The sequence below is a fragment of the Stenotrophomonas maltophilia genome, from assembly GCF_047497515.2.
In the GTDB taxonomy this organism is placed as follows: Bacteria; Pseudomonadota; Gammaproteobacteria; order Xanthomonadales; family Xanthomonadaceae; genus Stenotrophomonas.
Map to the genome: position 1 here is coordinate 1 of NZ_JAXAXL020000020.1, position 57,671 is coordinate 57,671.

At 66.7% G+C, this 57,671-nt stretch carries 45 protein-coding genes (1 of these 45 running past the window's edge); 20 read left to right on the forward strand and 25 right to left on the reverse strand.

Going from position 1 to position 57,671, the window contains the following annotated elements; all coding sequences use genetic code 11:
* Positions 1 to 177: 177 nt before the first annotated feature.
* Entirely contained in the window at positions 178 to 1,464 is a 1,287-nt protein-coding gene (locus tag ACMZPQ_RS19995; RefSeq protein WP_197583441.1) for an aminotransferase class V-fold PLP-dependent enzyme, read from the reverse strand.
* A gap of 182 nt (positions 1,465 to 1,646) precedes the next feature.
* Between ACMZPQ_RS19995 and ACMZPQ_RS20000 the strand changes: the two genes are divergently transcribed.
* From ACMZPQ_RS20000 to ACMZPQ_RS20010, 3 genes are all read left to right on the forward strand, one after another.
* On the forward strand, positions 1,647 to 2,384 hold the full coding sequence (locus tag ACMZPQ_RS20000) for a winged helix-turn-helix domain-containing protein (protein WP_197583440.1): 738 nt from the start codon (positions 1,647 to 1,649) through the stop codon (positions 2,382 to 2,384).
* Positions 2,381 to 3,676, forward strand: coding sequence for an ATP-binding protein (locus ACMZPQ_RS20005; protein WP_197583439.1), 1,296 nt, complete (start codon positions 2,381 to 2,383; stop codon positions 3,674 to 3,676). The genes ACMZPQ_RS20000 and ACMZPQ_RS20005 overlap by 4 nt, the downstream gene beginning before the upstream one ends.
* A 140-nt stretch (positions 3,677 to 3,816) precedes the next feature.
* On the forward strand, positions 3,817 to 4,617 hold the full coding sequence (locus tag ACMZPQ_RS20010) for a MipA/OmpV family protein (protein WP_197583438.1): 801 nt from the start codon (positions 3,817 to 3,819) through the stop codon (positions 4,615 to 4,617).
* A 74-nt stretch (positions 4,618 to 4,691) separates the two neighbouring features.
* On the opposite strand, the gene clpB is transcribed toward ACMZPQ_RS20010, so the two are convergent.
* Positions 4,692 to 7,277: an ATP-dependent chaperone ClpB gene (gene clpB, locus ACMZPQ_RS20015; protein WP_197583437.1), complete on the reverse strand. Its 2,586-nt coding sequence runs from the start codon at positions 7,275 to 7,277 to the stop codon at positions 4,692 to 4,694.
* A gap of 253 nt (positions 7,278 to 7,530) precedes the next feature.
* Between clpB and ACMZPQ_RS20020 the strand changes: the two genes are divergently transcribed.
* The 4 genes from ACMZPQ_RS20020 to ACMZPQ_RS20035 all read left to right on the forward strand — a co-directional run bounded on the left by ACMZPQ_RS20020 (position 7,531) and on the right by ACMZPQ_RS20035 (position 13,015).
* Positions 7,531 to 8,025, forward strand: a complete 495-nt coding sequence (locus ACMZPQ_RS20020; RefSeq protein ID WP_197583436.1) for a sigma-70 family RNA polymerase sigma factor — start codon at positions 7,531 to 7,533, stop codon at positions 8,023 to 8,025.
* A 2-nt stretch (positions 8,026 to 8,027) separates the two neighbouring features.
* On the forward strand, positions 8,028 to 8,999 hold the full coding sequence (locus tag ACMZPQ_RS20025; RefSeq protein ID WP_197583435.1) for a FecR domain-containing protein: 972 nt from the start codon (positions 8,028 to 8,030) through the stop codon (positions 8,997 to 8,999).
* A gap of 88 nt (positions 9,000 to 9,087) precedes the next feature.
* On the forward strand, positions 9,088 to 11,856 hold the full coding sequence (locus ACMZPQ_RS20030) for a secretin and TonB N-terminal domain-containing protein (RefSeq protein WP_197583434.1): 2,769 nt from the start codon (positions 9,088 to 9,090) through the stop codon (positions 11,854 to 11,856).
* A 13-nt stretch (positions 11,857 to 11,869) separates the two neighbouring features.
* Positions 11,870 to 13,015 (forward strand): cytochrome-c peroxidase, encoded by a 1,146-nt coding sequence (locus ACMZPQ_RS20035; RefSeq protein WP_414486132.1) that lies wholly within the window; start codon positions 11,870 to 11,872, stop codon positions 13,013 to 13,015.
* 11 nt (positions 13,016 to 13,026) lie between these two features.
* Here the strand turns inward: ACMZPQ_RS20035 and ACMZPQ_RS20040 are convergent, their stop codons facing one another.
* Positions 13,027 to 13,851 (reverse strand): DUF3014 domain-containing protein, encoded by an 825-nt coding sequence (locus ACMZPQ_RS20040; RefSeq protein WP_197583433.1) that lies wholly within the window; start codon positions 13,849 to 13,851, stop codon positions 13,027 to 13,029.
* 162 nt (positions 13,852 to 14,013) lie between these two features.
* On the opposite strand from ACMZPQ_RS20040, the gene ACMZPQ_RS20045 reads away from it, so the two are divergent.
* A complete protein-coding gene (locus ACMZPQ_RS20045) occupies positions 14,014 to 14,724 on the forward strand; it encodes a glutathione S-transferase (RefSeq protein ID WP_197583432.1) in 711 nt (236 codons plus the stop codon).
* A 79-nt stretch (positions 14,725 to 14,803) separates the two neighbouring features.
* Here ACMZPQ_RS20045 and ACMZPQ_RS20050 read toward each other — a convergent pair whose 3' ends face one another.
* The 4 genes from ACMZPQ_RS20050 to ACMZPQ_RS20065 form a co-directional block, all read right to left on the reverse strand.
* Positions 14,804 to 16,408 carry a SulP family inorganic anion transporter gene (locus ACMZPQ_RS20050; RefSeq protein ID WP_312646655.1) on the reverse strand — a complete coding sequence of 535 codons (1,605 nt, stop codon included), beginning with the start codon at positions 16,406 to 16,408 and terminating at the stop codon, positions 14,804 to 14,806.
* Positions 16,409 to 17,069: 661 nt separating this feature from the next.
* The gene (locus ACMZPQ_RS20055) at positions 17,070 to 18,788 is read right to left on the reverse strand and encodes a thiamine pyrophosphate-dependent enzyme (RefSeq protein WP_197583983.1); all 1,719 of its coding nucleotides are present in this window, start codon (positions 18,786 to 18,788) and stop codon (positions 17,070 to 17,072) included.
* A gap of 108 nt (positions 18,789 to 18,896) precedes the next feature.
* Positions 18,897 to 19,754: an XAC2610-related protein gene (locus tag ACMZPQ_RS20060; RefSeq protein WP_197583986.1), complete on the reverse strand. Its 858-nt coding sequence runs from the start codon at positions 19,752 to 19,754 to the stop codon at positions 18,897 to 18,899.
* 36 nt (positions 19,755 to 19,790) lie between these two features.
* Positions 19,791 to 20,273: a DUF3574 domain-containing protein gene (locus ACMZPQ_RS20065; RefSeq protein ID WP_197583988.1), complete on the reverse strand. Its 483-nt coding sequence runs from the start codon at positions 20,271 to 20,273 to the stop codon at positions 19,791 to 19,793.
* Positions 20,274 to 20,488: 215 nt separating this feature from the next.
* Between ACMZPQ_RS20065 and ACMZPQ_RS20070 the strand changes: the two genes are divergently transcribed.
* The 5 genes from ACMZPQ_RS20070 (at position 20,489) to ACMZPQ_RS20090 (ending at position 28,667) form a co-directional block, all read left to right on the forward strand.
* A complete protein-coding gene (locus ACMZPQ_RS20070) occupies positions 20,489 to 22,924 on the forward strand; it encodes a TonB-dependent receptor domain-containing protein (RefSeq protein ID WP_197583990.1) in 2,436 nt (811 codons plus the stop codon).
* Positions 22,925 to 23,071: 147 nt separating this feature from the next.
* Complete coding sequence (otsB, locus tag ACMZPQ_RS20075; RefSeq protein ID WP_197582238.1) at positions 23,072 to 23,830, forward strand: trehalose-phosphatase; 759 nt, start codon at positions 23,072 to 23,074, stop codon at positions 23,828 to 23,830.
* A gap of 39 nt (positions 23,831 to 23,869) precedes the next feature.
* Positions 23,870 to 25,651, forward strand: coding sequence for a glycoside hydrolase family 15 protein (locus tag ACMZPQ_RS20080; RefSeq protein WP_197582237.1), 1,782 nt, complete (start codon positions 23,870 to 23,872; stop codon positions 25,649 to 25,651).
* Positions 25,648 to 27,012, forward strand: coding sequence for an alpha,alpha-trehalose-phosphate synthase (UDP-forming) (gene otsA / locus ACMZPQ_RS20085; protein WP_197582236.1), 1,365 nt, complete (start codon positions 25,648 to 25,650; stop codon positions 27,010 to 27,012). Before ACMZPQ_RS20080 ends, otsA begins: the two co-directional genes overlap by 4 nt.
* A 353-nt stretch (positions 27,013 to 27,365) precedes the next feature.
* On the forward strand, positions 27,366 to 28,667 hold the full coding sequence (locus ACMZPQ_RS20090) for an OmpA family protein (RefSeq protein WP_197582234.1): 1,302 nt from the start codon (positions 27,366 to 27,368) through the stop codon (positions 28,665 to 28,667).
* 7 nt (positions 28,668 to 28,674) lie between these two features.
* On the opposite strand, the gene ACMZPQ_RS20095 is transcribed toward ACMZPQ_RS20090, so the two are convergent.
* Genes ACMZPQ_RS20095 through rluD form a run of 4 tightly spaced genes read right to left on the reverse strand, consistent with a single transcriptional unit; the run spans position 28,675 to position 31,373 of the window.
* A complete protein-coding gene (locus ACMZPQ_RS20095) occupies positions 28,675 to 29,112 on the reverse strand; it encodes a thiol-disulfide oxidoreductase DCC family protein (RefSeq protein ID WP_197582233.1) in 438 nt (145 codons plus the stop codon).
* Positions 29,087 to 29,593 (reverse strand): DUF4166 domain-containing protein, encoded by a 507-nt coding sequence (locus ACMZPQ_RS20100; RefSeq protein WP_197582239.1) that lies wholly within the window; start codon positions 29,591 to 29,593, stop codon positions 29,087 to 29,089. The genes ACMZPQ_RS20095 and ACMZPQ_RS20100 overlap by 26 nt, the downstream gene beginning before the upstream one ends.
* Before the next feature lie 20 nt (positions 29,594 to 29,613).
* A complete protein-coding gene (gene pgeF, locus ACMZPQ_RS20105; protein WP_197582232.1) occupies positions 29,614 to 30,384 on the reverse strand; it encodes a peptidoglycan editing factor PgeF in 771 nt (256 codons plus the stop codon).
* The gene (rluD, locus tag ACMZPQ_RS20110) at positions 30,384 to 31,373 is read right to left on the reverse strand and encodes a 23S rRNA pseudouridine(1911/1915/1917) synthase RluD (protein WP_197582231.1); all 990 of its coding nucleotides are present in this window, start codon (positions 31,371 to 31,373) and stop codon (positions 30,384 to 30,386) included. The genes pgeF and rluD overlap by 1 nt, the downstream gene beginning before the upstream one ends.
* 113 nt (positions 31,374 to 31,486) lie before the next feature.
* Here rluD and ACMZPQ_RS20115 point away from each other — a divergent pair, with 113 nt between their 5' ends.
* Complete coding sequence (locus tag ACMZPQ_RS20115) at positions 31,487 to 32,374, forward strand: outer membrane protein assembly factor BamD (RefSeq protein ID WP_197582230.1); 888 nt, start codon at positions 31,487 to 31,489, stop codon at positions 32,372 to 32,374.
* 193 nt (positions 32,375 to 32,567) lie between these two features.
* Entirely contained in the window at positions 32,568 to 33,770 is a 1,203-nt protein-coding gene (locus ACMZPQ_RS20120) for a lipase family protein (RefSeq protein WP_197582229.1), read from the forward strand.
* A 190-nt stretch (positions 33,771 to 33,960) separates the two neighbouring features.
* Here the strand turns inward: ACMZPQ_RS20120 and ACMZPQ_RS20125 are convergent, their stop codons facing one another.
* The 3 genes from ACMZPQ_RS20125 to sucC all read right to left on the reverse strand — a co-directional run bounded on the left by ACMZPQ_RS20125 (position 33,961) and on the right by sucC (position 37,903).
* A complete protein-coding gene (locus ACMZPQ_RS20125; RefSeq protein WP_197582228.1) occupies positions 33,961 to 35,595 on the reverse strand; it encodes an NAD+ synthase in 1,635 nt (544 codons plus the stop codon).
* A 241-nt stretch (positions 35,596 to 35,836) separates the two neighbouring features.
* Positions 35,837 to 36,712 (reverse strand): succinate--CoA ligase subunit alpha, encoded by an 876-nt coding sequence (sucD, locus tag ACMZPQ_RS20130; protein ID WP_005410793.1) that lies wholly within the window; start codon positions 36,710 to 36,712, stop codon positions 35,837 to 35,839.
* A 21-nt stretch (positions 36,713 to 36,733) separates the two neighbouring features.
* Positions 36,734 to 37,903: an ADP-forming succinate--CoA ligase subunit beta gene (sucC, locus tag ACMZPQ_RS20135; protein WP_004154430.1), complete on the reverse strand. Its 1,170-nt coding sequence runs from the start codon at positions 37,901 to 37,903 to the stop codon at positions 36,734 to 36,736.
* 406 nt (positions 37,904 to 38,309) lie between these two features.
* Between sucC and ACMZPQ_RS20140 the strand changes: the two genes are divergently transcribed.
* Both ACMZPQ_RS20140 and ACMZPQ_RS20145 read left to right on the forward strand, forming a co-directional pair.
* Positions 38,310 to 39,923 carry a sensor histidine kinase gene (locus ACMZPQ_RS20140; protein ID WP_197582227.1) on the forward strand — a complete coding sequence of 538 codons (1,614 nt, stop codon included), beginning with the start codon at positions 38,310 to 38,312 and terminating at the stop codon, positions 39,921 to 39,923.
* A 60-nt stretch (positions 39,924 to 39,983) separates the two neighbouring features.
* On the forward strand, positions 39,984 to 41,357 hold the full coding sequence (locus ACMZPQ_RS20145; RefSeq protein WP_197582226.1) for a sigma-54-dependent transcriptional regulator: 1,374 nt from the start codon (positions 39,984 to 39,986) through the stop codon (positions 41,355 to 41,357).
* Positions 41,358 to 41,769: 412 nt separating this feature from the next.
* On the opposite strand, the gene pilB is transcribed toward ACMZPQ_RS20145, so the two are convergent.
* The 3 genes from pilB to ACMZPQ_RS20160 form a co-directional block, all read right to left on the reverse strand.
* Positions 41,770 to 43,503, reverse strand: a complete 1,734-nt coding sequence (gene pilB, locus ACMZPQ_RS20150; protein ID WP_197582225.1) for a type IV-A pilus assembly ATPase PilB — start codon at positions 43,501 to 43,503, stop codon at positions 41,770 to 41,772.
* 222 nt (positions 43,504 to 43,725) lie between these two features.
* On the reverse strand, positions 43,726 to 44,133 hold the full coding sequence (locus ACMZPQ_RS20155; protein WP_197582224.1) for a pilin: 408 nt from the start codon (positions 44,131 to 44,133) through the stop codon (positions 43,726 to 43,728).
* 152 nt (positions 44,134 to 44,285) lie between these two features.
* Entirely contained in the window at positions 44,286 to 44,711 is a 426-nt protein-coding gene (locus ACMZPQ_RS20160) for a pilin (protein WP_197582223.1), read from the reverse strand.
* 353 nt (positions 44,712 to 45,064) lie between these two features.
* On the opposite strand from ACMZPQ_RS20160, the gene ACMZPQ_RS20165 reads away from it, so the two are divergent.
* The 3 genes from ACMZPQ_RS20165 to coaE are packed head-to-tail and all read left to right on the forward strand — an operon-like array spanning position 45,065 to position 47,818.
* Positions 45,065 to 46,324, forward strand: a complete 1,260-nt coding sequence (locus ACMZPQ_RS20165; protein ID WP_197582222.1) for a type II secretion system F family protein — start codon at positions 45,065 to 45,067, stop codon at positions 46,322 to 46,324.
* A 7-nt stretch (positions 46,325 to 46,331) separates the two neighbouring features.
* Positions 46,332 to 47,195 carry a prepilin peptidase gene (locus tag ACMZPQ_RS20170; RefSeq protein WP_197582221.1) on the forward strand — a complete coding sequence of 288 codons (864 nt, stop codon included), beginning with the start codon at positions 46,332 to 46,334 and terminating at the stop codon, positions 47,193 to 47,195.
* Positions 47,196 to 47,206: 11 nt separating this feature from the next.
* Positions 47,207 to 47,818: a dephospho-CoA kinase gene (gene coaE / locus ACMZPQ_RS20175; protein WP_197582220.1), complete on the forward strand. Its 612-nt coding sequence runs from the start codon at positions 47,207 to 47,209 to the stop codon at positions 47,816 to 47,818.
* A gap of 58 nt (positions 47,819 to 47,876) precedes the next feature.
* Here coaE and ACMZPQ_RS20180 read toward each other — a convergent pair whose 3' ends face one another.
* The 8 genes from ACMZPQ_RS20180 to ACMZPQ_RS20215 form a co-directional block, all read right to left on the reverse strand.
* A complete protein-coding gene (locus tag ACMZPQ_RS20180; RefSeq protein ID WP_197582219.1) occupies positions 47,877 to 48,263 on the reverse strand; it encodes a hypothetical protein in 387 nt (128 codons plus the stop codon).
* Positions 48,264 to 48,692: 429 nt separating this feature from the next.
* Positions 48,693 to 50,678, reverse strand: coding sequence for a T6SS phospholipase effector Tle1-like catalytic domain-containing protein (locus tag ACMZPQ_RS20185; RefSeq protein WP_414485943.1), 1,986 nt, complete (start codon positions 50,676 to 50,678; stop codon positions 48,693 to 48,695).
* Positions 50,679 to 50,854: 176 nt separating this feature from the next.
* Positions 50,855 to 51,481, reverse strand: coding sequence for a DUF3304 domain-containing protein (locus tag ACMZPQ_RS20190; RefSeq protein WP_197582217.1), 627 nt, complete (start codon positions 51,479 to 51,481; stop codon positions 50,855 to 50,857).
* 274 nt (positions 51,482 to 51,755) lie between these two features.
* Entirely contained in the window at positions 51,756 to 52,352 is a 597-nt protein-coding gene (locus ACMZPQ_RS20195) for a DUF3304 domain-containing protein (protein WP_197582216.1), read from the reverse strand.
* Positions 52,349 to 53,164 (reverse strand): DUF4123 domain-containing protein, encoded by an 816-nt coding sequence (locus tag ACMZPQ_RS20200; RefSeq protein ID WP_197582215.1) that lies wholly within the window; start codon positions 53,162 to 53,164, stop codon positions 52,349 to 52,351. The genes ACMZPQ_RS20195 and ACMZPQ_RS20200 overlap by 4 nt, the downstream gene beginning before the upstream one ends.
* Positions 53,157 to 55,766, reverse strand: coding sequence for a type VI secretion system Vgr family protein (locus ACMZPQ_RS20205; RefSeq protein ID WP_312645952.1), 2,610 nt, complete (start codon positions 55,764 to 55,766; stop codon positions 53,157 to 53,159). Before ACMZPQ_RS20205 ends, ACMZPQ_RS20200 begins: the two co-directional genes overlap by 8 nt.
* Positions 55,767 to 56,033: 267 nt before the next feature.
* The gene (locus ACMZPQ_RS20210; protein ID WP_197583861.1) at positions 56,034 to 56,450 is read right to left on the reverse strand and encodes a hypothetical protein; all 417 of its coding nucleotides are present in this window, start codon (positions 56,448 to 56,450) and stop codon (positions 56,034 to 56,036) included.
* A gap of 304 nt (positions 56,451 to 56,754) precedes the next feature.
* On the reverse strand, positions 56,755 to 57,671 hold the 3' portion of the coding sequence (locus ACMZPQ_RS20215) for a histidine kinase dimerization/phospho-acceptor domain-containing protein (RefSeq protein ID WP_197583862.1). The gene runs 451 nt beyond the window's last position; the window shows 917 of its 1,368 coding nt (coding positions 452–1,368); the start codon falls outside the window, past its right edge; it ends in the stop codon at positions 56,755 to 56,757.

Sequence of the window (57,671 nt, forward strand, 5' to 3'; positions counted from 1 at the left end):
GATCCGTTTTCCGCAGGAAAACGGATCTGACCCCGGAAACAAAAAATCCCCGGTCGACCCGCATCGACCGGGGATGGGTAACGCCACGTTGCCACGCCTTGGAGAGGCAGTTCCACCGTAGCGCATCGCGCGGCCGGTGGTGATCGCCTGTGGCGATGACGACCAAGCGTGCGGCTATCAGGCGCGGGCCAGGGCCTGCTCCAGGTCCGCGTGCAGGTCACCGATATGTTCGATGCCGATCGACAGCCGCACGGTGTCCTCGCTGACGCCGGCCTGGGCCAGCTCGGCCGCATCCAGCTGACGATGGGTGGTCGAGGCGGGATGGGTGGCCAGCGACTTCGCGTCTCCCAGGTTGACCAGGCGGGTGAACAGCTTCAGTGCATCGAGGAAACGCGCGCCGGCTTCGCGGCCGCCCGGCAGGCCGAAGGTCAGCACGCCCGAGCCGTGCCCGCGCAGATAGCGCTGCGCAGCAGCATGCTCGGGGTCGTCGGCCAGCCCGGCGTAGCGCACCCAGGCCACCTTGGCGTGCGACTTCAGGAACTGTGCGACAGCCAGTGCGTTGGCGTTGATGCGTTCCATGCGCAGGGCCAGAGTCTCGATGCCCTGCAGGATGAGGAACGCGTTGAACGGCGACAACGCTGCGCCGGTGTTGCGCAGCGGCACCACGCGTGCGCGGCCAATGTAGGCCGCCGGCCCCAGGGCTTCGGTGTAGACCACGCCGTGGTAGCTGGGGTCGGGCTGGTTGAGGCGGGCGAAGCGCTGGGGCTGCGCCGCCCAGTCGAAACGGCCGGAGTCGACGATCGCACCGCCCAGACTGTTGCCGTGACCACCCAGGTACTTGGTCAGCGAATGCACCACGATGTCGGCGCCATGCTCGAACGGGCGCAGCAGGAAGGGCGTGGCTACGGTGTTGTCAACGATCAGTGGCACGCCGGCGGCATGCGCGACCTCGGCGATCGCGGCGATGTCGGTGACGTTGCCACGCGGGTTGCCGATCGATTCGACGAACACCGCCTTGGTGCGTTCGTCGATCAGGCCGGCGAACGCAGCCGGATCGGCGGGGTCGGCGAAACGCGCCTGGATACCGTATTGCGGCAGCGTGTGCGCCAGCAGGTTGAGGCTGCCGCCATACAGCGCGCTGGACGCAACGATGTTGTCACCGGCCTCGGCGATGGTCTGGATGGCGTAGGTGATGGCGGCCTGCCCTGAAGCCAGTGCCAGCGCGCCGATGCCGCCTTCCAGCGCCGCCAGGCGCTGCTCCAGCACGTCGGTGGTGGGGTTCATGATGCGCGTATAGATGTTGCCCGGCACCTTCAGGTCGAACAGGTCGGCGCCATGTTGCGTGTCATCGAAGGCATAGGCCACGGTCTGATAGATCGGCACCGCCACCGCGCGGGTGGTGGGGTCGGGACGGTAGCCGCCGTGCACGGCCAGGGTTTCCAATTGCCACTGCGGGTCGCTCATTACACCAGGCTCCATCCGGGGAAGCCGCCAACATAGGCCAACCCGGGCCGCCTGCTGAAAGCCGCTGGCGATGACGTCCGTACCACCGGTTATCAGGTTGGCCGCGATTCAGGCAGCCGTCATGGCCCGTTGCTAGGCTTCGCCGCCGGGCGCTCCTGCCCGGGCACGGAGGCCCCACGCGCATGCAGCCATCCCCCTGGACACCCGCCGCCAGCGGCACGCCTACGCCGGTCCTGCTGGTGGAGGACGACCGCCGCCTGGCCGAACTGGTCAGCGACTACCTCCACGAACATGGTTTCGCCGTGCAGCACGTGGCGCGTGGCGACCTCGCCGGAGCGGCCTGCCGCCAGCATGCGCCGGAGCTGGTGGTGCTGGACCTGATGCTGCCCGGCCTCGGTGGCATCGATGTGTGCCGGCAGATCCGCAGCTTCTCCGATGTGCCGATCCTGATGCTGACCGCCTGCGAAGACGACATCGAGCAGGTGCTGGGCCTGGAATCGGGCGCCGACGACTATGTGCACAAGCCAATCGAACCGCGCCTGCTGCTGGCCCGCCTGCGTGCCCTGCTGCGCCGCCGCCATGGCAACAGCGCGACCGGCACGCCCTGCCGGTTGATGCATGGCGAACTGCTGATCGACCGCATGCAACGTGAGGTGCATCTGCACGGGCGGCCGGTGGAGCTGGGTACGACCGAATTCGAGATCCTGTGGCTGCTGGCCAGCCAGCCGGGGCAGATCCTGTCGCGCGACCATATCCTGCAGGCGGTGCGCGGCATCGATTTCGATGGCCTGGATCGCAGCGTCGACGTCAGCATCGGCAAGCTGCGCCGCAAGCTCGGCGATGATGCGCGCGAACCCCGGCGGATCAAGACCGTGTGGGGCCGCGGCTACCAGTTCAATCCCTCGGCCTGGTCAGCGTGAAGCGGCTGTTCCTGCGCCTGTGGCTGCTGGTCGGCGCGAGTTTCCTGATCACCCTGCTGCTGATCAACCTGGTCTTCGACCGCATCTATCTACCCACCCAGCAACGGATCTTCGCCGAACAGGTACGCGGACAACTGTATGCGCTGCGCCAGGGGCTGCAGGGCAAGGATGAGGCTGCCCAGCGGCACCAGTTGGCGCAGTGGCAGCCGCATTACGGCATCGCGCTGACGCTGCTGGCCACGCCGCCACCGATCACCCCGGAAGAAAGGCAACAGCTGCAACGCAACGGGATGATCGCCCGGCAGAAATTCGAGATCGTCTGGGCGCCGTTGGAGCCTGCACACCCGGACGGTCGGTGGCTGCAGCTGCACCTGCCCGGCGAACCGTCCACCTCGCTGTACCTGACGCTGGTCGCATACTCGGTGATGCTGGCGCTGTTCGGGCTGTGCCTGTACGCGTGGTCACGCGTGCTGTGGCGCGACCTGGATGCACTGCGCGTGCATGCCGACCGCATCGGCGCCGGCGACCTGCAGGCGCGCGCGCAGGTTTCGCCACGCTCGCAGATCCGGGTCATCGTCGAGCATTCCAACCGCATGGCGGCGCGCGTGGCCGAACTGGTGCAGCGCCAGCGCGACCTGACCCATGCGATCTCGCACGAACTGCGCACGCCGATCGCACGTGTGGCCTTCGGCCTGGACCTGATGCGGGACAGCGATGATCCCGCGCGTCGCGCGCGCCTGGCGCAGGGGCTGCACGGCGACCTCGCCGAGCTCAACCGGCTGGTCAGCGAACTGCTGGCCTACGAGCGGCTGGAACACCCCATTGAAGCCGAACCGCTGCAGCGGATCGAGGCCGACGATTGGCTGCAGGCGTGCATGGCCGATGCGCGCCGCGATGCCGAACGTGATGGCCTGGTACTGCGCGTAAAGCCCAGCGCGCTGCCGCGGGTGGATGCCGAGCCACGCCTGCTGCAGTTGGCGTTGAGCAACCTGGTCGGCAACGCGCTGCGCCACGCCCGTTCACAGGTAGAGGTCTCGCTGGTCGGCGTCGACGGCCGTGCCTGCCTGCGCGTGGACGACGACGGCCCGGGTATCGCCGAGGCCGATCGGGAGAGGGTGATGCGTCCGTTCACCCGCCTGGATGACAGCCGCAGCCGTGATACGGGTGGCTTCGGCCTGGGCCTGGCCATCGTCCACCGCGTCGCGCTGCGTCACGGCGGCGAACTGCGCATCCGCCGCGCAACACTGGGCGGCGCGCGCCTGGAAATGCACTGGCCGCTGGCTGCCAGCTGAACGCCCGAGGGCGCGATTACAGTTGATTACAACTCCCGCACAACTGCGGACGGATCGGTCGCCGGCGTATCGCCACGCTGGCGACCCTGCAGCACACGCCGGATGCGCGTGCTGCATTCCTCCCTTTGTCGAGAGTGCCCATGTCCCAGCGTCACCGTACCCCCACCCTGCTCTGCCTGGCCCTGCTGCCGCTGTTCGTAGCGCCGATCGCCCATGCCAAGGATGACCACTGGACCTTCGAAGTCGCCGCCGGTGGCGGCGTGACGCCGCGCTACAGCGGCAGCGAGGAGTATCGTGCAACGCCTTCGCTGTCCTTCGATGTCACCGCGCCAGGGGGCTGGTTTCTGGGCACCAGTGGCATTGGCTGGGGCACCACCCTCGGCGAGCACACCCGCGTGCGGGCCTACGTCGGTGCCAGCGGCATCCGCAAGGACAAGGATTCGCTGCTCGGTGGTTCGGACTTCCTGCGCGGCATGGGCGATATCGATACCCGTCCCCTGGTCGGCATCTCGGCTGGATATACGCTGGGCGAAGCGGTGCTGAGTGGCACCTGGCAGTTCACCCGCAAGGATGAAGACAAGGGCGACAACGGCCTGGCCACGCAGCAGATGCACCTGAGCCTGATGATGCCGCTGTTCGACCTGGCCGGCGGCGTGGTCAGCGGCAGTGTCTCGACCGTCTACGGCAACCGTGGCTACGTGCAGACCTGGTACGGCGTCAGCCCGGCGCAGGCTGCGCGTACCGGCTTCGCCCAGCACGCGCCGAAGGCCGGCCTGGTCAGTGCCGGCGTCGGCCTGAAGTGGAGCCACCGCGTGGGCCGCAACGGTAGCTGGTACCTGTCGGCCGAAGGCACGCGCCTGCTCGGCGATGCGGCCGACAGCCCGATCGTGCAGAAGCCGAATCAGTTCGGCCTGATGAGCGGATACACCCATCGCTTCTGAAGGGACGCCGGGCATTGCCCCGGCGCTATCGGCGGGAAACGGGGCACTGCACTCCGGCAGCGCCCCGCTGTGCGTCATGCCTTGGCGAACACCAGATGCCCGCCATCGTTGCCGACTTCGATGACGTCGCCGTTGACGAAAGCACCGGCCAGGATCTTCTGCGCCAATGGATTTTCCAGCTGTGCCTGGATCGCGCGCTTCAACGGGCGTGCGCCATACACCGGATCGAACCCGACGTTGCCAAGCAGGTCGAAGGCTGCATCGGACACCATCAGCTTCAGCCCACGCTCGGCCAGGCGCTTTTCCAGGCCACGCATCTGGATGCGCGCGATCTGCTTGATCTGCTGCTTGTCCAGCGGGTGGAACACCACGATGTCGTCCAGGCGGTTGATGAATTCCGGGCGGAAGTGCGCCTGCACCACGCCCATCACCGCCGCCTTCATCTGCGTGTAGGCCTCCGGGCTGTCATCGGCACTCATGTCCTGGATCTGGTGCGAGCCCAGGTTCGAGGTCATCACGATGACGGTGTTGCGGAAGTCCACGGTGCGGCCCTGGCCATCGGTCAGGCGGCCATCGTCCAGCACCTGCAGCAGGATGTTGAACACATCCGGATGCGCCTTCTCCACTTCGTCCAGCAGGATCAGCGAATACGGACGGCGGCGCACCGCTTCGGTCAGGTAACCACCCTCTTCGTAACCGACGTAGCCCGGAGGGGCACCGATCAGGCGGGCGACGCTGTGCTTCTCCATGAACTCGCTCATGTCGATGCGGATCATCGCGTCGGCGCTGTCGAACAGGAACTCGGCCAGCGACTTGCACAGCTCGGTCTTGCCCACGCCGGTCGGGCCCAGGAACAGGAACGAGCCGGCCGGGCGGTTCGGATCGGACAGGCCCGCACGCGAACGCCGCACAGCGTCGGAGACGACCTTGATCGCTTCCTCCTGGCCGACCACGCGGTTGTGCAGCACCTCTTCCATGCGCAGCAGCTTGTCGCGCTCGCCTTCAAGCATCTTGTTGACCGGAATGCCGGTCCAGCGCGACACGACCTCGGCGATTTCCTCGTCGGTGACCCGGTCCTGCACCAGCTTGAAGTCCTTGTGTTCGGCTTCCTGGGCAGCGGCCAGCTGCTTTTCCAGCTGCGGCAGCAGGCCGTACTGGATCTCGCTCATCCTGGCGAAATCCTGGCGGCGCTGTGCCGATTCCAGCTCCAGCTTGGCCTGCTCGACCTGCTCCTTGATCTTGGTTGCACCCTGCAGCGCGGCCTTCTCCGACTTCCAGATTTCATTGAGGTCGGAGAACTCGCGCTCCATCGCATCGATGTCGTTTTCCAGATCGGCCAGGCGCTGCCGCGAGGCTTCGTCCTTTTCCTTCTTCAGCATTTCGCGCTGGATCTTCAGCTGGATCACCCGGCGTTCCAGGCGGTCCAGTTCTTCCGGCTTGGAGTCGATTTCCATGCGCAGGCGCGAGGCGGCCTCGTCCATCAGGTCGATGGCCTTGTCCGGCAACTGGCGGTCGGTGATGTAGCGGTTGGACAGCGTCGCAGCGGCGACGATGGCCGGGTCGGTGATCTCCACGCCGTGGTGGACCGCGTACTTCTCCTTCAGCCCACGCAGGATGGCGATGGTGTCTTCCACCGACGGCTCACCCACGAACACCTTCTGGAAGCGGCGCTCCAGCGCGGCATCCTTCTCGATGTACTTGCGGTACTCATCCAGCGTGGTGGCACCCACGCAATGCAGTTCGCCGCGTGCCAGCGCCGGCTTCAGCATGTTGCCAGCGTCCATCGCGCCATCGGCCTTGCCGGCGCCGACCATGGTGTGCAGCTCGTCGATGAACAGGATGATCTGTCCCTCGCTCTTGGCCAAGTCGTTGAGCACGCCCTTCAGGCGTTCCTCGAACTCGCCGCGGAACTTGGCGCCGGCGATCAACGCGCCCATGTCCAGTGACAGCACGCGCTTGCCGCGCAGGCCCTCGGGCACTTCGTCGTTGATGATGCGCTGTGCCAGCCCTTCGACGATCGCGGTCTTGCCCACGCCGGGTTCGCCGATCAGCACCGGGTTGTTCTTGGTCCGGCGCTGCAGCACCTGGATGGTGCGACGGATCTCTTCATCGCGGCCGATCACCGGATCGAGCTTGCCGCTCTCGGCGCGCGCGGTCAGGTCGATGGTGTACTTCTCCAGCGCCTGCCGCTGTTCCTCCGCATTTTCCGACTGCACGTTCTCGCCGCCACGCAGCTTGTCGATGGCAGTCTGCAGGCGGGTCTTGTCGGCGCCGGCGGCGCGCAGCGCCATGCCCAGCGTACCGCCATCTTCCAGCGCGGCCAGCACGAACCACTCGCTGGCGATAAAGGCATCACCGTGCTGCTGGGCCAGCTTGTCGGTCTGGTTCAGCAGGCGCCCCAGGTCGTTGCCCAGCGAGACGTTGCCGGCCTGGCCGGACACCTTGGGCAAGGCATCCAGCGCCTCGGTCAGGCGCTCGCGCAGAACCGGCACGTTCACGCCAGCCTGGGCCAGCAACGGACGCGTGCTGCCGCCCTGCTGATCGAGCAGCGCGTTGAACAGGTGAACCGGTTCGATGATGCTGTTGTCGCGGCCCACGGCCAGCGACTGTGCGTCTGCCAGCGCCTGCTGGAAACGCGAAGTGAGCTTGTCCATCCGCATTGCGAATCCTCATCGGTGATCAGGGCCGGCCCGTGCCGGCGATGCTGGAAAGATGCGGTTGCCCCACCCGGTTTCAAGGGTGACTGCGACTGCACCTGGAGGCCAGTCAGCCCGCGGCCAGCATGCCGCACCGCATGTTGCCGCCGCGTTGATCCTGCGCAAGCCAGTGCGCGTCGGGCACTGGAATCCGCGCATCGCGGATGCGATACTTGCGAATCATTCTCATTTCGATCAAGGCCGCGCGTCTCCCTCCATGCCTCCCCACCACGAACAACTGGGCGTGCTGTACCGCGATCACCGGGCCTGGCTGCAGGGCTGGCTGAGCGGCCGCGTGGGCAATCGCGATGTGGCCGATGACCTCACCCAGGACACCTTCGCGCGGCTGCTGCACGGGCGTGATCTGGCCGCACTGCGTGAGCCGCGTGCGTTCCTGACCACGGTCGCGCGCGGGCTGGCCGCCAACTGGTTCCGTCGCCAGGCACTGGAGCGCGCCTATCTGGAGTACCTGGCGCAGGTTCCGGAACCCGCGCTGCCCTCACTGGAAGACCAGGCCGTGATGCGAGAGGCCCTGCAGCAGATCGACGCGATGCTCGACGGCCTGCCCGCGATGGCACGCCGCGTCTTCCTGCTGGCGCAGTTCGATGGGCTGCGCTATGAGGCCATCAGCGAACAGCTGGGGCTGTCACTGTCGACGGTGAAGCGGCATATGAAGCGGGCGCTGATGGGCTGCCTGGCGCACACCTGCTGAACATGACGACGGCCGAATCGGCGCTGCGACCGCGCGTGCTGGAAGAGGCCGCCGACTGGCTGATGCGCCTGCACGAGGACGACAGCGCGGCGCAGCGCGCGCAGTGGCAACGCTGGCACGATGCCCACCCCGAACATGCGCGCGCCTGGCAGCGCGCGGAACGCCTGCTGGCGCTGAGTGGCCAGGTGCCCCCTGCCCTCGCCCACGGCGCACTGCAGCGCCCAGCCTCGCCGGGCCGTCGTGCGCTGCTTCGCGGTGTCGCCGCATTGCTGGTCGCCCCGCTGGGTGGTTGGCTGGCCTGGCGCCTGTACGACGCTGCGGCCTGGGATGCCAGCGTGCGCACCGCCGTGGGCGAGCGCCTGCGCCACGTGCTGGACGACGGCAGCGTGTTGCACCTGGACACCGATACCGCCGTGGATATCGCCTTCGACAGCCAGCAACGCCTGCTGCGGCTGCGGCATGGCCAGGTCCTGGTGGAGACCGCGGCCGATCCCCGGCAACCGGCGCGTCCCTTCGTGCTCGCCAGTCCCGCAGGACGCATGCAGGCCCTGGGCACGCGCTTCAACGTGCAGCATGCCGACGCGACCACCCGGTTGGCGGTGCTGGAAGGGGCAGTACGGATCGTACTGGCCGCGACGGGGCAGCAACGTGTCGTCGAGGCTGGAACGCAGGTAGGCTTCCGTGCGGATGCCTTCGCGCCCACGCAGGCCATCGCAGCGGGCGTCGACGCTTGGCGCCACGGCATGCTGGTGGTCGATGCCCAGCCCCTGCGCCGCGTGCTGGAACAGCTGGGCCGCTATCAAACCGGCTGGCTGGCGTGTGACGATGCGATCGCATCGCAGCGGGTGTCCGGCGCGTTCCCTGTGGATGACCCGGACCGCAGCGTCGCCATGCTGGCAGCCATCCACGGGCTGGAGATACAGCGCGGACCGGGGGGACTGTGGACGCGGCTGCGCGCAGGAACGTCACGGTGACCGGCCCGCATCGCCCGCAGTGACACTTTTTCCGCGCCTGGGTGGCAGAGGAAGTGAATCCCTTCCTTGCGTGCCCTCCATGCCCTCCATGACCCGATCCTTCCGGCTGAGCCTGCTGGCCATTGCCCTGGCGACCACGCCGGTGTTTGCGCAGACGGCTTCGCTGCAGGCCGTAGCCGCTACCGAACAGGCCGCCAGCCCGCTCGGCCTGGCCTTGAGCAGCTTCGCCGCCCAGCGTGGCATCGCCCTGTCGTTCGACCCGGCGCTGGCCGCCGGACGCACGGCACCGGCCCTGTCGGGTACCTTCAGTACCGAACAGGGCTTTGCACGCCTGCTGGCCGGTACCGGCCTGCGCATCCAGCCTGGCGCAGACGGCAGCTACACGCTGCAGGCGGCGGACAACGTTGTACCGGCGTCAGCAGCGCGAAAGACCCAGCCGCTGCGCGTGAGCGGTGAAGTCCAGCCGTTCCGCTATGCCGAAGGCCTGCGCCTGGACGAGGACTACATACATGCCCAGACCACCGGCAACGGTGACATCGGTCGCCTGTTGAGGATCAATCCCGCCGTCCAGTTCGACAACGCCCAGTTGAGCGGCTTCACCCCGGGCGATATCGCGCCGGCCAATGTCAGCATCAACGGTGCGCCGTTCTACCAGAATGCCTTCGTGGTTGACGGCATGAACTTCAACAACGACATCGATCCCGGTGGCGATCCATCGCCCTACCGCCTGGCGACTGCCCCGGGCAACAGCCAGGCCTTCGCGCTGGACACCGACCTGCTGGCCGACCTGACCGTGCTGGACAGCAACGTTCCGGCGGCCTACGGCGGTTTCAGTGGTGGCGTCATCGAGGCCAATGTCCGCAAGCCGAAGGACACCTTCTCCGGCAGCGTGTCCTACCAGACCACGCGCTCGTCCTGGACCCGCTACCTGCTGGATGAAAGCATGCGAAAGGACTATGCCAATGCTTCGTCGTGGGGAGATGGCCAACCCGAGTTCACCAAGGAAACCTGGCGCGCCACGCTGGAAGGCAAGGTGACCGATACGCTGGGCGTGCTGGCCAACGTCACCCGCAAGCGCTCCACGATTCCCACCTACTTCTATTCCGCCCACCTGGTCGACAGCTACGGCTCGGAGCGCGAAGTGCAGCGCCAACGCTCGGACCAGGCCATGCTGAAGGCGGTCTGGGAGGCCAGCGACCGGCTGACCGTCGATGCGTCCTTCACGCATGCGCCATCGGAGAACCAGCTGTTCCGGTCCAACATCCGCGGCGCCGGCGTCCGCATTGACAGCGGCGGCAGCATGATCAACCTGGGGGCCACGTGGCAGGCGGACTGGGGCACGATCACCCAGCGCCTGAGCTGGAGCAGCACCGAGCAGTCGCGCGATGCGCAGAGCGATGACTACTTCACCTGGCTGCGCTCGGCCAGCAAGGACTGGGGCACCAATGCGTCCACGCTGGAAGGCGAGTTCGGTGACATCGAACAACGGCAGCGACGCCTCACCTACAGTGCGCAGGCACAGACCCACGCCTTCGACATTGGCGGAGGCATCCACCAGCTGACCACGGGCGTGGAGCTGACCCGGCAGCGGTTCGACTATCGTCGCCTGACCGAGAACAGCACCTACGTCGTCCCGGCCCGCACCACCACCTGCACCCTCAACTCCGGCCAGATCGATACCGCCTGTGACATGGGCCTGACAGCGGCGGCGGGGTGGCCCGGCCAGTACTTCACCCGCCGCACCCGCTACGCCACCGGTCACATCGGCTTCGATGTGGAGAGCTTCGCCGCACACATCGACGACGACATGCGCTACGGCGCGGTCTCGATCCGTCCGGGCCTGCGCATCGAGCGCGACAGCTACATCGGGCAGACCACCCTCGCACCTCGCTTCGCGCTGAGCTGGGAACCGCGCGATGGCACCCTGCTGACCGCAGGTGCCAACCGCTACTACGGCCGCAACATGGCTACCTGGAAGCTGCGCGACGGCGTCAACCAACTGCGCTACAACAACGAACGCCGTACCAGCCTCAACGGGGCGTGGACGACCGGTGCCCAGGCCGGCAATGACACCTACTTCAACATCGACAAGGTGGGCTATGCCGATGAGCTGATGCTGGCGTGGCGTCAGGACTGGGCGGGCTGGCGCTTCAACCTGAAGGCCGTCAATCGCCGCCTGCGCGACCAGGTCATCAACGTGAGCGGGCGCATCACCGGCATCACGCCCGACGACCCCACCCTGGCCAGCAACTACAGCACCTGGTCCAGCACGGGCAGTGGCCTGAGCAACATCTACTCGCTGACCGCGCAGCCGCTGCGGGGCTGGACGGCCGGGGCGACGCATACCCAGGCACTGTTCTCGCTGGACTGGACCGACGTGCGCAAGGCAGTACCGTTCTACGACGACAGCGCCGACCTGTTCTACCTGAACCCATGGATCCGCTACGACGGCCGCTACATGCGCTACCAGCAGAAGCCCGCCGACAACTACACCCGTCCGTGGACGGCGCGCTTGAACACCATCACCCGCATTGCACCGCTGGACCTGACCGTGACCAACATGCTGACCTACTCGGCCGGCTACCGCCGGATCGCCAGGACCTTGCAGACCGAGATGTACCAGGGCGAGCGCATCGAGGTATGGGAAGAGCGGCAGTACTCCCCGTCGCTGACCTGGAACGTCCGCCTGGGCTGGGAGCGCGAACTGTCCGCCCAGGCAGGAACGGTGTACGCGAATGTGGACATCACCAACGTACTGAACCGGCGCAATGTCTACGGCGCATCCTCCGCCGTGGGCAACGCGCCGCTGTATGACATCGGGCGGCAGTTCTGGCTGGAAGTGGGCTACCGCTACTGACCGCATCGCGCCGATGAACGCTGTTGCGCCCGCCGGCATGCGCGCTGCCCGGCGCCTGGTCCTGTCCGTCGCCACCCTGTTGCTGGGCGGTGCGGGCGGGCCAGCGCCTGCGCGCGACACACCCTGCCCCGGCACACTGCCTGCGCGACCGGACGGCGCGTGCCTGCGCACGCTGTACGGCGGGCCCAGCGGAGGCTGGCCCGCGCCGGAGGTCGAACCCGGCGTGGCATGGAAGGAACTGGCCCCACTACCGTCACCCGTCGATCCACCGGACAATCCCTCCACGCCTGCCAAGGTGGCGCTGGGCCGTCGGCTGTTTTTCGACCCGGTTCTTTCGAAATCGCGACAGCTGGCGTGTGCCAGCTGCCACGACCCGGACCTGGGCTGGGCCGACGGTCGGCGCGTGTCGTTCGGGCACGACCGCCAATCCGGTCGCCGCAATGCGCCGAGCGTTGCTATCAGCGCGCACGTGGCACCGCTGTTCTGGGATGGACGCGCGGCCACGCTGGAAGCGCAGGCGCTGCATCCCATCGCAGATCCCATCGAGATGGGGTTCAGTGCCCGCGGCGCCGTGCGTCGCCTGCGCCGCGATGCGTCCTATCGCGCAGACTTCGCCGCGGTGTTCGCGCAACCGCGCATCGATGCCAGCCAGCTCGGCCAGGCCATCGCCGCGTTCGAGCGCAGCCTGTCGCCGCGCAACAGCCGCTTTGATCGTTTCCTGCGCGGCGATACGCGTGCACTGGACGACGCCCAGCTGCGCGGCCTGCACCTGTTCCGCACGCAGGCCGGTTGCATGAACTGCCACAGCGGGGCAGCGCTGACCGACAACGGCTTCCACAACCTGGGCCTGCATTTCCACGGCCGCGCGCGGCAGGATCTGGGGCGCTACGAAGTGACCGGCGATCCTGCCGACAGCGGGCGCTTCCGCACGCCCTCGCTGCGCGGTGTTGCCAGCACCGCGCCCTACATGCACAACGGCTTGATTCCCAGATTGTCCGGGGTTCTGGCGTTCTATAACGTGGGCGGTGCGCGGCCACGGCCACCGGCCTCATCCCCGGCAGGCGCCGCGCCCTTCCCTGAGCCTGATCCGCTGCTGCGGCCGCGCGGACTCGGCAGGCAGGATCTGCAGGACATCGAAGCCTTCCTGCAGACCCTGTGAGGCCAGCGCACTCAGCCGCGGGTGATGGCGGTGCGGATCGCGTGCAACTGCTGCTTGACCGCCCGCGCCTGCGCCACGTCCATGCGCAGCAGCGCCTTCTGGCCGATCGAGCGTGACTGCAACGCGGGATCGACGAAGCGGTAGCGGCCGCGTTCGTCGCGCTGCACCGCCGGTGGCTGGGCCAGTTCAGGAGTGTCCAGCAGATGGTCGATCACGGCCACAAGGCGATCGTTGAAATAGCCCTCGGGCCTGCCAAGATCGACGTAGGCCTGCTGGATCAGCGGATAGAAGCGCTTGTAGGCAGCAGCCGTTGCCGCCGGGTCGAGCGCGGTGAAGGCCTGCACGTAGGGCGCATAGCGCGCCGCGTTGCTGGCGGCGATGCGTTCACCGCCTTCGCCCGGCTCGACCTGCAGGCTGCCGGGCAGCGGTCGCGCGGCCAGTGCGGTCGGCGGCACGCTGGGTTTGTCGAGATTGTCGACCTGGGTCACCAAGCGCTGGATCAGATGATCGCGCAGCAGCAGGGTCAGCGCACCTTCGCCCTGGAACAGCTGGCTCAGCGCGCCCCAGGCGGCGCCATCGCTGTCAGCCAGCTTCGGCAGCGCCGGGTCGGCCGCGTCCCCGGTATCGAGCGGATGCTTGATCGGAGGCGGTGCTGGCGCGGGCGCTGTGGCGGCCTTCGGTTGTGGCGGTGCACCGCTGCTGGCGGGAGGGGACTGCATCGGCACCGACACACCGTCTGCCAGGCCCTTCAGCTGATCGCGGAACAACCAGCCCCCCGCGCCACCGATCACCACCACGCCCAGCACCCAGGGCCATACCGCCTTTCCACTCTGCATGATGCAGTCCCTCGTCTTTTCACCTGCATGGACAAGGTGTGACCGGATTGATTGCGGTGGGTTCCCCGCGCGTTCCGCTGCCGTTGGGGTTGGGCTGCGCACTCACGCCTGCTTTGCACGTTCTGCGCGAGGCTGTGGTTCTCACCGTGTGGAGACGCTGCCATGCAGTACGCGCTGTATTACTGGACAGGCATCCAGGGGCGTGGCGAGTTCGTGCGGCTGGCGCTGGAAGATGCCGGCGCCGACTACATCGACATGGCGCGGGTACATGGCGATGCAGTGATGCAGCCGTTCCTCGATGGCCGCGGGGAGGGTGCGCAGCCCTTCGCGCCGCCGTTCCTGAAGGCGGGGCGGCAGGTGATCGCACAGGTCGCGGCCATCCTCGATTTCCTGGGCCCCACGCTGGATCTGGTACCGCAGGCGGCGTCGCGACGGATACAGGCGTTGCAGCTGCAGCTGACCATCGCCGATCTGGTGGCCGAGGTACATGACACCCACCACCCGATCTCCGCGTCGAAGTACTACGAAGAGCAGAAGACCGAAGCCAAGGCGCGTGCGGTATCGCTGCGCAGCGAACGGCTGCCGAAGTTCCTCGGCCATTTCGAGCAGGTACTGGCGGCCAACGGCGGCCGCCATGCCCTGCGCGAGCATTCCTATGTGGACCTGTCGCTGTTCCAGCTGCTGAGCGGGCTGGACTACATGTTCCCACGGCGAATGCAGGCGTTGGCGCCCACCGTACCGCTGCTGCGCGCGCTGCAGGAGCGTGTGGCGAAGCGGCCGAACATCGCCGCCTACCTGGCTTCCGAACGGCGCTTGCCGTTCAACACCAACGGCATCTTCCGCCACTACCCGGAGCTGGATGCAGAACGGTAGTGCCGGCCGCTGGCCGGCAAGCGCACGATGCGTCCGAGGTCCATGAACATGCCGGCCAGCGGCCGGCACTACCATGGGGTCAGCCTTCCCCACCCAGTGGCTTCACCGCCTGCTTCTGCAACGACAACACCCCCAGCAGCAGCGCCAGCGCCACATACGCGCCCGCGAACTGCCAGCTGATGATGCGCGCCAGCCCTTCCAGGTCCCACGGCAGGTAGATGCCCCCGCGCGGGTCCACCGAGTGGATCAGCCCGAACAGGGTCAACAGCGCAGCCACCAGCAGGAAACCGCAGGCGCGGCGCAGGCGACCATCGACCATCGCCGCCACTGCCGAGATCCACAGCATCGAGGTGATGATGAAGCCGTTGCCGAGGGTGAAGATCACCGCCAGTTCCGGCAGGCCGTGGCCATCCAGTTTGGTCAGCAGCTGCGGCAGCTGGTCCGGCGCGATCCAGCCCGGGGCCTTGATCGCCAGCAGGTAAGCCACCGACGGCAGAAAACCGAACACCATCGCACCGCTATGGTGGCGCGGCGTGGCCTGGAAGGCCTGGGTGGTGATGTCGATGGCCACGTACACGATGATCGGCGCCAGCACCGCCAGCGGCAGCCACTGCACCAGCCCGGAGATGATGCCGAGCATGCCGCCGATGCCCACGAACAGGCCGGTCAGCAGCGTATAGCCGCTGCGTGCACCCATGTGCTTGTAGGCCGGCTGGCCGATGTACGGCGTGGTCTGCGCGACGCCACCGCAGACACCGGCCACCAGCGTGGCCACCGCTTCCACCAGCAGGATGTCGCGGGTGCGGTAGTCATCACCGGCCGCACGCGCGCTTTCGGAGACATTGATGCCACCGACCACCATCAGCAGGCCGAACGGCAGCAGCAGCGGCAGGTAGGTCATCGCGGTGGGCAGGCCATCAAGGAAGCCCAGCGTCGGCAGCGGCAGCACCACCTGCGGCGGCACCCACTCGGGGACGTGGAAGCCCGGTGCCCCCAGCCCGGCCAGGCCCAGGCCGTAATACAGCACGGTGCCGAACACGAAGGCCAGCAGCACGCCCGGTCCGCGCACCGGCAGTTTGCCCTTGGCAATCAGCACGTACAGCAGCAGGCCCAGCGTGGTGAAGCCGACCAGCGGCGAGCGCAGCGTTTCCAGCAGCGGCAGCAGGCCCATCAGCACCAGCGCGATGCCGGCGATGGAGCCCAGCAGCGCGGCACGTGGCAGCGCGCGCGTGACCGCTTCGCCGAAGAACGACAGCACGAACTTGAGCACGCCCATGATGACCAGCGCGGCCATGCCCAGCTGCCAGGTGGCGATGCCGGCGGCATGCGGGTCCAGGCCCTGCTGCTTGAAGGCGATGAAGGCCGGGCCGAGCACCAGCAGGGCCATGCCGATGCTGGTCGGTGCGTCCAGGCCCAGCGGCATGGCGGTGACGTCGTCGCGGCCGGTGCGCGCGGCCAGCCGCCGCGCCATCAGGGTGTACAGCAGGTTGCCGACCAGTACGCCGAAGGCGGTGCCGGGGAACATGCGGCCGAACACTACGTCGGCGGGGAACTGGAAGATGCCGACCAGGGCCATGGCGATGAAGCCGAGGATGGAGAGGTTGTCGACGACCAGGCCGAAGAAGCCGTTGAAGTCGCCGGCGACGAACCAGCGACGCGGTGCGGCGGAAGCGGGAGCGGACATGGAAGGGGCGGTGGGGGTGGGGACCGCCGATGGTAGGCCCAGCGGGGCCGGCGCGCCAATTCCGTCATGGAATGATGGGTTCCAGCCAACGGCGGGGCACCTCGTGGCTGCGGCGCGAACAGCGATTTCCTCGGCTGGGCCGGCCGGGCAGGTGACGTCGCGGGGCGCGGCATCCATGGCGCCAACGGTCCTGCCCACCCACACCGCCCCACCCCCGACAGTTTCCCGATGACGGTCGGTAGATCCACGCCATGCGTGGATGCTTTTCGAATTCAATTCGAGATGTTCGATCCCGGTGGAAATTCATCCACGCATGGCGTGGATCTACTGGCGGGGTGGGTCCGGTTGCGGGGGCGTGAGCCGCATGGGCCCGAGGCATGCCTCGAGCGGGTTGGGCAGGAAGCCCAACCCTGGTCTTGCCGTGTGCGCAGGACAGCGCACACGAGCAAGCGGCGACCGAGCTTCATGGGTGAGGGCGCTTTGCTTGCGAAGCACCGCTTCGCAAACGCCCGAACGCACAGCCGCCAGAGGCTGGGCCGGGCCCCGGAGGGGGACTTGCAGCGTCCCCCGCAACCGGACTCACCCCGCCATTCCGCGGAAAGCCCGCGGGTGCTGTTGAGGTTGCCGGCCAGCGGCCGGCACCACCGTGGGAGCAGACGGCTTACTTCTTCAGGAAGTTGTCCACCAGCAGATGCTTCACATCGTCGAAGCGGCCGTTCAACACCGCCTTGGCCGCATACAGTGCGGTACCTGCCACCTGCTTCGCCTCGATCTGCGGCGGCATCACCAGCTCCGCGCGGCTGGTATGCACATCCAGCAGCGCTGGGCCGCGCTGGGACAGGAAGTCCTGCACCGCTTCTTCCAGATCCTCGCTGCGGGTGACCGTGCGGCCGTGGAAGCCGATCACCTCCGCCAGGCGGCCGAAATCCGGATTCTTCAGGTCGGTGTAGTTGTCCAGCAGGCCTTCCACCTTCTGCTCCAGCTCAACGAAGTTCAGCGAGCCGTTGTTGAACACCACCACCTTGATCGGCAGGTTTTCCTGCACCGCGGTCAACAGGTCGCCGAGCAGCATCGCCAGCCCGCCGTCGCCTGACAACGAGATCACCTGCCGCCCCGGGAACGCCTTCTGCAAGCCCAGCGCCTGCGGCATCGCATTGGCCATCGTGCCGTGCAGCAGGCTGGTCAGCGTGCGACGACGACCGTTGACCCGGATATGCCGCAGAACCCACACCATCGGCGAGCCGCCGTCGGCGGTGAACAGCGCATCGTCCGTCGCGTACTTCGACAGCAATGCGGTCAGATGCTGCGGATGGATCAACTCACCCTCGCCCGGCTGCTCTTCCTGCTCGCGCTTCTTCAGTGCCTTGTCGCGGCGCTCGATGCATTCGTTCAGGAAGCTGCTGTCCTCGCGCGGCGCCAGCATCGGCACCAGTGCATCCAGTGTCGGTGCGATGTCACCGACCACGCCAAGATTCACCGGATGGCGGCGGCCGAGGTGGCTGCCATCGCGGTCGACCTGGATGATCGTGGCCTTGTCCGGATAGAACTGGCCCCAGGCGAAATCCGCGCCGAGCAGCAGCAGCGTGTCGCACTCCATCAGCGTGTGGAAGCCTGATTCGATGCCGAAGATGCCGGTCATGCCCATGTTGTACGGGTTGTCAGGCTCAACGAAATCCTTTGCCCGCGAGGTATGCGCGACCGGGGCCTGCAGGCGCCGCGCCAGTTCCAGCAGCTGCGGGTGTGCGCCCTGGCAGCCGGCACCGGCATAGATGCCGATGCGCTTGCCCTGCCCCAGCAGCTCGGCGATGCGCTGCAGTTCAGCGTCGGACGGGCGCAGCACCGGCTGGGTGTAGTGCACCGAAAACGGCACATCGTGCTTCACGTCGGCCTCGCTGATGTCGGCCGGCAGGATCACCACCGCCACGCCGCGGCGGCTGATCGCGGCCTGGCAGGCCAGCGCCACCACGCGCCGCGCCTGTGCGGGGCTGTGCACCTGTTCGCAGAACACCGTGCAGCTGCCATACACCGCCTTGAAATCCACTTCCTGCGGGAATTCCATGCCCAGCTCGCTGGTGACGATCTGGCTGGCGATCAGCACCATCGGCGCACGATTGCGATTGCTTTCGAAGATGCCGTTGATGAAGTGCAGGCCACCGGGGCCGCAGGAGCCGGCGCAGGCGGTCAGTTCGCCACTCACCAGCGAATCGGCACCGGCGGCGAAGGCGGCCACTTCCTCATGCCGTACGTGCACCCAGGCAATGTCACTGCCATGCATCGCATCGGTCACATGGTTGAGCGTATCGCCCACGATGCCATAACAGCGGCGGACGCCTGCCTGCTGCAGGGTGTCCACCACAATCTCGGCCACGCGCTTGCTCATCGGATACATCCTCGAACGGGGGACTTCCGAGGCTAGACCCGGGGAAGTGATGCCTCCGTGGGCAAATTGCGCATCACCTCGATGTGCAAACTGCGGACGAATATCCGGTCAATCGTTGACGTTGATCCAGCCCACCACCGCGCCATGTTTCAGGTTCTGGTAGCGCAGCTTCATCCATCCATCCTGCTCATCCAGCATTTCCACACGGTCACCCTGCACCAGGTAACGCTGGGTGCTGGACGCGCCGGGCTTGTCGAACAGGAACAGGCGCGCGGGCACCACGGTCGCCTGCTGACCACGCAGCGGCCCTTCAGGCGGCGCGCCCAGGCCATCGGCGATGGCGCTCTCACGTACTTTTCCAGCGGGGTCATAGGTACGCCAGACCGCCAGCGGGCCCTGCTCGTCGCTCTGCTCCCAACGCAGCGCGGTGTTCAGCGTGTCGCCCAGCATCAGTACGCTCTCGGCGCGGTACAGATAGAGCTTTGAACCTGCAAACCGGTACTGGTCGGCGTACCACATCGGGCCGCTGCGGCAGCTGCTGGTGAGGGTACGACTCGCACGATCGACCGTCAGCCCCATCAGGTCACCACAGCTGTCCTTGCCGTGGGTTTCGGCCTGCAGCTCACGAAACCCGCCACTGGCCGGATCAAAGCGGTACACCGCCACCGCTTCATTGACCATGCCCACCGATGCGCGTGCAACCAGTTCCGGGTAGCCATCGAAATCGACGTCCTCCAGTGACCAGCGCGAATTGCCGTCGGCGTCCGCTGCGCCCGCCAGCGCCTGGCGCTTGCCAGACGGCGAAAGCTGCACCGCGATGCTGCCATCCTGCTGCGGATCGGCGTGCGCCTGCACGTGGGCGGCCACTTGGAACCGCAGCGTTTCGCTGCCGTCCCCGCCCGCCCGCGCCGACGGTGCCAGCACGCCTGCCAACACCACGCCCAGCATCCACTTCCTGTAATCCATCATCGCTCCCTGCGGCACCGCGGCGGCACCTTCAACTCAGAACGATACCTCGACCGCCTGCCGCGACCACAGCACCGACTGATGCTGGGTCTGCTGCTTCCACGCCAGGCGGATCGCTTCGATGTCGGCCCGGCGCTGCGGGGTGTCCTCGTGCAGCACCACCAGCACCTTGGTGCGCAGGCGGTTGGGCGAAGCATCGCCGCGGAACAGCCACTGGCCGTAGGCATCGAACACGGTCAGGCCATCCGGGAAGCGCGGGGTCACTACCTTGTCCAGGAACGCGCGCCACTGTGCCTCGCTGATGGTGTCGGCCTGCGGACGGCTGCCTGCACCCTGCTCTTCGCCCACGCCGAAATACAGCTCGCTGCGCACCCAGCCGTGGCCGTCGGACGGGCGTGCCGCGTCGCCCTTCAATTCGGCGGTGGTGGCCGTGGCATAGGCGCTGGGCGCCTGCGAGGACAGGCTGGCGCAGCCGCTGGTGGCCAGCAGCACGGCAAAGACGAGGCCAAGGTGTTTCATCGGTACAGCTCCGGGCAAAGGGGGGACAGGGCGAGCCGGCAGCGTACAGCGCCACCGGCCCGGCGTGCTGATGCCAACCGGGCATCAGCTCATGCCGGACCGGCAGGGACTTGCATCGGCACCGGTCATCACGCGAAGATAATATATCGCTTCATCCGGATGGATGTAAGTGAAACTATCTCCCCTTCCCCGTCGTCGTTGTTGCTGGAGCCCCCATGTCCGCCCGCCTGCCCGCGTCGCCACTCGGCCTCGCCATCGCCCTCGCGCTTTCCTCCGCCGCCGTCCCGGCCCTGGCCCAGGACGCCACCAACCTGGACACGGTGATCGTCACCGGCACCCGTGCCGCCGACCGCACCGTGCTCGAATCCACCTCGCCGGTGGACGTGCTCACCGCCGAGGACATCCGCAAGGCCGGCGTGGTCAATGGTGAGCTGGGCAGCGCGCTGCAGGCGCTGCTGCCGTCGTTCAACTTCCCGCGCCAGTCCAACTCCGGTGGCGCCGACCATGTGCGCGCCGCACAGTTGCGCGGCCTGTCGCCGGACCAGGTGCTGGTGCTGGTCAACGGCAAGCGCCGCCACCACACCGCGCTGGTCAACACCGACAGCAAGATCGGCAAGGGCACCACCCCGGTCGACTTCAACTCGATTCCGGTCAGCGCAATCAAGCGCATCGAAGTGCTGCGCGACGGTGCCGGTGCGCTGTACGGCTCGGATGCCGTGGCCGGCGTGATCAACGTGATCCTCGACAACGGTGGCGACGGTGGCGAGATCGAAGCCAGCTACGGCGCCAACCACACCGATCTGAAGCCGATCGGGCGCACCCTCACCGATGGCCAGACCGGCAACATCAGCGCCAAGGTCGGCACCTCGCTGGGCGAGGACGGGGGTTTCCTGCGCGTCGGCCTGGAATACAAGCACCGCAACGGCACCAACCGCGCCGGCTTCGACCAGATTCCGCCGTGGGACCAGACGCCGGGCAACCTGGCGTTGCAGGGCAAGCGCAACTACGTGCTGGGCGATGGCAAGAGCAAGGACATCAACCTGTGGCTGAACACCGAGATTCCGGTGGGCCAGACCTCGACCTTCTACGCGTTCGGCACCTTCAACCAGCGCGATACCGAAGGCGCGAACTACTTCCGCTACCCCGATGGCGATGCCAACTGGAAGCAGGTCTATCCGAACGGCTACCGGCCGATCTCCGAGGGCGAGAACCGCGATGTGCAGGCCGTGGCCGGCGTGCGCGGCCAGTGGGGCGAGTGGAACTACGACGGCAGCCTGGATTACGGCCAGAACAACTTCACCTACCGCCTGCGTGATTCGCTCAACGCCTCGCTGGGCCCGACCAGCCCGACCCGCTTCAAGACCGCCGATTACGAGTACGCGCAGACGGTGGGCAACCTCGACCTGAGCCGTGTGTTCACCCAGAGCGAGAGCATCAGCCACACGCTGGGCCTGGGCGTGGAAGCGCGCCACGAGCGCTACCAGACCCGCCCGGGTGATCCGGCCAGCTACGCCGCCGGCCCGTACACCGACCGCCCGACCGGGTCGCAGGCCGGTGGTGGCCTGACCCCGCAGGACGCGGCTACCCTGTCGCGCGACGTCGCCAGTGCCTATGCCAGCCTGTCCAGCCAGTTCGGCGAGAAGTTCTCCACCGATCTGGCTGCACGCTACGAGCACAACAACGATTTCGGCGGCGAACTGACCGGCAAGCTCGGCCTGCGCTATGAATTCACCCCGGCGTTCGCGCTGCGCGGTGCCATTTCCAACAACTTCCGTGCGCCGTCGCTGGCGCAGATCGGTTACGAATCCACCTCCACCGGCTACAACGCCGGCGGCCAGCTGGTGCAGGGGCGACTGCTGTCGGTCAACAATCCGATCGCGCGGGGCCTGGGTGCGCAGAACCTGAAGCCGGAAAAGTCGCTCAACACCTCGCTGGGCTTCACCAGCCGCATCGGCGAGCACTTCGACCTGTCGCTGGACTTCTTCCAGATCGACATCGATGACCGCATCGCACTGTCGGAGAGCATCACCGGTGATGCGCTGACCGACTACGTCGCCGCCAACTACGGCGTCAGCGGCCTGCAGAGCGCCAGCTTCTTCGTCAACGCCGCCGACACCCGCACCCGCGGCGCCGAACTGGTGAGCAACTGGCGCCAGTCGCTGGGCAACGGCCAGCTGCTGTTGACCGGCACCTATGCCTACACCAAGACCACGCTGAAGAACGTGCTGGCCACGCCGGCACAGCTGCGTGCCCTGAACCCGGACTACGTGCTGTTCGGCATTGAAGAGACCAACACGCTCACCGATGCCACGCCGCGTACGCGTGGCAGTTTCTCGGCGGCGTGGAGCAACGACCACTGGTCGCTGAGCACGCGGGTGAACCGCTATGGCAGCGCTACCCGCGTGTTCAACTTCGGTGATGGCTATATCCCGCGCCAGACCTACCAGGCCGAATGGCAGCTGGATGCGGAAGTCGAATACCGCATCACCCCGCGCTGGAGCGTGGCGATCGGTGGCCAGAACCTGACCGACAACTATCCGGATCGATCCAACAGCGACATCCACTACTTCGGCAACCTGCCGTACGACGTGTTGTCGCCGATCGGGAGCAACGGTGCCTACTATTACGGCCGCGTCCGCTATACGTTCTGATGCACCCGTCCGGTAGTGCCGGCCGCTGGCCGGCAACCGCGAGGTGCATCCATGGGCCATGAAGTTGCCGGCCAGCGGCCGGCACTACCCCAATTCGTAGCCTGACCTCGACCCCACGTACACGCCCACGCAGGCATGCTGGGCGTCATGGCTGAACCGCTCCCCCTGCGTCCGCCACCGCCCTTGCTGGACGATGCCTGCGCGTTGTTCCTCGATGTCGATGGCACCCTGATTGAATTCGCTGCACGCCCGGACGCCGTGCAGTTGCTGCCCGATGTGCGTGAAGCCATCGGTCGCATCAGCGACCGCCTGGAAGGTGCCGTGGCACTGGTCAGCGGTCGTCCGCTTGAACAGCTCGACCAGCTGTTCGCCCCCCTGCAACTTCCGGCCGCCGGCCTGCATGGCCATGAGCTGCGCGGCCAGGACGGCCACGTGCTGCGCGACGCGCAGGACGACGACACCGCCGAATGGCTGCACGCGCTGCACCAGCAGGCCATGCGCTTCGCCCACGGCCACCCCGGCGTGCTGATCGAAGACAAGGGCGCCGGCCTGGCCCTGCATTGGCGCGGCGCTCCGCACGCCGCCACCGAGGTACGCGCGTTCGCCGACCGCCACGTGCGCGGTCGCGCCGGTTACCGCCTGCAGCCCGGCGACCACGTGGTCGAGTTCGTGCCCGTCGGTACCGACAAGGGTCGTGCGGTACGACGGATGATGCAGTACCTGCCCTTCCGCGGCCGCCTTCCGGTGTTCATCGGCGATGACCTCACCGATGAATTCGGCTTCGACGCCGCCAACATCCAGCATGGCTGGAGTGTACTGGTCGGTGAACGTGAACCCAGCGCGGCGGTGTTCGCACTGCCCGACATACGCAGCGTGCACGCCTGGCTGCGTGAGAATGCCTATTGACCCGGCCACCCCACGGCCGCAACCGAGATGTACCGCGTGATGACCCAACCCGATCTTGATCTGGGCGTGGTCGGCAACGGCAGCTTCGGCGCCCTGGTCGACAAACATGCCCGCGTTGTCTGGAGCTGCCTGCCCACCTTCGACGGCGACCCCACCTTCTGTGCCCTGCTCGGCCCCAACCAGCAGACCGGTGGCGACTTCGCCATCGAACTGGAGGACTTCGCCGACAGCGAGCAGGAATACCTCACCAACACCGCCATCCTGCGCACCGTGTTGCGCGACACGCATGGCGGCGCGCTGGAAATCCTCGATTTCGCACCGCGCTGGCGCCAGAACGACCGCTTCTACCGCCCGGTCAGCCTGATCCGGCAGGTGCGCCCACTGTCGGGCAGTCCCCGCATCGTGGTGCGCGCACGCCCGCTGGCCGAGTGGGGCGCGCGCGTGCCCGAGTCCACCTGGGGCAGCAACCATGTGCGCTGGATCCTGCCGGAGCACGTGTTGCGGCTGACTACCGATGTGCCGGTGCGCTTCGTTCGCGAGGGCCTGCCGTTCGTACTCAACCATCCCATCCACCTGATCCTGGGTGTCGATGAATCACTCAACCGCTCGATCAGCGGCTACGTGCAGGAAGCCTTCCAGCGTACCCGCGATTACTGGCGCGAATGGGTGCGTTACCTGTCCATTCCGCTGGAATGGCAGGACGCGGTGATCCGCAGCGCGATCACCCTGAAGCTCTGCCAGTACGAGGACAGCGGCGCGATCATCGCGGCGATGACCACCTCCATTCCAGAGGCACCGGGCAGCGTGCGCAACTGGGACTACCGCTACTGCTGGCTGCGCGATGCCGCGTTCGTGGTGCGTGCGCTGAACCGCCTGGGCGCGACGCGCACGATGGAGCAGTTCCTCGGCTACATCTTCAACCTGGCCACCACCGACGGCACGCTGCAGCCGCTGTACGGCATCGGCTTCGAAGCCAAGCTGGATGAGGACGAAGTGCCCAGCCTGTCCGGCTACCGCGGCATGGGTCCGGTACGCCGCGGCAACCTGGCCTGGGTGCAGCGCCAGCACGATGTCTACGGCAGCGTGGTGCTGGCCTCCACGCAGCTGTTCTTCGATCGCCGCCTGCAGGACCCGGGCGACGCGCACACCTTCGCCCGCCTGGAACCGCTCGGCGAGCAGGCCTTTGCCCTGCACGACGTACCCGATGCCGGCCTGTGGGAGTTCCGCGGCCGCACCGAGGTGCACACCTACACCAGCGCGATGTGCTGGGCCGCCTGCGACCGCCTCTGCAAGATCGCCGTGCGCCTGAAGCGCGACGACCGCGCACGCTACTGGCGCGAACGTGCCGATACCATCCACGCGCGCATCATGGCCGAATCCTGGAGCGAGGAGCTGGGGCACTTCACCGATACCTTCGGTGGCCATCGCCTGGATGCCTCGCTGCTGCTGCTGGCCGACATCGGCTTCATCGATGCGCTGAACGCCCGCTTCATCGCCACCGTTGACGCCATCGGCCGCGACCTCAAGCACGGCAACTCGCTGTACCGCTATGTTGCTCCGGATGACTTCGGCGAGCCGGAAACCAGCTTCACCATCTGCACCTTCTGGTACATCGATGCGCTGGCCGCGATCGGGCGCCTGGAGGAGGCACGCGAGATGTTCGAGGTGCTGTTGAAGCAGCGCAATCATCTGGGCCTGCTGTCGGAGGATCTGGCCTTCGACAGCGGTGAGGCCTGGGGCAATTTCCCGCAGACCTATTCGCACGTCGGCCTGATCACCGCCGCGATGCGCCTGTCGCGGTCCTGGCAGGAGGCGTCGTGAGTCGTCTGGTGGTGGTTTCAAATCGCGTGGCCGTGCCCGGCGAGAACCGCGCAGGTGGCCTGGCCGTTGGCCTGCTGGCCGCGCTGAAGGAGCGCGGCGGCATGTGGTTCGGCTGGAGTGGCAAGAGCGTGCGCGATGGCAGTGGCACGTTGCACCGGCAGACCGACGGCGACATCGAGTTCGTCACTCTGGACCTGAGCAAGCGCGAGGTCGACGGGTACTACAACGGCTTCGCCAACCGCACGTTGTGGCCGCTGCTGCACTTCCGCCTGGACCTGGTCGACTACGACCGTGGCACCCGCGAGACCTACCACAAGGTCAACGCGCTGTTCGCCGACAAGCTCGCGCCGCTGCTGCGCGAGGACGACATCGTCTGGATCCACGATTACCACTTGATTCCGCTCGGCGCGCTGCTGCGCGAGCGCGGCATCGGCTGCCGCATCGGCTTCTTCCTGCACATCCCGATGCCCTCGGCCGACCTGCTGCAGGCGATGCCTGACCACCTGCGCCTGTTCTCGGCGCTGTACGCCTACGACCTGGTCGGCTTCCAGACCCAGCGCGATGCCGATCGCTTCCAGACCTACCTGCGCCTGTTTGGCGGTGGCCGCGTGCTCGACAACGGTGAACTGGAAGCCCCCGGCGGGCGTCGCTTCCGCGCGGCGGCGTTCCCGATCGGCATCGACACCGACCTGATCGCACGACAGGCCGGCACCGCCGCGACCAAGACCGCGGTGAAGAATCTGCGCAACAGCCTGCGTGACCGCCAGCTCGCCATCGGTGTCGACCGGCTGGACTATTCCAAGGGCCTGCCCGAGCGCTTCCTCGGTTTCGAGCGCTACCTGGAGCGCCATCCCGACCAGCGCGGCTCGCTGACCTACCTGCAGATCGCCCCGGTCTCGCGTGGCGACGTGACCGAATACCGGCAACTGCGCAGCCAGCTGGAACAGATCGCCGGCCACATCAACGGCGGCCACGCCGAACCGGACTGGACACCACTGCGCTACGTCAACCAGAACTTCACCCATGCCACCCTCACCGGCTTCTACCGGGCCGCGGCGGTGGGCCTGGTCACGCCGCTGCGCGACGGCATGAACCTGGTGGCCAAGGAGTACGTGGCCTCGCAGGACCCGGAAGATCCCGGCGTGCTGGTGCTGTCGCTGCTGGCCGGTGCCGCCGACGAACTCAAGCAGGCACTGCTGGTGAACCCGCACGACCTGGACGGCGTGGCCGATGCCATCGCCACCGCGGCCACCATGTCGCTGCGCAGGCGCAAGGAGCGTTGGCACGCAATGATGGACCACCTGCGCAGTTACGACATCAACCACTGGCGACGGACTTACCTGGACGCGCTGGAAGGCTGAATGCCCCCCGCCGGGCTGGTTCGACACGTCATCGAGCGTGTCAACACGGGCCGCAAATTGTCGTTTTCTGCACGGAAATAGATTCTCATGAAACCATCCGGCGACGCCGGCAAAGCCCTCCGGCGCTGGCAACCTGGGCGACCTCGCCTTGTGTGAAGCCCGCTTCGCACAAGGGTTTTCCCGGCCTCCGCTGAGCGGCCGGGCACGCCCCCGCGAAAATGAAAGACGCTGCGCGCGACTGTTTTCATTCCGCATTGACACGCGCTCCCCAAAGTGACGCCCCCGGAGCGACCGCACGCCATCGCCACTGCGTTTGCGAGGTGTCGCGCACATCACATCTGGGGAGTCACCGCATGTCCGCCTACCAACGTTTCATCGAAGATGCCGCCACACGCCTGGAGTTGGGCCCACGCACCCGCTGGGTGGTCGAGGTCCTCATCGCCTGGGTCGCCTCGCACCCGCACGGCCTGGATGGCCTGCAGGAGCGTTTTGAACAGGCGGGCCTGGCCGCCCGTTTCCACTCCTGGCGGTATCCCGGCGCCCTGCGCCTGCCCATCGTCGCCAGCGAGCTGGAGCGTGCCCTGGGCGCACACACGCTGGCGATGATCGCCCACCGCAGCGGCATGTCGCCCGGGCCGTTCCGCGTGGTGGCCAGCCATCTGCTGCCCGGCATCGTCACCCTGCTGTCCACGCCGCTCGCCGCCGATCACGCAACCCCCGCCGTCATTCCGATGCGCGGAAGCGCTGCGCCCCGGCGCATGCGCAGCATGGTGCCGTCACGGGCGATGTACGGCATGGCCTTGCGCAGCCTGCTGTGGGCAATGGCGGTTGTCGCCCTGCTCGGCCTCACCACCTGGCTGCTGATGAAGGCGCGAACGCCGCTGTGGGCTGCCCAGGACATTCCGCGCGAACACGACGCGCTGCTGTCACTCCAGCAGCATGGCACCCAGCTGCGGGTGCACGGCCGTCTGCCCACTGAAGGCGATCGCCGCCGCACCTGGAATGCGCTGTCAGCCGTGCATGGCCGGCACAACCTGCAAGGCGGCATCGCGCTGGACCCGAGTGCGCAGGCGCCGCGCTGGCTGGACCGCCTGATCGTCGATCTTCCGCGCCTGCAGGGCGATGGCCTGCGCCTGGAATTTTCCGGAGCGCAGCTGCGGGTCGACACCACTGCCATGGATGACGCCGAACGACGCGTCATCTCGCGGCAGCTGCGCCAGGACTTTCCGATGCTGGAGATGAGTGGCCTGTGGGGCCCGGGCCTGGCCGCACTGGCGCAGCTGCCATCCGGTGCCGACACCGCGCAGCGGGTCGCCGCAATGAACCAGACCACGCTGAAGTTCCATGCCGGTTCGTCCGAGTTGACCGGCGACTCGCGGCAGACCCTGGAGGCTGTCGCGGATGCACTGCGCAGTGCGCCCGACGGCAAGCGCGTTGAGATCGGCGCGCACACCGACGGCCGCGGCCACGCCGAAGCCAACCTGCAGCTCAGCCAGCAACGCGCCGAGGCGGTGTCACACGCGCTGCAGGCGCTGGGCGTCCCCGCCACCTCGCTGGTCGCGGTGGGCTACGGCCAGGATCGGCCGATCGCCGACAATCGCAGCGACAGTGGACGCGCGCAGAACCGCCGCATCGACTACCAGCTGCTCGACTGAAAACAGTTCAATCCAGGAACCGCGCGGCCTGTTCGGGTGCCGGCAGAGGGCAGGCGTGGTGGCGCCCGAACCAGCGGTAGCGGTTGCGCGCCAGCACGCGATACGCCGCATCACGCCAGGCCCGCGGCAGCACGCGCAGCGCGCCGCTCAGGCGCCAGAGGCCACCCAGCCCCGCCAGCACGCGCAGGATCGCATCGGTGTCGGTCCACGCACCTTGTGCGTCCAGCAGCAGGAACGACGCCGGGTCCTGCGGGTCCAGGCCTTGCGCACGCAGCAGCGCGCTGCCCTGCGTGCCCTGCATGGCGGCGAAGCGATAGCGCCCGGTGCGATCAACGCGCAGCAGGAAGCGCACCCATCCATTGCACAGTGCACAGACGCCATCGAACACGATTACCGCACCGCCAGGTTCGGCGACGGCGTCACTGCGGTTCGAGCCAGCCTTCATAGCGGATCAGGGCTCCCGCCCAGGGCAAGGTCACATCGACCCGGAAAGTGTAGCGCTGGTCGTCCCACGCTTCGCGGCAGCGCACGCCGCCGAACCAGCGCGTCGGCAACGGCAGCAGCCCGAACGCCCAGACCCGTCGTACCGTCCAGTCGATGCCGCCATCGCGGGCCCGCAGATCGAACTCGAAACGCACCGCACCGAGCTGCTCACGCAGACGACCCTGGTGCGCCCACAGCCGCGACACCATCGGCCAGCGCCCGAAACGCCGCGCCCAGCGCTCACCCTGTGCGTCTGCGCTGAACACGACCTCGGTCGGCAGCGCCTCGCCGTTGTGCGGCAGCCGGGCCAATGCGGCCAGTAGCGGCACCAGCCAGTGATGCCCGCGCTCGATCCGTGCCTGCCCTGCATGGCAGCAGGGCAACGGCGCCGCATGCAGCGCCTGCACCGGGGCGGCCAGGGTCGCGAAGTCCGCCCCCAGCACGCGTGCAAACAAGGGCGTACTCAGGGGGCGATCCAGGCCAGCGTCGCCATGCGTCCAGTGCGACGGTCGCGCCGGTGCGAATACAGGTCCGGATCGGCCATGGTCGACACCGTGCCGCCATGGACCTGCGCCGGGTCCATCCCCGCTGCCTGCAGCCGCTGCCGCGCCAGCGCGAACAGGTCCACCTTCCAGTGACCGGCGCGGGTGGCCACGAACGCCGCTTCGGCGGCCGGATCATGGCCGACGAAGGCATGGAAAACCTCCTCGCCGATCTCATAGTCCGCTGGTCCGGCAGCCGGGCCCAGCCAGGCCCGCAGCTGCGCCGGCGGCGTCTGCATCGCGGCCACGGTGGCCTCCAGCATGCCGTCGGCCAACCCACGCCAGCCGGCATGGGCCGCGCCCACTTCGCTGCCATCGGCCGCGGCGAACACCACCGGCAGGCAGTCGGCGGTCAGGATCGCCAGCACCACGCCCGGCACCGAGGTCACCGCGGCGTCGGCCACCGGCTCGCTCGCGCCTTCCACCGGTGGTGCGTTGAAGCGCAGCACGGTACTGCTGTGCACCTGGCGCAGCCAATGCGGCGAGGACGGCAGCGCCAGCCCCTGCTGCAGCAGCTGCCGGTTGTGCTCGACGTTGGCCGGGGTGTCGCCATCGGCCGCGTGCCGGTTGCCCAGGTTGAACTGCGCGAACGGCGCCGGCGAGATGCCCGCGCCATGCCGGCGCGTGGTCAGCGCATGGACGCCTGCTGGCGCTGGCCAATCGGCCTGCAGCAACGGCAGCGCGGCCGCCATCACCAGCGGTCCCGCTCGCGTGCGGCGAAGGCTTCGCTGTCTTCGCGCAGCACCTTCATCAGGTGCAGCATGTCCTCCGGCACCGGTGCGGTGTTGCGCACCGGCTCACCGGTGATCGGGTGGGTGAACTCCAGGGTTTCGGCATGCAGGGCCTGGCGCTTGAAGCCACGCAGCGCGGCCACCAGCTCGTCGCTGGCGCCCTTGGGCAGCTTCAGCGCGCCGCCGTACAGCGGGTCGCCGATGATCGGGTGGCGCACATGCGCCATGTGCACGCGGATCTGGTGGGTACGGCCGGTTTCCAGGCGGCACTCCAGCGCCGTGTGCGCACGGAAGCGCTCGCGCAGGCGGTAATGGGTGATCGCTTCCTTGCCGTCCTCGCGCACCGCCATCTTCAGGCGGTCGCGCGGGTGGCGGTCGATCGGCGCATCGGCAGTGCCGCCGGCCACCAGCGCCCCCATCACGATCGCCAGGTACTGGCGGTGCACGTCGCGCGCAGCCAGCTGCTCGACCAGCGCGGTCTGCGCTTCCAGGGTCTTGGCCACCACCATCACGCCGCTGGTGTCCTTGTCCAGGCGGTGCACGATGCCGGCACGCGGCAGCACTGCAACCGACGGGTCGCGGAACAGCAGGGCGTTGACCAGGGTGCCGCTGTGGTTGCCCGCGCCCGGGTGGACCACCAGGCCGACCGGCTTGTTGATCACCAGCAGGTGCTCGTCCTCGAACAGCACGTCCAGCGGGATGTCCTCCGGCTGGGCATCGGTCTGGGTTTCCAGCACCACATTGAGGGTCACGACCTCGCCACCGCGCAGCGGGTCGCGCGGGCGCACCTGCGCGCCGTCCAGCAGGACATCGCCGGTCTTGATCCACTCGGTCAGGCGCGAACGCGAGTATTCGGGGAACAATTCGGCCACAACGGCGTCGAAACGACGGCCGGTCGCGGTGTCGGGGACGATGGCCTGGCGGGCCGATTCAGAGGGTTGTTCAGACATGGCAGGGGGCATTCTTTGAAATTTTGGGGTCCCGGCGGCCGGTTTCAGTCGCTGGACAGGACACTAGGCTATCATCGACCCTTCGTATTCCAGCCGCGTCCCGCCTCGACCTCATGATCCGACGCTCCTCCATGCTCTCCGCGCCCGTCCGCCTCACCGCCCTGCTGCTGGTGCTGGTCATCGCCGCCACCGGCTGCCACCGTGGCGCCAAGAAGGGCGATCGCCCCGATGAAGGGACGCCGGTCGAACAGTTGTACGAGAAGAGCCACAAGCTGATGCAGGGTGGCAACTGGAGCGGGGCTGAAAGCAGCTTCCGCCGCCTGGTGGCCCAGTATCCGTACGGCCCGTACACCGAACAGGCGATGATCGAAACCGCCTACGCCCAGTACAAGGCCGGCAAGCACGATGACGCGGTGTCCAGCATCGACCGCTTCATCCGTACCTACCCGACCCATCGCAACATCGCGTACCTGTACTACCTGCGCGGCCTGGCCAACTCCAACCGCAGTACGGTTTTCCTGCGCCGCGTATGGTCGCTGGACGCCAGCCGCCGCGATCTGTCCACGCCGCACCAGGCGTACTCGGACTTCAACATCGTGGTCGACCGCTACCCGAACAGCCGTTATGCCGCCGATGCCCGCCAGCGCATGCTGGAGCTGCGTGACGTGTTCGCCCAGCACGAGCTGGACAACGCCCTGTACTACATGCGCCGTGGCGCCTGGATCTCGGCCGCCGGCCGCGCCAACTACCTGCTGGAAAACTACCCGCAGAGCGCCTTCCAGTACGACGCTGTCGCGGTGCTGGCCGACTCCTACACCCACCTGGGCAACAAGACCCTGGCCGACGACGCCCGTCGCGTCCTGCAGCTGAACCAGCCGGACCACCCGTGGCTGGAAGGCAAGTGGCCGAAGTACCCGTGGATGATCCGCAAGTTGAATCCGTTCGCTGGCGAGAAGTCCGCCAGTACCGGCCAGCGCAACGCGCGACTGGAAAAGAAGTAAAAAAAGGGCCCCGCAAGGGGCCCTTCTCTTTTTCGGTAGATCCACGCCCTGCGTGGATGGCAGGCGCGGCACTGGCCCTGCGCCCTAGGAATCCTCCGAATCCCCAAGGGTTGCGACGCCGGTCTCAATCGGCGCGGACATCGACCGCCAGACTGCCGCGCAGTGGCCATTCCGGCCTGCAAGGAGTGCTTCGATGTCCCGACCCCGCCGCCGTTTCCGACCCCTGCCCGCCCTGATCATGGCCGCCCTTCTGGTGCCGGCCGCCGGCCCGCTGAGCGCCGCCCCGCCGGCACCGGGTGATCTGCTCTCCGCTGCGCCCTATCGAGCGCCGTGGGTGCCTTCCAGGGCCGCGCAGGCATACAAGCTGCACTACCGTACCCCGGACGACCGCGGCCAGCTGGCCCAAGGCACCGGGCTGCTGTACCTCCCCACTGGCGCGGCGCCCATTGGGGGCTGGCCGGTGGTGTCGTGGGCACATGGCACCCAGGGCATCGCCGATCGCTGCGCTCCCTCGGTCTCCGGCCCCTACCAGCCCGAACGCGACGGGCGTTTCCTCGATCAGTTCCTGGCCCAGGGCTATGCCGTGGTCGCCGCCGATTACCAGGGGCTCGGCAGCCCCGGCGACCACGCCTACCTGCATGTCCGGACGGCGGCACGCAACGCCATCGATCTGGTCAAGGCCAGCCGGCAGTATCTGGGCGCCTCCGCGCTGTCGCCGCGCTGGGTCTCGGTTGGCCATTCGCAGGGCGGTGCTGCAGCCCTCACTGCCGGGCATCTGGCACCTGCCTATGGTGGCCCTTCCCTGCAGTACCGCGGCAGCTTCACCACCGGCACGCCTACCACGGTCGAGCTGACCGCGCTGGTGATGAAGCCCGACAACCGCACGGCCAATCCCGGCGCACTCAACGCCTATCACGCCTATCTGCTCGATGGCCTGTTGCAGGTCGCGCCACGGATCGACCGCGTCCTCAGCGATGAAGGGCGCGCCCGCGTCGCGCTGGCACGCAAGCAGTGCCTGGGGGAACTGGCGGCCACATTGGAGGGGGCCGATACCGGGTCGATGTTCAGCGCGCCGCTGACCACCGTGCCGGGCATCTGGACGCTGCTGCACGACTACCTGGGCGTGCCGCGCCATGGCTTCAGCCAGCCGCTGCTGCTGGCGCACGGCAGCGAGGATCGCGACGTGCCCTACCTGACCACCCTGCTGTATGCCGCAGGCCTGGCCCTGCGCGGCGAGCCGGTGGCATTCCGGCGCTACCCGGTCGACCACCGCGGCACGCTGGACGCGTCCGCCGCCGATGGCCTGGCCTTCGTGCGTGCGCGGCTGGGGGACGGCCACTTCGATGAAGCTGCCGAAACTGCCGGCCTCGAACAACTGCTCAACGACGTTCGGTAGATCCACGCCATGCGTGGATGCGCGGTGTACGGGTTGCCGGCCAGCGGCCGGCACTACCTGTCGTCTGGTAGATCCACGCCTTGCGTGGATACGCGGTGCGCCACCTCTCGTCGGGTAGATCCACGCCATGCGTGGATGCGCGGTGTACGGGTTGCCGGCCAGCGGCCGGCACTACCCGCCCACCACCGCCTCAGCCCTTGTAGCCGTTGCTGATCGGGTAACGGCGCTCGCGCCCGAACGCACGCCGCGACACCTTCGGGCCCGGTGCGGCCTGGTGCCGCTTCCACTCGCTGATGCGCACCAGCCGCAGAACGCGGTCGACCACGGCCGCGTCATAGCCGGCGGCCACGATCTCCCCTCGCGACTGCTCCTGGTCGATGTAGCGGTACAGGATGCCGTCCAGCACGTCGTAAGCCGGCAGCGAATCCTGGTCCAGCTGGTTCTCGCGCAGCTCGGCCGACGGCGGGCGGCTGATCACCGCCGGCGGGATCACCGGCGCGCCACCGACGGTATTGCGCCACTTGGACAGGCCGAACACTTCGGTCTTGTAGAGGTCCTTCAACGGCGCGTAGCCACCGCACATATCGCCGTAGATGGTGGCGTAGCCCACCGCGTACTCGCTCTTGTTGCCGGTGGTCAGCAGCAGGCCACCGAACTTGTTGGCCAGCGCCATCAGGATCACGCCGCGGCTGCGCGACTGCAGGTTTTCCTCGGTCACGTCCGGCGTGGTGCCCTCGAACATCGGCGCCAGCGATTCCATCAGCCCCTTGAATGCCGGTTCGATCGACACCGCTTCCAGCTTCACACCCAGCGCCTGGCACTGCTCGGCCGCCAGGTCGTTGGACAGGCCGGCGGTGTAGCGCGACGGCAGTCGAACCGCGGTGACGTTCTCAGCACCCATCGCGTCCACGGCCATGGCCAGCACCAGCGCTGAATCGATGCCGCCGGACAGGCCCAGCCACACCTTCTTGAAGCCGTTCTTGCGGCAGTAGTCCTGGATGCCACGGGTCACCGCGCGCCAGGCCAGTGCATCCATGCTTTCGTCGCCGTCGTCCATCCACACGTGTGGCATGAAGCGACGGCTGGCGCCGTCGTAGTCCACCACCAGCCACTGGTCGACGAAGGCGGCGGCAGCCGGGTGCACCGTGCCGTCACCATCGGCCACCACCGAGGCGCCATCGAACACCAGCGCGTCCTGGCCGCCGACCACGTTGAGATAGGCAATCGCCGCCCCACTCTCGCGGGTGCGCGCGGCCAGCACCGCATCGCGCTGGGCATGCTTGCCGCGCTCGTACGGCGAGGCATTGGGCACCACCACCAGCTGCGCGCCGGCCCGCACGGTGTCGGCCAACGGCTCGGCGAACCACAGGTCTTCGCAGATCAGCACGCCCACGGCAATGCCATTGACCTCGAACACGCAGCTGCCACCGTCCGGATCGACGTCGAAGTAACGACGCTCGTCGAACACCGCGTAGTTGGGCAGCTCGCGCTTGCGGTAGGTCTGCTCGACCAGGCCGTCACGCAGCACGCTGGCGGCGTTGTAGACCACCGCACCGGCCGCCTGCGGCCAGCCGACCACAGCGGTGATGCCACGGCAGGCCGCGGCGATACGGCCCATCGCCTGCTCGCACTCGTACAGGAAGCCGGGACGCAGCAGCAGGTCTTCCGGCGGGTAACCGCTCACGGCCAGCTCGGGGAACAGCACCAGCTCGGCGCCGTACTCCTCGCGCGCCTGGCCGATCATCTCGATGATGCGCTCGGTGTTGCCGGCGACATCGCCGACCGGGAAGTCGAACTGCGCCATCGCGATGCGGATCGAAGCCATGGGAATCCAGCCTGTGGTTGCAATGCGCCCATTGTAGCGCCGCACCGTGTACGCACCCTGCCCAGTAGCTCCACGCCATGCGTGCATGGGCTCCCCTCAGTAGATCCACGCCATGCGTGGATGGGGTTGGCCGGATGACCAGGACACCAGACGCAGAAAGGCCGCCCGGAGGCGGCCTTTCTGTTTGAAGCAGCCGGCCAGCGGCCGGCTCTACAGAATCGTCTGCCGAAGGCAGTCGATCTTATTTCACCAGCTTGGCGATGGCAGCGCCCAGGTCGCCCGGCGAACGCACGGTGACGACGCCAGCAGCTTCCATGGCGGCAAACTTGCCTTCCGCGGTGCCCTTGCCGCCCGAGGCGATCGCGCCGGCGTGGCCCATGCGCTTGCCGGCCGGAGCCGACGCACCGGCGATGAAGCCGACGACCGGCTTCTTCACGTGGTTCTTGATGTACTCGGCACCGGCTTCTTCAGCGTCGCCGCCGATTTCGCCGACCATGATGATGCCTTCGGTCTGCGGGTCTTCGTTGAACAGCTTCAGGCAGTCGACGAAGTTCAGGCCGTTGATCGGGTCACCACCGATGCCGATGCAGGTGGACTGGCCCAGGCCGACTTCGGTGGTCTGCTTGACCGCTTCATAGGTCAGGGTGCCCGAACGCGACACGATGCCGATCTTGCCCGGCTGGTGGATGTGGCCCGGCATGATGCCGATCTTGCACTCACCCGGGGTGATGACGCCCGGGCAGTTCGGCCCGATCAGCACGGTGTCCGGATGCGAACGGGTCAGCACGTTCTTGACGCGCAGCATGTCCAGCACCGGGATGCCTTCGGTGATGCAGACGATGACCTTGATGCCGGCAGCAGCGGCTTCCAGGATCGCGTCAGCCGCGTACGGCGGCGGCACGTAGATGACCGAAGCGTTGGCGCCGGTGCTCTGCACGGCGTCGGCCACGGTGTTGAAGACCGGCAGGTCGATATGGGTGGTGCCACCCTTGCCCGGGGTCACGCCGCCGACAACCTGGGTGCCGTACTCGATCATCTGAGTGGCGTGGAAGGTGCCCTGCTGGCCGGTGAAGCCCTGCACGATCACCTTGGTGTTCTTGTTGATCAAAACAGACATTGGAATTCCTTGGTGTCGGTATCAGGCGGCGTTCTTGACAGCTTCAACGATCTTCTTGGCGCCATCGTTGATGTTGTCAGCCGGGATGATGGCCATGCCGCTGTCACGCAGCAGCTGCTTGCCTTCTTCCACGTTGGTGCCTTCCAGGCGCACCACGACCGGAACCTTGACGCCCACTTCCTTCACGGCGGCGATGATGCCTTCGGCAATCATGTCGCAGCGGACGATGCCGCCGAAGATGTTGACGAAGATGCCTTCGACCTTGTCCGAGGACAGGATCAGCTTGAAGGCTTCGATCACGCGCTGCTTGTTGGCACCGCCGCCCACGTCCAGGAAGTTCGCCGGCTCGCCGCCGTTGAGCTTGATGACGTCCATGGTGGCCATGGCCAGGCCGGCGCCGTTGACCATGCAGCCGATGTTGCCGTCCATGGTGACGTAGTTGATGTCCAGTTCCGAAGCGATCACTTCGGTCGGATCTTCCTGGGTCTTGTCGCGCATGGCGACCAGGGCCTTCTGGCGGAACGCGGCGTTGTCGTCGCTGTCGAACTTGCCGTCCAGCGCGTACAGGTTGCCGTCGTCCAGGATGGCCAGCGGGTTGATTTCAACCAGGGCCAGGTCCTTTTCGTTGAACAGGCGGTACAGGTTCACCATGATGCTGGCGAACTGGCCGGCCTGCTTGGCGGTCAGGCCCAGCTTGAAGCCGAAATCACGGCCGTGGTAGCCCTGCACGCCTTCGACGAAGTCGACGTTCAGCGAGTGGATCAGCTCCGGGGTTTCAGCCGCAACCTGCTCGATTTCCACGCCGCCTTCCGAAGAGGCGATGTAGGTGATGGTCTTGGTGCCACGGTCGACCAGCACCGACAGGTACAGTTCCTTGACGATCTCGCCGGCGGTGGTCACCAGTACCAGGTTGACCGGCAGTTCAACGCCTGCGGTCTGGTAGGTGGCCATCTTGGTGCCGAGCATCTTGGCCGCAGCGGCCTTCACGTCGTCGGTGGTCTTGCAGAACTTGACGCCGCCAGCCTTGCCGCGGCCGCCAGCGTGGATCTGCGCCTTGACCATCCAGGGGCCCTGGCCCAGGGAGTTGGCAGCGGCAACCGCTTCGTCCGGGGTCGCAGCGACCTTGCCGGCCGGGACCGGGATGCCGTACTCGGCAAGCAGTTGTTTTGACTGGTATTCGTGGAAATTCATGCGTCACCGTGGGAATAGGAACGACCGCACGCAATTCCTCAGGGCCCCGGCGGGGCGCCGGCATGGACCGCGGCGGGCCCACTATTGTGGCCGAGCCAGCGCCGGGGCGCAAAGAAGTCTGTACAAAATGCCAGAACCGGCCAGATTTCCGCCGTCATTCAGGCAGTTGCGCCGGGGCCGCGGTGGGCCACCGGTATCAGTGGGCACCCGATTGCGCGGTCCGGCCTGTTTCCGGCGGTGCCGTGCCGGGGGCCCTATACTGGTCAATCAAGGTGGGTACGGCCGGGCATGCTCGACCGCGTCCACCCCAATGCAGGTAAACGCGACGTAGCCGCCCGGCCTCAGGGGACGCCGGACGGGCCCGCCGCAGATTCCACACCCAGGCAGCCAGAAGGGGAGTTCCGGCGTGTCACCCAGTGCTTCATTGATCGACCGCATCGAATCGATCCCGCGGCGTGAGCTGTACTTCTTCGCGCTGTACCGGGTGCTGATCGCGGCGGTCATCGCCGCCCTGCTCTACAGCCCGTTGTCGGCCCTGGTCGGCGAGGCCCATCACCCGCGCCTGGCCGATACCGTCGCTGCCATCTATCTGGTGCTGTCGTTGCTGGCCTTGATGATCGGCCGCAACGAACGCTGGCTGCGCCCGATCGTGGTAAGCGGCGTGCTGGTGGACATCGTCGCCGCCACCCTGCTCTCGCACGCCCTGCCCGGCGCCAGTGCCGGCATCTCGATGTCGCTGCTGTTCAACCTCGCCGCCGCCGCCACCCTGCTGCCGCTCAGCCTGGGCCTGGGCCTGGCGCTGGCCGCCAGCCTGGCCACCGGCGTCGAATACGCCTGGAAGCTGCTGGAAGGCGGCGACCCGACCCGCACCCTGGCCGAGCTGGCGATGTTCGCCACCAGCTACCTGGCACTGGCCTTCATCAGTTACCAGGTCGGCAGCCGCGCACGCCGCAACCAGCAGCTGGCCAACCAGCGCGGCGACGAAGTGGCCAACCTGTTCCAGATCAACGAACTGATCATCCGCCGCATGCGCACCGGCGTCCTGGTGGTCGACGCCGACAACCGCATCACCCTGGCCAATGAAGCCGCCTCGGTGCTGCTCGGCGACAACGACGGCAACGGCGAGAGCGGGCGCCTGGACCTGGCCAGCGCCGCGCCCGAACTGGCGCGCCGCCTGCAGCGCTGGCGCAACGGCTGGGCGCAGGACGAACTGCCGATGCAGCTCAATCCGGACCAGCCGGAAGTGCAACCGCGCTTCGCCCGCCTGCTCGCCGGCAGCGACCTCGCCCTGGTGTTCCTGGACGATTCCAGCGTGGTTTCGCGCCGCGCCGAATCACTCACCCTGTCGGCGATGGGACGCTTCTCGGCCAGCCTCGCGCACGAGATCCGCAATCCGCTGGCCGCGATCAACTATGCCGTGCAGCTGCTGGAGGAAGGCACCGGCTTCAACGAGAGCGACCGCCGCCTGCTGCAGATCATCCGCCAGCAGTGCCAGCGCACCAACGGCATCGTCGAAAGCGTGCTGGGCCTGGCCCGGCGCGAACGCGCCACCCCCGAAAACGTGGACCTGGCGGCCTTCGTGCGTCGCTTCGTGCTGGAGTACAAGCAGGGGCAGACGCTGGAGACGGACAGCATCGAACCGATCATCAACGACACCTCGGTGATGGCGCAGGTCGATACCCGCCACCTGTACCAGGTGCTGACCGTGCTGGTCCACAACGCGCTGAAGTACGGGCGGATCGGCCAGCAGCCGGCGCGGGTGCGCCTGCGCGTGGCCCAGCATGAGCGCAGCGCGGTGATCGATGTGATGGACCGCGGCCCGGGCATCCCCGAAAGCGTGGCCGCGCAGCTGTTCCGTCCGTTCTTCACCACCTCCGAGCACGGCACCGGGTTGGGCCTGTACATCGCCCGCGAGCTGTGCCGGGCCAACCAGGCGCGCCTGGACTACATCCCGGTGCCGGCCGGGGGGTCCTGCTTCCGCCTGGTGCTGCCCGGCCCGCACACGCTGTTGCCGACCTGATTCCGAATCCGTGCGTCAAACATTTGTCGCATCCAGCCCCCTCGTTTATCTTTCACGCCCATGAACGAAACCCGCAGCGCCCTCGTCGTCGACGATGAACGCGACATCCGCGAACTGCTGGTACTGACCCTCGGCCGCATGGGGCTGCGTATCAGTACCGCCGCCAACCTTGCCGAAGCGCGCGAGCTGCTGGCCAGCAATCCGTATGACCTGTGCATCACCGACATGCGCCTGCCGGATGGCAACGGCATCGAGCTGGTCAGCGAAATCGCCCAGCACTACCCGCGCACCCCGGTGGCGATGATCACCGCCTTCGGCAGCATGGACCTGGCCGTGGAAGCCCTGAAGGCCGGCGCCTTCGACTTCGTCAGCAAGCCGGTGGACATCTCGGTGCTGCGTGGCCTGGTCAAGCACGCGCTGGAACTCAACAACGCCGAGCGCCCCGCGCCCGGCCCCAGTGCCGAGCAGGGCGCGCGCCTGCTTGGCGATTCGCCGGCCATGGACGTGCTGCGGACCACCATCGGCAAGGTCGCGCGCAGCCAGGCACCGGTCTACATCCTGGGCGAATCCGGGGTCGGCAAGGAACTGGTCGCGCGCACCATCCATGCCCAGGGCGCGCGCGCGGCCGGCCCGTTCGTGCCGGTCAACTGCGGCGCCATCCCGGGCGAACTGATGGAGAGCGAGTTCTTCGGCCACCGCAAGGGCAGCTTCAGCGGCGCGCATGCCGACAAGCCCGGCCTGTTCCAGGCCGCGCATGGCGGCACCCTGTTCCTGGACGAGGTGGCCGAGCTGCCCCTGCAGATGCAGGTGAAGCTGCTGCGCGCGATCCAGGAGAAGTCGGTGCGCGCGGTCGGTGCCGCCAACGAAGAGCCGGTGGACGTACGCATCCTCTCGGCCACCCACAAGGACCTGGCCGAGCTGGTCGAAGACGGACGCTTCCGCCACGACCTGTACTACCGCATCAACGTCATCGAGCTGAAGGTGCCACCGCTGCGCGAGCGCCGCCAGGACCTGCCGGAACTGGCCGCCGCAATACTGACGCGACTGGCCCGCAGCCACGGCCGCGCCACCCCGCTGCTGGCGCCCTCAGCGCTGGAAGCGTTGGCGCTTTACGGCTTCCCCGGCAACGTGCGCGAGCTGGAGAACATCCTGGAACGTGCCTTGGCGCTGGCCGAGGAAGACTGCATCGGCGCTGATGACCTGCGCCTGCCACAGCACGCCCCGCGCGGCCCTGGCAGTGCCGCCCCCGCTGAAGCAGTGGCCGACCTGCAGCCGGGCAGCGCCGCCCTGCCCTCCTACATCGAGCAGCTCGAGCGCAGCGCCATCCAGCGCGCGCTGGAAGAAAACCGCTGGAACAAGACCCGCACCGCCGCACAGCTGGGCATTACCTTCCGTGCGCTGCGCTACAAGCTGAAGAAGCTGGGGATGGAGTAAGGGCCGCGGGTCGCGCCATCCACGCATGGCGTGGATCGACCCACACACCGGGTAGGGCCGGCCGCTGGCCGGCAACCTCATGCATCGCGGCATCCACGCATGGCGTGGATCTACCCACACACCGGGTAGTGCCGGCCGCTGGCTGGCAACCTCACGCATCGCGGCATCCACGCATGGCGTGGATCTACCCACACACCGGGTAGGGCCGGCCGCTGGCCGGCAACCTCATGCATCGCGCCATCCACGCATGGCGTGGATCTACCCACACACCGGGTAGTGCCGGCCGCTGGCCGGCAACCTCATGGTATCGCGGCATCCACGCATGGCGTGGATCTACCCACAACCCTGGTAGGGCCGGCCGCTGGCCGGCAGCCTCATGCATCGCGCCGTCCACGCATGGCGTGGATCTACCTCAATCCTTGGTGACGCGGTTGATCTCGGCCAGGCTGGTGATGCCCGCTGCGGCCTTCTTCAACGCCGACTGCCGCAGGTCATTCACCCCGATCTGCTGCGCGGCCTCGGCAATCTGCAGCGCGTTGCCGCCGGCCAGCACGATGGTGGCGATCTCATCGGTCATCGGCATCACCTGGTAGAGACCGGTACGCCCCTTGTAGCCCTCGGTGCATTCGTCGCAGCCCACGGCTTCGTACAGTTCGATGCCCGCGTCCAGCTGCGCCTGGGTGAAACCCTCGGCCAGCAGCGCATGCTCCGGCAGATTGGACGGGCGCTTGCAGGCGTTGCACAACCGGCGCGCCAGGCGCTGGGCGATCACCAGCGTCACCGAGCTGGTGATGTTGTACGGCGCGATACCCATGTTCATCAGGCGCGCGATGGTCTGCGGCGCATCGTTGGTGTGCAGCGTCGACAACACCATGTGGCCGGTCTGCGCCGCCTTGATCGCGATCTCCGCCGTTTCCAGGTCGCGGATTTCGCCGACCATGATGATGTCCGGGTCCTGGCGCAGGAACGAGCGCAGCGCCGCAGCGAAGGTCATGCCGCGCTTGTTGTTCTGCTGCACCTGGTTGACGCCGGGCAGGCGGATTTCCACCGGATCTTCAGCGGTGGAGATGTTGCGGGTCTCGTCGTTGAGGATGCCCAGCGCGGTATACAGCGACACCGTCTTGCCCGAACCGGTCGGGCCGGTCACCAGCACCATGCCGTACGGCTTGTGGATGGCATCCAGGAACAGCTTCTGCTGGTCCGGCTCGTAGCCCAGCTTGTCGATGCCCAGCTTGGCCGCGCTGCCGTCCAGGATACGCAGCACCACCTTCTCGCCAAACAGCGTCGGCAGCGTGCTGACGCGGAAGTCGATCTGCTTGGTCTTGGACAGGTTGAGCTTGATGCGTCCGTCCTGCGGCACGCGCTTCTCGGCGATGTCCAGCTGCGCCATGACCTTCAGGCGCGCGGCGATGCGCTGGTTCAACTTCACCGGTGCGCGCGCCACCATCTTCAGCAGGCCGTCGATGCGCAGGCGCACGCGGTAGTCGTCTTCGTAGGGTTCGAAGTGGATGTCCGACGCGCCCTTGCGGATCGCATCGACCAGCACCTTGTTGACGAACTTCACCACCGGGGTGTCGTCGCCCTTGGCGTCAATGCCGGAATCGCTGCCACTGGCGCCGAGATCCTCGTCGCCCGCCGCCACGTCCAGGTTGCCCATGCCCTCGTCGTCGCCGCCCAAGGCGTCGCCGATGGTGTCGTGGCTGGCATGCCACTGTTCCAGGGTGCGGCGGATCTGGTCCTCGTCGACCAGGATCGGCTCCACCACCAGGTTGGTGTGGAACTTGATCTCGTCCAGCGAGTGGGTCGGGTTGCTGGTGCCGACAAACAGCTTGCCGCCGCGCTTGAACAGCGGCAGCACGTTGTGTTTGCGCAGCAGTTCCTCGCTGACCAGGCTCATCGCGTTCTGGTTGGCGTCGAAGGTGGACACGTCGAACAGCGGCATGCCGAACTCGACCGCGTTGGCGGCGGCCAGCTGCGAGGCATTGACCAGCTTGTTCTGCGCGAACCACGTCGGCAGCGGCTGGCGGGCGGCCGCGGCCTTGGCCATGGCGTCGCGGGCGCTGGCCTCGTCCAGGGCACCGTCCTGCACCAGGCGACGGGCCAGGCCAGTGATGCCGACAAGATTGGCGGTGGTGACAGCGTTCATAGGAATCCTTGGCTCATGGGGTCATGCAGTGCCGCGCACGTGGCACGGGCATCGCACGGGGCAGCAGAACCTGCCGTGACCCCACGGCCACCGGCATCGCCAATCCATGAGCAACACTGCCTTGCCCGGCGCTTCCGGCCTGGCAGGCACGATCCTGACTCCCCCGGTGATGATAGCCCCGTCAAGGCTTGGCCGGCATCCCATCGAAGCGCTGAACTGTGATCAGCAGCCGGTCGGGCGATAGCGTTCTTCGAACGCGCTGCCATCGCAGCTCCAGATGCCCTCGGCCGAGCGGCGCAGGATGAGGTCTTTGCCTTCCAGCGCGCTGTGTCCCTTCAAGGTGCAGCTGATGTGGCCGACACCGGATTCGCTGAGTTCGGCTTCAACGGTCGAGCAGTGGGCGTTCTGGGCGCCGCCGATGAGATTGGGTGTGACTTCGCTGACTGGACGTCCTTGATAGACGACGATTTCAACCAGCGTTTTGCCAGGACTGATATCGCCCAGCGCGGCGGTCAGCTGGGTGCGGATGATGTACGGCTGGAACGCCACCATCGCGATCCCCGCAAGGATGCCAATGATGGCCACCACGATCATCAGTTCGATGAGCGTGAAGCCCTTCTGCGTGTTCATGACTCCCCCTGTTTGATCCAGCAATCCCCATTGCTGCCTGCCGACCGTTTTTCACATTCCGATCAGCACAAGGCCCGCCGAAGCGGGCCTTGTGTTTGGTTCTCGAGGCGCATACTGAGCCAAGGCTCGTTGCGTCCCGCAGAACGTAGATCTTACTGGGTGCAACCCTTCGGACGGAACTTTTCCAGCACGTCAGTGGTGACGCAGCTGAAGCCGCCAGCGGTAGCCGTGGAACCCGTGCCGGTAGCTTCGGCATAGTTCAGAGCGATCGTGGAAGTGCCACCGATACGGCCCGGATCACGGATGGTGCAGGTCATGCCGGTCGCAGCAACGGCGATCGTGGAGCAAGCGCCAGTGCTGTTTGCCTGGAAGCCAGCGTTGGCCACGGTCGGGGTGCCACCGTCGCTGATGACCATCTCGAACTGGGTCTTGTGCGAAGCCAGGTCGGCCAGCGCAGCGGTGACCTTCGACTTCGAGGTGTAGTCCTGGTAAGCCGGCAGCGCGATGGCGGCCAGGATGGCGATGATCGCGACGACGATCATCAGTTCGATAAGGGTGAAGCCCTTCTGGTTCTTCATTGGTACATCCCCAAGATAGTAGGTGGTTGAGTTCAGTGCACGGGATCGGACCGGACATCGCCGGTTGAGCGGGCCCCGGGCCCTGCGGGTGGATCAACGCAGGTTGCGTGCCAACCCCGGCACGCCTCCCCCTGGATTTCCCCGCGCCCATGATGGCAGCAATTTCACGGATGGGAACCCCCCGCTTACGAAACTGCGATGGACGCGGCAATGTGACGCAGTACGTCACCTTTGGTCGGCAGCCGGCACGAAATCGCACGCTGGGCCGCCCGCCAACTGCCCATACGGCCTTGAACCCGCTACCATCCACGGCTAGTTACCCGCCTGGGGATGGCGGGTCTTGGGGAGCCAACATGTCTGTCAGTCGCAGTGCGATCAAGAAGGAACCGGTGGCGCGCGCCACCATGGAACTGCAACCGTTTGTCTGGGAGGGGACCGACAAGCGGGGCGTGAAGATGAAGGGCGAGCAGCTGGCCAAGAATGCCAACCTGCTGCGTGCCGAACTGCGCCGCCAGGGCATCAATCCGGGACAGGTCAAGCCCAAGCCGAAGCCGTTGTTCGGTGCCGCCGGCAGTCCGGTCAAGCCCAAGGACATCGCCTTCTTCAGCCGGCAGATGGCCACGATGATGAAATCCGGCGTGCCGATCGTGTCGGCGCTGGACATCATCGCCAGCGGGCACAAGAACCCGCGGATGAAGAAGATGGTGGACACCATCCGCACCGATATCGAGGGCGGCTCCTCGATGTACGAGGCGGTCAGCAAGCACCCGGTGCAGTTCGACGAGCTGTACCGCAACCTGGTGCGGGCCGGCGAAGGCGCCGGCGTGCTGGAAACCGTGCTGGACACGGTGGCCACCTACAAGGAAAACATCGAAGCGCTGAAAGGCAAGATCAAGAAGGCGCTGTTCTACCCGATCATGGTGGTGGTGGTGGCGATGCTGGTCAGCGGCATCATGCTGGTATTCGTGGTGCCGCAGTTCGAGGACGTGTTCAAGAGCTTCGGCGCCGACCTGCCCGCCTTCACCCAGATGGTGGTGAACCTGTCGCGGTTCATGGTGTCGTGGTGGTGGCTGATGCTGCTGATCGCGATCGGCACCGCGGTGGGCGCGATCATGGCCTACAAGCGATCGCCAAAGATGCAGCACGCGATGGACCGGTTCGTGCTGAAGGTGCCGGTGATCGGGCAGATCATGCACAACAGCGCCATCGCCCGCTTCTCGCGCACCACGGCGGTGACCTTCAAGGCCGGCGTGCCGCTGGTGGAGGCGCTGGGCATCGTCGCCGGCGCCACCGGCAACACCGTGTACGAAGAGGCGGTGCTGCGCATGCGCGACGACGTCTCGGTGGGCTACCCGGTGAACATGTCGATGAAGCAGACCAACCTGTTCCCGCACATGGTCATCCAGATGACCGGTATCGGCGAAGAGGCCGGCGCCCTGGATGCCATGCTGTTCAAGGTGGCCGAGTACTATGAGCAGGAGGTCAACAATTCGGTGGATGCCCTGAGCAGCCTGCTGGAACCGATGATCATGGTGTTCATTGGTACCATTGTGGGCGGCATGGTGATTGCCATGTACCTTCCCATCTTCAAACTCGGCGCCGTCGTCGGATAACACATACATGGCTTTTCTAGACCAGCATCCCGGCCTCGGCTACCCCGCCGCGGCCGCCTTCGGACTGCTGCTGGGCAGTTTCCTGAACGTCGTCATCCTACGCCTGCCCAAGCGGCTGGAGTGGCAGTGGAAGCGCGATGCGCGCGAGGTCCTGGAGGAACCGGACTTCTATGAACCGCCCCCGCCGGGGATCGTGGTCGAGCCTTCGCACTGCCCGCACTGCAAGCACAAGCTGAGCTGGTACGAGAACATCCCCCTGTTCAGCTGGATCATCCAGGGCGGCAAGTGCCGCCACTGCAAGGCGCCGATCTCGCTGCAGTACCCGCTGGTGGAAGCCCTGACCTCGCTGCTGGTGCTGGCCTGCGTCTGGCAGTTCGGCTTTGGCTGGCAGGGGTTCGGTGCCATCGTGCTGACCTGCTTCCTGATCGCGCTGTCCGGCATCGACCTGCGCACCCAGCTGCTGCCCGACCAATTGACCCTGCCGCTGATGTGGCTGGGCCTGATAGGCAGCATCGATAACCTGTACATGCCGGCCAAGCCCGCCCTGGTGGGCGCGGCGGTGGGCTACCTGTCGTTGTGGACGGTCTGGTGGCTGTTCAAGCAGCTGACCGGCAAGGAAGGCATGGGCCACGGCGATTTCAAGCTGCTGGCGGCACTCGGCGCCTGGTGCGGACTGAAGGGCATCCTCCCGATCATCCTGCTGTCCTCGGTGCTGGGCGCCATCATCGGCTCGATCTGGCTGTACAGCCGGGGCCGTGACCGCGCCACCCCCATCCCGTTCGGCCCGTACCTGGCCATTGCCGGCTGGTTGTACTTCATGTGGGGCGCGCCGCTGGTGGAGCAGTATCTGGTCCTGAGCGGGCTGCGCTGAGGGGATTCCCCATGAGCCGGTATGTAGTGGGCCTGACCGGCGGTATTGCCGCCGGCAAGAGCGAGGTGACCCGGCGCTTCGAGGCGCTGGGCATCGTGGTGGCCGACGCCGACCTGGCCGCGCGCGCGGTGGTGGCCGCTGGCAGCCCGGCGCTGGCGCAGATCGCCGAGCGCTTCGGCGCTGACATGCTGCTGGTCGACGGCAGCCTGGACCGGGCGCGCCTGCGTGCCCACGTCTTCGCCGACCCGGCCGAGCGAACAGCGCTGGAAGCCATCACCCACCCGGCCATCCGCCTGCTGATGCAAGAGCAGTGTGAGCAGGCGAACAGCCCCTATGCGATTGCCGCCATTCCGCTGCTGACCGAGGTTGGCGGGCGGCAGGCTTATCCGTGGCTGGACCGGGTATTGCTGGTGGATGCCCCCGAGGCCGTGCAGCACGCGCGGCTGATGCAGCGCGATGGCATCGACACCGCACTGGCCGACCGGATGATTGCTGCCCAGGCCAGCCGTGCTCAGCGGCAGGCGCTGGCCGATGACGTGGTGGTCAATGACGGGCGTCCGGACGACTTGCAGGTGCAGGTGGAACAGCTGCACGCGCGGTACCTGGGCCTGGCGGCGGGCTGAGACCTCGTTGCCGGCCAGCGGCCGGCACTTCCGAAGCGCGTCCACGCACCGCGCGGCGCTACTCCACCTGTTGCCGCGCGTGGCGGACCAGCTCTCGGGCGCCCAACAGCAAGCCATCAACCACATCCGAGCTGAGCTGCTGGTGGGCACCGCCCTGCTCGCGTGCGGCTGCAGCGGCGTGCAGCACCTGGACCAGCACATCCAAGCCCGCCAGCGTACGCCCGAGCCCAGCACGGGTTGCGGCCTGCGCGGGGCTGAGACCCTGCGCATCACACCGCCGACCATCCGGGCCGTCATGGCCATCCATGCGGGCCAACAGGGCAGGCAACAGGTCTTCGGGGTCATCGAGCAGGGCTTCGAGCCGTTCGGCCGCATTGGCAGGCAGTCGGTTGACGGCATCGCCAATGAGGGCGGAAAGATGGGGAAATTCGGGGCGTGCGGACATGGTGAGTTCCTCGCAGACGGCAAGCCACCTGCGGAGGCAAGGTGGCGGACGGTGCGGGTTGGCGTACCGGAGACCAACAATCAGCAAAGAAGCTCCAGCGGATTCTTATGAATCCCCACACACCGCCCGCCGTTGACCGGGCACACGGTGCATTTTCCACGATGGGCCCTCGCCCACCGATAGGTAGCTGAATGTCGGTTTTTTTCAGGACGCCAATCCCGGCCGGGGCACCCGCCACGGCACAGCCATCAGGCCACCCGAAGAGAAGCAGTTCTGTAGGGGAAACCACAAGCAGCGCGCGGGCTTGCCGATTCGTGCGCCGCCACACGTCCGTGCCGCGGCACCCATCACACAGCTGACGCGATGGGCCGCGTTAGCTGCGAGGCGCAGCCGCCGACTGCACGCTGGTTGCGACAACGCGCGCGATCGCTAGGCGGCTGCATCTTCCGAAGTCTGCTGCCTGCGTAGAGAGGCCTCCGCAATCGCCACACCGGGCGGATTGAGATAGCAGGTGCGCCAGCGCAGATAGCCCCACTGCCAGTGGTACTCGCGCCCGGTCAGCTGCAACGCTTCATCGAAGTCGTCAGGGCGCTGCCGCCAGTCAGTCAGCGCTTCCAGCTCCTGCACCGACATTCCCAACGGCACCCGTGGCTGGAACATCTGTCCGGAGCGTTGCATGCGCTCCCGTGCCTCCTGGTGGGACCGCTCAATCGCATCCAGCTCGCGCATCCGCTGCTGATACGCCTCACGCTCGCGCCGCTGCACGTGAATCCACTCGTCATCGTCCAGCCCGAACGGCTTGAACCATGCCCGCGAGTCGTGCACGTAGCCATCCAGAAACGCTGCCACGGGCGCCGGCGGGGCCTGCCGCGAGTCCCAGATCGCTTGGATCTGGCCATCCAGCCACTGCTGTTCCTTTATGCCCCGCAACCTCGCCTGCACGAAATCCTGCACGGGAATGCCTTGGAACCGAGGCGGCGTGGCCATGCCGTGGTGGGCCGCGAAAGGTTCCTCGGTGCGCAGGCGGGCGGTGGCGTTGTTGTAGCGCATCGCCCGCGCCTCCTGCACCAGCTCGGCATTGCCGCCGCCCAGGTCCGCGCGGTCCTGCGCAGGCGCCTGCAGGTAGCCCGGCAGGCGATCGAAGTCATCCAGATGCTGCCGACGCCATCGCAGGTACTGGCGATAATGGGCATACATCAGCACCGCGGTGCGGTTGGCCCTGGAGGCGGGGGTGCTGGCCGGCAGGAACGGCGCCATCGCCTGCAGGTACGCGTTGTAGTGCTGGCGTAGTTTCGGGGAGACCTCGAACTGACTCTGCAATTCCACTCGCGCCTTCTCAATCGGCAACAGCGGCACGCCTGCCGCCAGCGCATGCCGGTACATGTCGCACAGTGGAATCTGCGAAAGCTTGTCGGCATCCTTCGGCGAACGCCCCTGCTCACCGGGCGTGTAGCCGCCGCCCACATCCGAATGTACCCCGGGGTAAATGATCTGCTCGCAGTTCGCGCCGTTCACCAGGTCAACCGGGAACGAACCGCGTACTTCATGCGCGGCCACCATGTGCACGCAGCGGCGCACATCGGCGGGAATGCGCAGGTCTTCGGCTGTTGCCCAGCCGCCATGGCCATCGAATACCGATTCAAAGAAGCTCTGCGCAGCGCCTACCGAAGCGACCGTATCGAACAAGCCCACGAAATCGATCTGCACGGGAATGCCACACAGCCGCAACGGCCCGGGACCGTGGTCACAGGCGTCGCCGAGCCAGTTGCAGAACACGCGCGCCTCGGTAGCGCCCCGCGAGAAGCCGAACACCGATATGCGGATGCGGTCTACACGGGGATTCTGCTTCTGGAACGGGGCCACCTTCTTCGCAAGAAAGTCGCGTCGCTCCTGCAACACCGCGCGACGCGAGGTGTGATCGGCACGCGCCAGATGGGTACCACGCACCCGTTGCAACGCGCCGACCATGTTCCAGAAGCCGCCGCTCAGTGAGTTGCGAAGATCGATCTCCTCCTGTCCTTGGTTGACCGCAAGGTAGTTGGACAGCGACATCCGCGCCGCCTGTGCCAGGCGCTCTACGTCCTGTAAGTGCAGGCGGAGATCGGCGCTCATCTTGCGCGCGATGGGAACGGTGGAATCGAAGCCCATCGCGGCCGTGACGGTTGTCTCTGCAAAGTGAGTCAAGAGATGATCCTGGACCTGCATCAGCATCCAGTTCACCCGACCCTCGCCGCCCCAGCCGGCTGCCGCGCCAGCGCGCGCATGCCAACCAGTGCCAGTGTCGCCTATTTCTTTCAGCGCCTCCGTACCGACGCCTTGGATGTAGCTCGCAAAATTGGTTGGCCGACGACCAATTTCTTTGGCTCGCCCTAGATCATAGACGTCGAAGAGTCGAGACACATTGCTCTCGCTCATGTCCTTACGCTTCTTTGACGCCAGCCTGTGATTACGAGTCCCATCGAAGAAACAGCCGATTGACACATCTACTCCGCAATCCGTTTCAGCTCCCATACGGGAAGCGGAATATCTTCCTAGTTCAGTCAAACTAAGTTTCGTCGCGGGATCTGAAACGGGAGGTGCCACGCTTACTTTCATTCTGGCACCCCGCCCCCTGCCGTCGCCTCAAGAAATCCATTGATCTTTTCTGAATCACGCTCGCTGTCGGCAAAATCAAGATCGTAAGCAAATTTAGGGACTCCCGGAAAATATGGCGTAGCTATGACCCTTACCTCATCATCAGGGAAATACATAAAGAAGATGAAACCATCCAAGAATGGCTTATAGCGCGGCACAACGATCTCCTTCTCAATATAGCTATGCGGATCCTTAAGGAACATGCTACTCGTACGGTAAGCAACTGTTACTTTCAGCCCCGGATGCCAAATGCGGGGGAGTGTCACGCAGCATGTACGCCCATTGCTGCTGGTACGGGGCTCCATTCCCCCTCCCCATGCTTCGTTGATGACGACTATGCCCAGCCCTTCGTCAGAATAGTTAGCAATACCGATCGTGAGATGCATTTCTGGCGGCGCATCGGTAATGTCGTGACCAGAGGTATAGTCAATAATGCGCGGCTTCGGAGGGCCCGGCGGTGGTGGACCAACCCTGAAGTCCATGAACTTCAGCACCAAGCCAGTCAAGGCAAACAGCGCCAGCCCGATCAGAGCGCCCCTGACAAGAACCTTCTTCACCAGAGCCATTCGCTCGACACCTTTCATTCAAACGCGCCCTCGGCTACGAAGCATACTGGGGTAAATGACCTGCTCGCAGTTCGCGCCATCCACCAGGTCCACCGGGAACGAGCCGCGTACTTCATGCGCGGCCACCATGTGCACACAGCAACGCACATCGGCGGGAATGCGAAGCAGACCATCGAAAGATCCACACCACAGTCGGATCCGGATTCCGACAATGAGGCTGCACATTGCCCCGCCTCATTGGAACTGAGCTGCGTTGATTGCTCTGACGTAGGAGTAGATACCCTTGCTCTCACTATTCCGCCTCCTTGCCCGCTGTTGCTTCCAAAAATCTCTTAATCTTTGCTGGATCACCGTGTCCATCACCGAAGTCAATGTCGTAGGCGAAGCCCGGATATCCTGGGGAGTAGGGAGTAGCCACGACACGCACCTGATCGCCCGGAAAATAGAAGAAATAGATGAACCCATCAAGAAACGGCTCATAGGGCGCAACAAGAACGTCCTTTTCAACATAGCTGTGGGGATCTTTGAGAAACATGCTACTGGTGCGGTAAGCCACTGCGACTCTGAGTCCCGGATGCCAAAGACGAGGGAGCGTCACGCAGCAAGTGCGCCCGTTACTGCTGGCGTACGGTTGCATGCCGCCCCCCCACGCATCATTGATGAATACTTTTCCAAGACCTTCGTCGGAATAGTTGGCGATGCCAATATTCAGATGCATTTCCGGCGGAGCATCGGTAATGTCGTGACCGGTATCAGGCTCAATGATGCGTGGCTTCGGAGGACCTGGCGGTAGTGGACCAATCCTGAAATCCATGAACTTCAGCACCAGGCCTGCCAAAGCAAACAGCGCCAGCCCGATCAGAATCACCCTCGTCAGAAACCTCTTCATGGCATCTCATCACCGCCATGGCGCGCATTCCTCGCGGCAACCGCCTTGATCGTCATCCGATGCGCCAGCGCGGGATGGTCGATGCCCCGACGCGCCAAACGTCCCAGCACGTGTTCCGCGCAGCGATGCACCTGCGAGGGCAGCATGCCGTCCGGGCGCAGCATGGGCCGCTGCAGAATGAAGCGCGTGATGGCATCGGCCTGGCTTCCGCTCCGCAGTGCGGCCTCCTGCGCCGCGGTGAACGTGAGTGGCCTGGCATCGGCATCGAACGGCACTCCCCTCTTGCCGGTCACGCACATCCAATCTCCGATGCGGGTAGGCAGGTGCCAGTCGTGTAGACCACCCAGTACGCGTGTCCGCTGTGCATGGTCCAGCGCAGCCAGCAGACGGGCGGCGGCACGCCCATCGGCCCAGCGCAGCAACCACGGCTGGCCGGTGCTGGAACGACCCTCCCAGATGCCGCGGAGATGTTCGGCCAACGCATGCGGGTCGCCGGTGCTGCGCAGCACCGACAGCATCGGCGCGCCGCGGCTCAGGTCCAGCAGTCCCTGCCAGCAGCGTTCGCGTGCTCTGGCGTCGTCCGGCAGGACCACCAGGCATGGCGACAACCGGTCCAACCCTTTGCCGGTATAGCGATGCGTAAACAGCGGCACCACGTCAGCCGCCAGCGCGCGCAGCTGCGTCCAGGCGTCCGGCGCGAATGCCATGTCCAGCAGCGCACAGGCGGGCCGCGCGTACACACGCTGGTCGCCGGGGGTCTGCCACGGCAACCGGGAATGCCGCCACGGATCGATCCACGGGGCGTCAGCCATTCTTCGCAGACCATGGCAGGCCGGCCTGCATCGCCTTCAGCAGGCACTCCACACAGATCGTCTGGACGAACTGCGGCAGCGGAAACAGCTCCTGCACCGGACCGGTGAAGTGCCGGCTGCCGGTTTTGAAGGTCAACGTGCCTGGACAGGTCACCCGCAGGTGCCCGTCTGCCAGCGTGATCGAAGCACCGCCGGCCGTTGCGATGTGCAGCGTGTTGCCTGCCGCCAGTTGCACCTCGCCCTGCTGGGTGGCCGCCACCAGCCCGGCGCGCGCCTGCAGGTGCACGGCGTCTGCCTGCGCCTGCATATCAAGCACCTGTTGGCCGGCCACCACGCTCAACCCGGCACTCCCCGGAGTGCGTGTCGCACCCGCCAGCACGCCGATAGCCTGGCGACACTGCCAACGCGCATGGCCGGCAACGGTCACCGACGAACTGCCACCACTGGCCAGCAGCGTACTGTGACCCACCCCCAGCTGGATCGCCTGCCCGGCCAGCTGGCAGATGCCTGCCGGTGCGGACAGGCCCAACATCGCCGACCCGGTTGCAGGAATGTCTTCGCCAGCACCCTGCAGCCGCTGCGATGCCGCCACGCTGTCGGCCAGGGTCTGCAGCACGCTGGCACCGTTGTCCTCGGCGGCGTGGCCGCGCAGCCGGACCGTACGTTGCTGGCGTGCAGATTCATCAAAGGAGTGCGCCAGCACGAGCGTCTGCCGCAACAGCGCGACCGGCGCAGCGCGCAGACCAGCCGGGGTGGACGCGGAGCGCTGCATGCTGTCCAGCCACAGGCCTGCCGTGGCACGCACGGCACCCCACGCGTCGCTGCGCAGTTCGAATCCAGTTCCGCGCAGGCTTCCACGGAAGTTGTGCTGCAGGTGATGCAGATGACCCATGCTGATCGCGCTGTGGCACTGCGTTGTACCAAGCCGCACTTGCAGCTGGTCGTCGCTGTCGTCGAACTCGAGACTGTTGCCGCCATGGCCGTCCCAGCCCTGCGAGCTGATGCCCCATACGGCGCCGGCATTGCGCTGGGCCGATTCGCCGGCGCCTGCAGCATGCCAGCGTGGGGCGTTGCCACCGGCCAGGTTGTTCTGGGCACTGCTGCCAGCATCGCTGGACAACGCCAGCGCTTCAGCGCGTGACTCGCCCTGGCCGTTGTAGAGCGCACCCATCACGATGGGGCGGCAGAGGTCGCCGTTGATGAAGTCCACCACCACCTCCTGGCCGACGCGGGGCAGGAACTGACTGCCCACGCCGGGGCCGGCAAAGGTCTGGGCGACGCGCAGCCAACCGCTGTCGGCCCTGCTGTCGGTGGCAAAGCCGAACCGCACCCGGATGCGCCCGTTGCTGTCCATATACAGCGGTGCACCGTCATCGCCGCCGAGCACAGTAGCCAGTTGTGGGCCGGGGGCCGCCGACCGCCCTGCCCTGCCATCCGGAGAACGTCGCCATCGACGGTCGAACGGCATGGCCTCGAAGCGATTGGCATAACCCAGCCTCTGCGCGCGGTCGGCGGGCACGGTGTCGGGCAGTGCGTGCAACGGCAGGTGATCCTGCAGTTCGAGAACCTCAGGCAGCGTGTTGACCGCTGCGTGCTGCACCGCTGTAAGCAGCAATGCGGGTACTGCTCGCAGGCCGGGCTCTGGCAACACCTCGAATGCGTAGCCGGGCTGGAAGTCCGGCTCGGTGCCTTCGCCGGTCCAGCGCCGCTGCTCACACAACGCTGCTTCGGTGTCGCGCATCACCTCGGCCAAGGCCTCGCGCGAGGTCTCCCACGCCGCGTGGCGAGCCGGCGAATAGTCCTCCAATGGGCCACTGGCCACGGTGCGCACAGGCAGGCTGGCCGAAACCACACGCAACGGATCATCCAGATCCGCTACCCGGGTCATGTGGGTCGGCACTACGCGACAGGTCTCATGCAACAGCGCGATGCCCGCGTCATCGGGCACCCGCTGGGTCTGGTGCACGCGCCGGGGGCGTGGCAGCAGCGAGCATCGCGTGCTGTCACCGAAGATCATCAACGTATGCCCACCGGGTGCTTCGGGCAGTGTGCGGATGCACCAGCCCAGGCCTTCATCGGCCATCAGCTGTTGCAGGAACGCCATGTCCGATTGGCGGTACTGCACGCGATAGCCCCGGCACCGACGGTCAAGCGCCGCGGCACTTCCAACGTGCCAGCTCCAATGTGCCAGCGGCGCGTGTACCGAGAGCACCGTGCTGATGATGCTGGCCACATCCGCGTCCTGGAATACGCGGCTGTGACGACTGTCGTGCAGCCAAGCGGTCCAGTCGGCCAAGTGAACGCGGTAGCGCACCAGACTGCCCGCGTAACCCAGGCGTTCGATACTGCGGATCAGCCCGACGCGCACAACCTCGGCCCCGTCCGGCAAGCATGTGGTGATGCTTGCCGGACGGGTCACCCAATCATCCAGGCTGTGCTCGCACGCCTCGCCCAGCAGATCAATCTGGCAGCGCAGGCCTTCGGACAAGGATTCGCTGCCGTGCCAGCGCTCCACGATCAACGGCGATGCCGTAGGACCGCAAAAGCGATGGACGCGCGATGACGCCGCGTAGGCAGCGACGAATGACGATCGATGATCCATGCCAGTTCCTTGACGAACGCAGCGCGCGAGGACGCGCGCTTTCCCGAGCCTCAAGCCTTGGTGGATCAGTGCTGCGGACGCAATCCGAAAAGTGTCTGAAAAGCATCGAGGATCGACTCCGGCCCGGCATGCCGGGCCTCCCCCGGTCCAATGCGGGAACGTGCGGGCGGGTACCACGCCGCCGGGAGTGCAGAATGCGACAACTGAGGCAAGAGCGGCCGCCTTCATATGGAAGGCGGCTTCCGGCCAGCGCCTCGCCCATCAGGACTACTGCAGGGTGGCTGCGTCGCGAGCCCTTTCGACCTGTAGCTGCTGTTGCACGTAGCAGGTCAGCTCCCGTGCGGCCAGCAACAACCCTTCCACGGCGTCTGGTGGTACGGCCTGCAGCGGGCCTCCGCGGGTGCGTGCGATATGCGCGGCGTGCATCATCCGGGTCAACACAGTGATGCCTGAGACGGTGTCCCTGAGGTCGGACAGCGTACCGGCCTGGCGCGCCTTCAGCCCGGCGCGCTGTGCTGCAACGCCGGTGGCGTCGTCCACGCTCCTCTGCGCCTCAAGGATCGGCATCAGGCCGCAGGACCGGCACAGCAGGTTCTCGACGCGCTGTGCAACGTCCGCGGACAACTGGTTGACCGATTCGCCGATCAGCTGGTGCAGGTTGGGATAACGGCTACGGTGTGGCATGGCGATGCTCCTGGCTAAGACGGATGATCCCGGCGCAGGCATCTGGCCATCTGCACGTCCATCTGTCAGGAGTTAAAAGCGGCAATGCGTGTGCGGAACGCAGGAACCGTGAGCCGCGACACGCACCGGCGCCGCAAGGCCCATGGAGTTCGCGAGCTGGACGGCCAGGGACAGATCGCTTCGCGCCGCGAACGACATCAGATCCACGCCACGCGTGGATGGCGGATGCCGGGCTTCAGTGCCAACCAAGGTTGGCACCCACCCGGGTAGATTCATGTGCCGATCCGGCACGGCCCCGCCGTCGCTAGAGCGGCTTCGGCGAGAACGTCAGGGTAGCGATCACGCCGCGCTCGCCGCCGGGGCGCACGCTCACCTGCCAGCCATACAGGTCGCACAGGCGGCTGACGATCGACAGGCCGATACCACCGCCCTGCGAATGGCCGGCGTGCGTGCCTCGATAGCCGCGCTGGAACAGCTTGGCGGCGTCCTCTTCGCTCAGGCCGGGGCCACTGTCGGTCACCGACACCGCATTGGCGCCCACGTGCACGCGTACTTCGCCGTCCTGCGAATACTTCACCGCGTTGCCGATCAGGTTGCCGAGCGCCACCGACAAGGCGGCTTCCGGTGCATCGATGACCAGATCGCGCTCGCCTTCCAGCGCCAGCTCCAGCGGCTTGCCGCCCAGCTGTGCGCGGTGTGCGTCCAGCAGCTGCTCGGCCACGCGGGCCACGTTGCTGGTGCCCTGCCCACGCTCATTGCGCGACAGCAGCAGCAGCGCACCAATCAGGTCGCTGCACTGCTGTTCGGCACGCTGGATGCGCTGCAGCCGCTGCAGCACCTTCTCGTCCAGGCCGGGCCGGGTCAGCAGCAGTTCGGTGGCGCCGCGTATCACCGCCAGCGGCGTGCGCAGCTCGTGGCTGACGTCTGCATTGAATTCGCGGTCGCGCTGCACCACTTCGGTCAGCCGCGAGGAATAGTCGTCCAGTGCCTGGGCCAGCTGCCCCACTTCGTCATCGGGGAAGCGTGGCGCCAGCGGTTCGGGGTCACTGGTGCCGCCGCGGTAGGCACGCAGCCGCGCGGCCAGGTCCGAGACGGGTTTCATGACCTTCGACGCCGACCACCAGCCCAGCACCAGCGACAGCACGCTGAACACCAGCACCGACAGCACCAACGCGCGGTTGAGCTGCTTGCCACCGCGCACGCTGTCGGTCATGTCATAGG

What these genes read in the sequence shown, in the direction of transcription:
- ACMZPQ_RS19995 (WP_197583441.1), bottom strand. Translation starts at nt 1,464, where the DNA reads ATGAGCGACCCGCAGTGGCAATTGGAAACCCTGGCCGTGCACGGCGGC.
- ACMZPQ_RS20000 (WP_197583440.1), top strand. Translation starts at nt 1,647, where the DNA reads ATGCAGCCATCCCCCTGGACACCCGCCGCCAGCGGCACGCCTACGCCG.
- ACMZPQ_RS20010 (WP_197583438.1), top strand. Translation starts at nt 3,817, where the DNA reads ATGTCCCAGCGTCACCGTACCCCCACCCTGCTCTGCCTGGCCCTGCTG.
- clpB (WP_197583437.1), bottom strand. Translation starts at nt 7,277, where the DNA reads ATGCGGATGGACAAGCTCACTTCGCGTTTCCAGCAGGCGCTGGCAGAC.
- ACMZPQ_RS20020 (WP_197583436.1), top strand. Translation starts at nt 7,531, where the DNA reads ATGCCTCCCCACCACGAACAACTGGGCGTGCTGTACCGCGATCACCGG.
- ACMZPQ_RS20025 (WP_197583435.1), top strand. Translation starts at nt 8,028, where the DNA reads ATGACGACGGCCGAATCGGCGCTGCGACCGCGCGTGCTGGAAGAGGCC.
- ACMZPQ_RS20030 (WP_197583434.1), top strand. Translation starts at nt 9,088, where the DNA reads ATGACCCGATCCTTCCGGCTGAGCCTGCTGGCCATTGCCCTGGCGACC.
- ACMZPQ_RS20035 (WP_414486132.1), top strand. Translation starts at nt 11,870, where the DNA reads ATGAACGCTGTTGCGCCCGCCGGCATGCGCGCTGCCCGGCGCCTGGTC.
- ACMZPQ_RS20040 (WP_197583433.1), bottom strand. Translation starts at nt 13,851, where the DNA reads ATGCAGAGTGGAAAGGCGGTATGGCCCTGGGTGCTGGGCGTGGTGGTG.
- ACMZPQ_RS20045 (WP_197583432.1), top strand. Translation starts at nt 14,014, where the DNA reads ATGCAGTACGCGCTGTATTACTGGACAGGCATCCAGGGGCGTGGCGAG.
- ACMZPQ_RS20050 (WP_312646655.1), bottom strand. Translation starts at nt 16,408, where the DNA reads ATGTCCGCTCCCGCTTCCGCCGCACCGCGTCGCTGGTTCGTCGCCGGC.
- ACMZPQ_RS20055 (WP_197583983.1), bottom strand. Translation starts at nt 18,788, where the DNA reads ATGAGCAAGCGCGTGGCCGAGATTGTGGTGGACACCCTGCAGCAGGCA.
- ACMZPQ_RS20060 (WP_197583986.1), bottom strand. Translation starts at nt 19,754, where the DNA reads ATGGATTACAGGAAGTGGATGCTGGGCGTGGTGTTGGCAGGCGTGCTG.
- ACMZPQ_RS20065 (WP_197583988.1), bottom strand. Translation starts at nt 20,273, where the DNA reads ATGAAACACCTTGGCCTCGTCTTTGCCGTGCTGCTGGCCACCAGCGGC.
- ACMZPQ_RS20070 (WP_197583990.1), top strand. Translation starts at nt 20,489, where the DNA reads ATGTCCGCCCGCCTGCCCGCGTCGCCACTCGGCCTCGCCATCGCCCTC.
- otsB (WP_197582238.1), top strand. Translation starts at nt 23,072, where the DNA reads ATGGCTGAACCGCTCCCCCTGCGTCCGCCACCGCCCTTGCTGGACGAT.
- ACMZPQ_RS20080 (WP_197582237.1), top strand. Translation starts at nt 23,870, where the DNA reads ATGACCCAACCCGATCTTGATCTGGGCGTGGTCGGCAACGGCAGCTTC.
- ACMZPQ_RS20090 (WP_197582234.1), top strand. Translation starts at nt 27,366, where the DNA reads ATGTCCGCCTACCAACGTTTCATCGAAGATGCCGCCACACGCCTGGAG.
- ACMZPQ_RS20095 (WP_197582233.1), bottom strand. Translation starts at nt 29,112, where the DNA reads ATGAAGGCTGGCTCGAACCGCAGTGACGCCGTCGCCGAACCTGGCGGT.
- pgeF (WP_197582232.1), bottom strand. Translation starts at nt 30,384, where the DNA reads ATGGCGGCCGCGCTGCCGTTGCTGCAGGCCGATTGGCCAGCGCCAGCA.
- rluD (WP_197582231.1), bottom strand. Translation starts at nt 31,373, where the DNA reads ATGTCTGAACAACCCTCTGAATCGGCCCGCCAGGCCATCGTCCCCGAC.
- ACMZPQ_RS20115 (WP_197582230.1), top strand. Translation starts at nt 31,487, where the DNA reads ATGATCCGACGCTCCTCCATGCTCTCCGCGCCCGTCCGCCTCACCGCC.
- ACMZPQ_RS20120 (WP_197582229.1), top strand. Translation starts at nt 32,568, where the DNA reads ATGTCCCGACCCCGCCGCCGTTTCCGACCCCTGCCCGCCCTGATCATG.
- ACMZPQ_RS20125 (WP_197582228.1), bottom strand. Translation starts at nt 35,595, where the DNA reads ATGGCTTCGATCCGCATCGCGATGGCGCAGTTCGACTTCCCGGTCGGC.
- sucD (WP_005410793.1), bottom strand. Translation starts at nt 36,712, where the DNA reads ATGTCTGTTTTGATCAACAAGAACACCAAGGTGATCGTGCAGGGCTTC.
- sucC (WP_004154430.1), bottom strand. Translation starts at nt 37,903, where the DNA reads ATGAATTTCCACGAATACCAGTCAAAACAACTGCTTGCCGAGTACGGC.
- ACMZPQ_RS20145 (WP_197582226.1), top strand. Translation starts at nt 39,984, where the DNA reads ATGAACGAAACCCGCAGCGCCCTCGTCGTCGACGATGAACGCGACATC.
- pilB (WP_197582225.1), bottom strand. Translation starts at nt 43,503, where the DNA reads ATGAACGCTGTCACCACCGCCAATCTTGTCGGCATCACTGGCCTGGCC.
- ACMZPQ_RS20155 (WP_197582224.1), bottom strand. Translation starts at nt 44,133, where the DNA reads ATGAACACGCAGAAGGGCTTCACGCTCATCGAACTGATGATCGTGGTG.
- ACMZPQ_RS20160 (WP_197582223.1), bottom strand. Translation starts at nt 44,711, where the DNA reads ATGAAGAACCAGAAGGGCTTCACCCTTATCGAACTGATGATCGTCGTC.
- ACMZPQ_RS20165 (WP_197582222.1), top strand. Translation starts at nt 45,065, where the DNA reads ATGTCTGTCAGTCGCAGTGCGATCAAGAAGGAACCGGTGGCGCGCGCC.
- ACMZPQ_RS20170 (WP_197582221.1), top strand. Translation starts at nt 46,332, where the DNA reads ATGGCTTTTCTAGACCAGCATCCCGGCCTCGGCTACCCCGCCGCGGCC.
- coaE (WP_197582220.1), top strand. Translation starts at nt 47,207, where the DNA reads ATGAGCCGGTATGTAGTGGGCCTGACCGGCGGTATTGCCGCCGGCAAG.
- ACMZPQ_RS20180 (WP_197582219.1), bottom strand. Translation starts at nt 48,263, where the DNA reads ATGTCCGCACGCCCCGAATTTCCCCATCTTTCCGCCCTCATTGGCGAT.
- ACMZPQ_RS20185 (WP_414485943.1), bottom strand. Translation starts at nt 50,678, where the DNA reads ATGAGCGAGAGCAATGTGTCTCGACTCTTCGACGTCTATGATCTAGGG.
- ACMZPQ_RS20190 (WP_197582217.1), bottom strand. Translation starts at nt 51,481, where the DNA reads ATGAAAGGTGTCGAGCGAATGGCTCTGGTGAAGAAGGTTCTTGTCAGG.
- ACMZPQ_RS20195 (WP_197582216.1), bottom strand. Translation starts at nt 52,352, where the DNA reads ATGAAGAGGTTTCTGACGAGGGTGATTCTGATCGGGCTGGCGCTGTTT.
- ACMZPQ_RS20200 (WP_197582215.1), bottom strand. Translation starts at nt 53,164, where the DNA reads ATGGCTGACGCCCCGTGGATCGATCCGTGGCGGCATTCCCGGTTGCCG.
- ACMZPQ_RS20205 (WP_312645952.1), bottom strand. Translation starts at nt 55,766, where the DNA reads ATGGATCATCGATCGTCATTCGTCGCTGCCTACGCGGCGTCATCGCGC.
- ACMZPQ_RS20210 (WP_197583861.1), bottom strand. Translation starts at nt 56,450, where the DNA reads ATGCCACACCGTAGCCGTTATCCCAACCTGCACCAGCTGATCGGCGAA.